Here is a 53,589-nt window from a genome sequence, read left to right as displayed (position 1 = left end):
TCCATCAGCCGCTCGCCATACTCGCCCCAGAGCTGCTTGATCTCGCGGTTGCCGAGCGGCGGCGTCTGGCGGTCGCCGTAGAAGACGGCGACGGCGCTGAGGTCATACTGGCCATCGGCCTGGGCGATGAAGCGGATCGCCTCGCCAAGTGGTCTCGAATGAAAGATCGGATCGGCCTGGCCTCTGCCAAGGCTGCGAACGCCCAAAATGCTTGCAGGCACATGCCGCATCCGAAAGACGGATGCCATGGCAGGTCTGTCCATGCTGCTCTCCGCGATTCCCCAGGGGAATGATCCCATAAGCTCCGGCTAATGACCAGCCCGGGACAACCGGCCACAGCAAAGGCGTGGGGACGACACAACCCTGAAAAGAAAAAAGCCCGGCATCCAACAAAGAAGGCCGGGCGCGCCGGCCCGGCCTTCTTTGCGCGCGGCCGCCGCAAGGCGGCCTTCGCCTACTACCGTTGATCGGCCCGGGAGCCCGGGCCGGAAATGCCTATCTGTGCCAGCGATGCAGCCAGTCCGGCTCGGGATCCGGGTTCCGGCTGATCGCCATGCCCGCCAGCAGCCCGACAAGGCCGCCGATCAGCATGGCCGTCGAGAAGGTGCCCGGATTCTGCTGCACGGTTTCCGAAACGCTTTGCGCCTGCGTGCGCAACTGGCTTGCCGCGCGCGACGCGCGGCCGGAGGCGCCGCTATAGAGGTTCGACGCGCGGTCGGCCGCGCCCTGGTACCAGCCCTGCGCGGTTTCGGCGGCCTCCTCGGCCTGTTCGGAAAGCGCGCGGTTCAGCCGGTTCACCTCGCGCTTCAACTCCGCGATCTGCTTCTTCATCGCGCCTTCGGACGCCCTGGTGGAAGCCGCGTTGCCGCGCGATGCTGCGCCACTGCGCGACGCGCCCCTGCTGCGCGAGGCGGCGTTACGGGAACGCGCTGCGCTGGCCTGGCTGGTGCTCGAGGTGCCGGTGCCGTTCGCGGCGCCACCGCTGCTGCTTTCGTTGTCTGCCATCGGGTTTCTCCTTTTGCCCCTTGCAACGGCCGGAAAGCCGCATGGTTCCGACCGACTTTGCCGAGTCGGTGAAGCCGGCTCCAAGGCAAAAGCCGTGGAGTTGCTCCACGGCCCTTTGCGTGGGAGCGAGTTGCAGGCCTACTTGCCGCAGTTCTTATCGTTGACGTTCGGCTGCACCGTGCTGGCCGTGGTGTTATTGGCATCGCCCTGCGCGCCCTGCGGGCTGTTCGGGCAGTTCCTGTCGGCATTGGAATTCATGTCGCCGCCGGTGATGCTGCCGGTCGTGCCGGTGTCGGGCACCATCTGGTCCGGCGGTGGGGTGGCCGGCGTCCTCGGATCCACGGTGATGGTCTGGCCGCTGCCGGCCGTGCTGTCGGTCGAATTCGCGGTCTGGGCCATCGCTGCTGTGGCGAGGCCGATTGTCAGGGCCGAAGCCGCGAGAATCTTCATAAGCATGATTCTTCTCCTCTGTTGCGAGACGGTTCGTCTCTTCTTCGTCTCTTGCAGGGTCTGTCGCGTTGCGACTGAGGCTGGAACCCGTCGGACCACGGTTGGTTCCGACAAAATTCGTGCGGCTTTTTGGCCGGCGGTTCAATCCTTGGCTGTGGCGGGATGGGGTTCTTCGCCAGCATGTCTCGGAAAAAACAGGGTTTCAATATGATAGGAAAATATGCCTGCAACCTGTTGCCTGGTGAGGGCAGCTATGCTACTATTTTGTCCATGGTGCTGATTTGCGCCAACGACCCGCCGCCAGGCGGGTTTTTCGTCGGTGAACAGAATTCCTGAAGGTTGGCGGGACAGCGCCCCCTCTGTCCTGCCGGACATCTCCCCCAGGGGGAGATCAGATATCGCCTTGGCTTTCGCCAATCGCCAACGTTGCAATGAAGAGCAAGGCGTTGGAACTGCCAATCTCCCCCCTCGTGGGGGAGATGCCCGGCAGGGCAGAGAGGGGCGCGAAGGAACGCAACCTTTCCAACATTCTGCCCGAGGCTCCATGCCACGCTATGCCACCCTCATCACCGCCGATGACGGCGCCGAGATCGTCAGCGCCATCGGCGCGTTCGAGGGCGCGGACCCGCCGCGCCGGACCGGGCGCGTCGAGCAGGTCGCGCCGGGCGTGCGCATCGGCATGGTGCGCGGCGGACCGGTCGACGCGGTCGCCGGTTTCGGCTTCCCGCGCCAGGGCCTCGATGCGTCGGCCGTCCGTGCCGCGACTGTGAAGCTGAAGGGGATGTCCGCGCCGGCAGTCGATGGCGAGGCTCCGAGGCGCGCCAGGCCGCGCAAAAAGCCGGCGCGCAAGCCGCGCAAGGCGAGAACAGCCAAAGCGACACCGTCCAATGACCAGGGCTGATGCCGGCAAGGCCGCGAGCCGTAAGCCTGCCGGCGCGAAACCGGCGAGGTCCGCACCGGTTCAAGCCGCCGCCGCCGCTCGCCCGAAGCGCTCGCGAAAGACGCTCGTCGACGACTTCGCCGCCGCCCTTCGCGCCGACTTCCGCGCCCATGGCGCCGGCGTCATCGCCGCGGTCAGGGCCGAGAAGTCCGACCAGTATCTCAAGGTCATGCTGACGCTGCTGCCCAAGGATTTTTCGGCCAGCTCGGAAAGTGTCGATGCCGATAAAACCAGTCTCGAGCAACTGAGCGATGAGGAGATCCGCCACCGCATCCGCGGCCTTGAAGCTAGCCTCCGGCCGCTCCTCGACGGCCATGCAGACCTATCTGGCGCTGCTCGAGGAGCTGGACCGAAGACGGCGCCGTAATCTTCTCGCCGCCTACGCGCCATACGAACGGCAGGCCGCCTTTCACGCCGCCGGCGCGACCCACCGCGAGCGCCTGTTCATGGCCGGCAACCAACTCGGCAAGACCAGGGCAGGGGGCGCCGAGTGGGCCATGCACCTCACCGGCCGCTATCCGGACTGGTGGGCGGGCAAGGTATTCGACGCGCCTGTCCGGCTCTGGGCCGCCGGCGTCACCGGCGAGGGCACGCGCGACAATCCGCAGCGCGTGCTGGTCGGCCCGCCGCAGCAGCAGCGCGAATGGGGCACCGGCATGATCCCGGCCGACGCCATCGCCGGCACCGTGATGGGCCGCGGCGCGCCCGGAGCGCTGGACAGCGTCGTCGTGCGCTGGGGTGGTGGCGGCGACATCCAGGCCGGCGAAAGCGTGCTCTCCTTCAAGAGCTACGAAAAGGGCCGCGAGAAATGGCAGGGCGAGACGCTGCACGGCGTCTGGTTCGACGAGGAGCCGCCGCTGGATATTTATTCGGAGGGGCTGACCCGCACTAATGCCACCGACGGCATAACCATCGTCACCTTCACGCCGCTGCTTGGCATGAGCGATGTGGTGCTCAGGTTTTTGACGGCGGAGCAGCCGAGAGATTGGGGAAGGGTTGAGTGAAGGCCAACCTCCCCACTTGTGGGGGAGATTGGCAGCTTCGGCGCCAGAGCCTACCGTGGCCGAGCCTCGCTTTTGCGCTTCTATTTGATAAGGGATGAGCCGGGCGGTTGCGGTAACGATGACTGCCAGACCGCATGGTGCGATATCAGCTTGTGCTCGGTCGCCAGCTTGCTGATTTCCGGATCGTCGGATGCCCGCGCCAATTCGACATAGGCGTCGACGACCACCAACCTCGCCCGGCCGGCGAGCCCGAGAGCGTAACGCCGCACCACCGGCTCGGCATGGTCCAGCATCGCTCGGATCATGCCTGACGCATCGTCCCGCAATTGCCCGGTAATATCCGCTATCGCCGAAAACGGCGTTTGTGGCCTGAGCGACGCGGCGCGCTGGCGGGCGAACTTCAACTGCCAGTCCTTTGCAAAGCGTACGAACTGGATGGCGCCCATACGCACACCCTCATGCTCATCTGCAAGAGCAAACAGGGCTTGCGCCAGATAGTCCCCATGTGCACGCGTGCTGCATCGCAGGATAGACTCCACGGCATCGAAGCGCGTGCGCGGGTTGTCGTCCGCCAGCAGCGCCGCCAGCTCGCCCACCATCGAGCTGATGTTCCGGTTCTGGAACGTGGCCAGAAACGCGCCCGTCGCTCGCGTCCGGGGATTGGCCGATGTGAGCAGGAGACGCAGGCTTTCGAGCGGAACTGTCTTGCCGAGCTCCCCGAGAAAATCGTTGGCAAGCGTGCCGTCGTCGTCATCGGAAGGCGACAGCAGCCGCTGCAGCATCTCCTGGCCTGTCATGTCGTTTCTGGATTTGCCGAGCGGCAGCAGCATCTTGCCGCCTTCGCTGAAGAAAAGATGAGCGGTCTCGCTGTCCTCGGCGGACAGGCGCATCGCCTCGAATAGATCTGTCATGGCAAAGGGTGGCTTTCCCACCCGCGTAGAGGAAAGGCCGTACACAATGCACCGGCCCACGACGCATCGGTCTGGCCGATGCAGGCCAAGACCTATCGCATAAGGGCGTGGATGAAAAGACGGTCGAAAGGGGCCTCGGCTCGTCCATGTCGCAGGCCGGTTTCGACTGGGCCTGGACGAACGACCGCGTCAACGAAGGGTACAACGGCTAAGCTTTGTTCCTCGCCCCGCGCGAAGCGGGGGGAGAGGTGGCCGCGCAGCGGCCGGAGAGGGGCTTCGTAGAGCGATACGTTCGACGAATAGCCTCCCCGCTCTTCTATCAAACGTCGGCGCCATCCCCTCTCCGTCGCGGCTTCGCCGCGCCACCTCTCCCCGCTCTCGCGGGGCGAGGAACTGGAGCTTGCCATGTCCCAACACGTTACCTTCATGACCATCGACGATGCCGGGCATTATTCGCCTGAGCAGCGTGCCGCGATCATCGCAGCCTTTCGGACATCGTCTTCGAGGTGGTGGTGCGAAGGTTCAAGCCGACTTCGGATACCTGATCGTGCAAGTTCGAAATCGCGGCGGGCAATGTTTTCCGAGCCGCTGGAAGAACCCGGCCACAACGCCTATCTATGGAGCAATCCAAAGGAGGTTTGACATTTCCACCGAGCGCGCAGTCCTTGCCGGCGGCTGCTTCTGGGGCATGCAGGATCTGATCCGACGCTTGCCCGGCGTGGTTTCAACCCGGGTCGGCTACAGCGGCGGCGATGTCGCCAACGCGACCTATCGCAATCACGGCACTCACGCCGAGGCAATCGAAATCATCTTCGATCCGGCCAGGACAAGTTTCCGCACGCTGCTCGAATTCTTCTTCCAGATCCACGATCCGACGACGAAGAACCGCCAGGGCAACGACATCGGCATGAGCTATCGTTCGGCGATCTACTACACCAGCGACGAGCAGAAGCGGATCGCCGAGGACACGATCGCCGATGTCGATGCGTCCGGCCTGTGGCCCGGCAAGGTCGTCACCGAGCTTGGTCCGGTAGGTCCGTTCTGGGAAGCCGAGCCCGAGCATCAGGACTATCTGGAACGCTATCCCAACGGCTACACCTGCCATTTCGCGCGGCCGGGGTGGAAGCTTCCGGTGCGCCAAAAGGCTGCCGCATCATAGATTGACAGGGAGGCTATAGCATAGCCTTGCTCATCCGAGCAAAAGCCCGCCATGCCGAAGAGGCATGGCGGGCTTTTTTGCGTTCAGCTTGCTTCGCCAGGCCGGGGCCATTCAGGCCTCCGACGGAAACGCTGAACCGCTCCAGCTATCGATCCAGGCAGATTCCGCGCGGAAAACCGCGGCGCGCATCCTCCGAGCTGCGTTGGGCGGCTCAGCCCTTGGCGCGGCGGCTTTCATGTTCGTGGCTGCCGATCCAGTGGGCACGGATGCGGTCGCTGGCCTCGAGATAAGCCATGTCGATGAGATAGGTCAGGAGTTTTTCGCCGTCGGCTTCGGCCTTCTGGCGAAGTTCTCGCAATATCCCCTGCGCAAACTGCAGGTTTTCCATTTTGCTAGGCTGGTCCATGGGTACCCCCTAAATGTCTGCGCGATAAGTCTGGATCACTCCATGCTTGCATGAAAGTCGTAACATCGTGCGCGGTGTGGCTGCACTCGATTGCGCTAACGCCCGGCCAACGAACCTGTTGGACATTGGGCGAAAATGTCGATATTTTACGCGCCCAATCGGATAGCGACTATGAACGAAGACGAGGGCAGCACTCCTGACAAGTTGCAAGCCATGCTCGACGTGATTGCCAGGAGCGAGCCCTCGGTCGAGAACGGGCAAGTCGATTTTGGCCGGTGGAAAGCCGATGCGGCCCGGGCAGCCGGGGTGCTGATCGAATTTTACGGCGATGCGGCGCTTGAGCGCGCCAGGCTCATCGAACACCGATCGCCCCAATCGCATTTCGCGCGCATGGTCACGGCTGAGGTCGGCAAACGCGGCAAGCGAAGCTGACCCGCAAACGATCGGCGAAAGCTGCCTCAGGACGATCTTCGCCTCCTCAGCGTTCCGTCAAGCCGTTGCTCAACCTCTTCCTCGACGTTGTCCAGAAGATAGGACAATATGTCGTGTCCGATCGATCGCGCGATGTCCTTGGCCTGTTCGACGTGATTGTGGATCTCGCGCAGCGACTGTTCCTCGCAGGTGGCATCCTTCGTCAGATCGACGAACCAGCCAGGATAGAGTGCTGCCTCGCCCACGCCGTCTAAGTAACATTGGCCGACGGCCAGGATCTTGCGCAGCCCCATCTTTTCCGACCGGACCCTGTAGACTTCCCTGAAGCCCGATTTGCGCTCTATTGCCCTGCGGATCGCCAATCGGACCCTGGGCCGGTCATCCACATCGATGCTTTGCATGCACCGTTCCAGTGATGCGCCATGCGAGAATTCGTCGAGTGTCAGGCCGAAATAGTCTGAAAGGTTGGCGTCGCCATAGACGCGGTCACGCTTGACGTCCCAGGTCCAGAACCCGTCAATCGGTGGATACCGCATATGCATGTTTCGGCCGTGTTCAGGCGCCGACGTCATGAAAACCGCCCCGTCCGGTTTCAAGATTCGGCAGTACTATGTAGCAAAAAATGAAAGAAACAAAGGTGGCCTTTTGTACAAGGTCTGAAATCATAAGGCCTACTGCCTGTGGCAATTCCGGGCGTCATATTTCGACACAACCAGAAGGCAATGGTCTAAAAAATTTCTTAAGCCTAAAGAATTCTCACCTCGATATTGCAACTGCAGCTTGGTATTTCACATGCTTAACACAAGCGACCGGGAGGAGAAGCAAACCAAAAGGTTGTATTGGGAAAGAGGGCGTGGCTAAAAATTCTAGCGTTCCACAAAGCGGATAAAGCTCCATGGGCGTTGCTGCCTGAAAATCTGCAGATCACGACTCGTCGCGGATGCTATCGGCGGCTGATTGACCAGCAAACCTACCGGTGGTTGAAAGAGATGGAGCTTGGAGAAAAAGCTTGGCATCTCAATCAGGCAGCCGGGCCTTTCGAGGCGGGGTCGGCGGGGTCTTTGGACTGCAGGTCATTGCCGTTCAGACTTAAGTCTGCCGTCGACCCGACCTCGGCCGACTCTTGCTGCGGCCCCGGGTCGATTTCATCGCCGGCAACCGAATCAACGGCGACCCGATCATGATCGAACTGATGCGCCGCGGGGAGGGGCTGCAGCCAGGATTCGCGCCGTCCGATCCAGAGCTCGTAGTCCGGCACCAGCCCTTCAGTCGGCGCGACGTCGAGGCTGCCGATCGGGACCTCGACTTCCTCTTCGCCGACGAACGGAACGCGGCTTCCGCAGGTAGGGCAAAAACTTCGAGCGCCATAGGTGCTGGTGATCCCGCTGATTTCGAACGCCTGAAGCGGCCATACGGCAAAGGCATGGAAGGCCGATCCGCTTGTCTTGCGACAATCCTTGCAGTGGCAGAGGCCGACCCGGCGTGGCTCGCCGGCCACGCTGAACTGCACGCCGCCGCACAGGCAACTGCCGGTGCGCGCGATTTCAGGCATCGCCGTTCCTCCCGCTGTTACACGCAGAACCAGGTCGCGGCCGGCCAGTCCTGCTGTTGGCTCCTAAAACCCGCATGAGGTTGCTATGGTTCCGCACGGGATCGCAAGAGGCGGCTATCGGTCGAGAAGGTCGACCGGCTCCTCGCACCGATAGACGCGGCACTGGCCGTCCTTGGCGGGAACGATCGTCGATATTGGCCCTTCCGGCCAGTCGCACTCATTGCCGAATTGCCGCACGAAGCGGTCATAAGTTTCCGGACCGGTGGTCAAAACCACCGCATGGTCGCGTTTGATCCACGCCTGCGTCTCCGCGCAAGTCATGGCGCGCGTATCCGGCCGGGCGTCGGCGGTGCTCGCCGCGCACAGCAGCGTGGCGGCGCTCGACAAGTTGCCGGCGAGGCGTGCGATCGACAGGGTTCTCATGGACACCAGGCTTCGACACCAGGCTTCGGGGTTTTCGTACCGAATATGGACCGCGGCTAAAAGACCGCAAGATATTTGAGCAACGAAATGATTCCGATGATGATGACGATGATCTGCGCGATCTGCCGCGCGCGGGCATCGAGCGGCAAGCGCTGCACGAGATAGAGCACCAGAATCACCACTAGGAAGGTGATCAGGATGCCGATGAGTACCGATGCGCCCATAAGCGAGCCTCCGTTGTCCCCGGGATTCCCTTAACCGGGCTGCCCCAAACGTCGCGCATCTGAAAAAGGTTCCGCGAGGGCGAAGTGGAACGGGAGGTATGGCGCAGCGTTGTTCAGCACATTTGAATATTCAAGGATGCGAACATGAAGGAAATCTTCAGCACCGCGGCCACATTGCGTCGATCGCGATTGCGATCGCGCTGATGTTTTTGGTCCCGACCAGACTTGAAGCCAATCCCGGGCCGCCGATCGTGTCATCCCACTCGGTCAGGGCCGAATAGCATCGGCCCGGAGCCGAGTGGAACATGCGCGCCCCTTGCGAGTTGATTTCGTGATGAAAAGCGCCGGGTTGCGCTTCAGAGAGAGGAAGAGAACATGGGTCTCGGCACAATTCTTATCATTATTCTCATTCTGGCTTTGCTTGGCGGTTTCAGCGGCCTGGGCGGCGGGCCGTTCTACGGCACGGGCTATTATGGCGGCGGCGGTCTCGGGTTGGTTCTTGTCATCGTCATTATTCTGGTCGTGCTCGGACGGATCTAAAGCATGTCTCCCGAAAGTGGGAGCCAGTTTCGGGATAAAGACATGCGAGACTTAAAGCGCGTGGAGCGAATCCGAAGGATCGCGACGCGCTTTAAGAACAGCCAGAGCAGTCAGGCCGGACAAATCAAGCCAGCGCGTCCCTGAGCTTCGCCGCCAATTGCTCCAGCGTGAACGGCTTGGCGATGAAGTGCACATCGTTGTCGAGCACGCCATTATGCACGACGGCGTTGCGCGTGAAGCCGGTCATGAACACCACTTTCAGGGAGAAGGATTGCCTGCGTGCCTGTTCGGCGAGTTGCCGGCCATTCATGCCAGGCATCACGATATCCGTCAGCATCAGCGCGATGGCGGCGTTCTGCCCGAGTTTTTGTAAGGCTTCGTCACCGCCCGCGGCTTCGATGACGGTATAGCCGAGCTCCAGCAAGGCAGCGGCCGTCGAAGCGCGCACGCGGGCATCGTCCTCGACGAGCAGCACGGTTTCGGTTGCGGGAACATCGCTCCTGTTGCCGGCCTTCACCGGCTGCGCCGCTTCCTCCGGCCCGGTGAAGCGCGGAAGATAGATCCTGATTGTCGTGCCTTCGCCGGGCTCCGAATAGATTTTGACGTGTCCGCCGGATTGCTTGACGAAGCCGAACACCTGGCTGAGTCCGAGCCCTGTTCCCTTGGCCGCGGGCTTGGTGGTGAAGAATGGCTCGAAAGCCTTGGTCATGATGTCCACCGGCATGCCCGCGCCGGTATCCGTCACCGCGATCATGACATACTGACCGGCCTTCACTTCGGGATGCGCCGCCGCATAGGCCTCGTCGAGATGGCAGTTGGCGGTCTCGATGGTAAGCTTGCCCTCTTCATCCATGGCGTCGCGCGCGTTGACCGCCAGGTTGATGATCGCGTTCTCGAGCTGGCTCGGGTCGGCATGCGTCTTCCAAAGCCCGCCCGCCAGCACCGTTTCGATCTCGATCGCATGGCCGAGCGTGCGCCGCAAAAGGTCCGACATGCCGGTGACAAGGCGATTGGCATCGATGATCTGCGGCGCCAGCGGCTGCTGCCTGGAAAAGGCAAGCAGCCTGGCGGTGAGGTTGGCGGCGCGTCCCGCGGCATCGGCCGCCGCCTCGACGAAGCTCTGCACGTCATGCTCGCCGCGAGCGAGCTTGCGCTGCGCGAGGTTCATGGCGCTGGTGATGACGGCCAGCAGATTGTTGAAATCATGCGCGATGCCGCCCGTGAGTTGGCCCACCGCTTCCATCTTCTGCATCTGGCGAAGTTGCGACTCCGCCTTCTCACGCGTGTCGATCTCGTTGAGCAGCGCCGCGTTCTTGGCGCTCAATGCGTCCTGCGCGGCGGCCACATCCTGGAAGCGGCGGCTGGACTGGCGGATCGTGTAGATGCCGAGCAGCATGATGCCCAGCAGCGCCGCGAACGAGCCGACGCGCAGCCAGCCTTCGATCTGCTCCATCCGCTCGGCACGGGCAGCGAGGCTCGCGCCGTCGATGCGCCGGATCGCATCGATGTTGGCGCGGATCTGGTCCATGTCCAGCTTACCCCTGCCGCCGCGCACGATGTCCAGCGCTTTCGCCGTGTTGCCCGTGTCGTAGAGCCTGATCGTCTCAGCGAGCTCCGCTTGCTCGCGGGCAAGCGCGTCCTTGATGCCGACCACCTGTTGCGCCCGATCGCTGCCGACTGGAAACATCTCATCGACGCGCTTGAGCAGCGCCGGCAGCGCCTCGACAGCATGCTGGTACGGCAGGAGATAGTTTTTCTCGCCGGTCAGCAGATAGCCGCGCTGGCCGGTCTCGGCATCCTGGGCGAGCGAAAGCAGGCTTGAGAGCGTTTGCTGGGCTTCGATCGCTTCGCGGCTGGCGTTGCGGTCGGCGATCTGCGCTTCGGCGAGAATGGCGCGAGCGGCTATGATCAGCGCGACAACGGCAAAGCCGGCAAGAAGCGGAAGCGCTTGCCATCGCAGGGCGCGTCGCAGTCGGACGATCATTGCTTTGCAGAGGCCTGCGAAAAATCGTGAAATTCGCCAAGTGGTAGGCGGCAGTGAAGCGCAAGGCAATAGCCAAGTCCAAGGGCATTGATCGCAACAGCCCCGGCGGACCTGGCTATGTCAAACTTTAATGACGGCCGCCTTGAGCCAATGCCAGAGTACAGGATTCCGCTCTGGCGACGCTGTGATCTTTCGGCGGCTGTCGGGTGCCGCTAGCTACCGCGCCCGCTGCATTCGAGGCAGGCGATGCTGTGTCCTGGGCAGTTAAGCCGGTGCGTGCCCTCCGGGCAGCAATGGCCGTTCGAGCTCAGCCAGCGCGCGCAAACGAAAATTTTCTTTGCCCCGTGACAGCGGGGGCATTCCCGCGGACGCATCAATTCCTCCCGCGATGGGACGCGATGTTCCGCTTCAACGACCGTGTTCATCCGTTTCGTCCCCAACGCCTGGATTATCGGTCAGATATGTTAATTCACTGTTCTTTACATTAGGGTTTATGAATGTGAAAGCCATGAAAGCGTCATCACGCTTTGGTGCGCTCGCACGCTTTCCCTTTCCGCCGCCCTTGCTAAATGCGAGACCGCCCTGTCCTCCGGCCGATTCTGGCGGACGGGACAGGCAACGGGAACCCTCTTGCAATGACATGGACCGGCGCGGGCGCGCTTTTAATCCTCGTGCTTACCTATGCCGGCGTGGCGGTCGGCCGCATTCCCGGGCTGCGCCTCGACCGGGCCGGGATCGCGCTGCTCGGCGGCGCCGCCATGATCGCCATCGGCGCCATCGGCATCGAGGATGCCTACAAGGCCATCAATTTCGACACCATCACGCTGCTCCTCGGCATGATGATCGTGGTCGCGCATCTGAAGGTTTCGGGCGCGTTCCGCGCGCTGGGCGGCTTTGCCATCGAACACGCCCACGCGCCCTTCATGCTTCTGGTCATGGTGACGCTGTTGACCGGCGTGCTTTCGGCCTTCCTGGTCAATGACGCGATCTGCCTGGTGATGGCGCCGATCGTCGTCCATGTCACCCGCGTCATCAACCGCAATCCGGTGCCTTACCTCATCGCCACCTGCACGGCCTCGAACTGCGGCAGCGTCGCCACCATCACCGGCAACCCGCAGAATATGGTGATCGGCGCGCTGTCCGGCATTTCCTATCCGGCTTTCACGCTGGCGCTCGCGCCGGTGGCCCTGTTCGGCCTGGTCTGCGTCATCGTCATCATACGCATCGTCTACCGCGCCGAATTCTCCCGCCCCGCCGAACTCAGCCCGGAAGTGTATCGAGGCCGCATGCTGCCCGGACAGGTACTGAAGGCCACCATCGTCTGCGTGCTGCTGGCGCTCGCCTTCTTCGCCGGCGTTCCGGTCGCCAAGGCGGCGCTGATTGCCGGCGCTTTCCTGCTGGTCACCCGGGCAATCAAGCCTCGGCGCATCTATCGCGAGATCGACGGGCCGCTGCTCTTCATGTTCGCCGGCCTGTTCGTGGTGGTGGCGGGCGCCGAGCGCACGCTGCTCACGCCCGACATGATCGCCTGGGCGAAGAACGTCGGCCTCGACGATGTCTGGCGGCTATCCGGCTTCACCGCGGTGCTGTCCAACATCATGAGCAATGTGCCGGCGGTGCTGGCGCTGCGCCCCTTCATTCCCGGGCTGGAAAACCCGCAGCGCGCCTGGCTGGTCGTGGCGATGAGCTCGACGCTGGCCGGCAATTTCACGCTGCTCGGCTCGGTCGCCAACCTGATCGTCGCCGAGCAGGCCAAGGCTGCCGGCAAGGAGCTTTCCTTCTCCGCCTTCTTCAAGGTTGGCCTGCCGCTGACGCCGGTGACGCTTCTCGCCGGCACCGCCTGGCTGGCGTTCACCTTCTAGCCGCCGAGCCTCCTCAAGCTCGAAGATATTCTGCGCAAAGTCATCGAAACGATTGCGCAAACGTTTCGATCTCTCTATGGTTCGTTCAGATCCGCCGGAGAGCGGACGGGAAACGCGAGATTAGGGAGGGAGCGCTTGCGAGCACTCCGCACGAGCCGTCATGCCGACAATGGCTGAGGTGGCGCGCCGCGCCGGCGTCTCGGTTTCGACCGTCTCGCACGTTGTCAACCGCACGCGTTTCGTCTCGCCCGAGAAGGCGCAGCTCATCAACGATGCCATTGCCGCGATGGGCTATCAGCCCAATGAGCTGGCGCGCTCGCTGAAAGTCGCCTCGACCAACAGCGTCGGGCTCGCCATTTCGGCCATCTCCAATCCCTACTTCACCGATATCATCTGCGCGGTCGAGGCAGAATGCGCGCGCCTTGGCCTGATGGTGTTCCTGTCGGATACGCAGGAAGACCCGGACCGCGAGCTTCAGGTCGTGCGCGCGTTCCATCAGCGTCGCGTCGACGGTGTGATCCTGGCGCCGTCCGGCTCGCCTCAGCGCGCGATCGACTATCTCACTGAAAAGAAGCTGCCTTGCGTGCTGATCGACCGGTTCGCCGACGACCGCTTCGATCAGATCGGTGTCGAGAACGAGGCGTCGATGCGCTCGTTGATAGATCATGTCGCTTCCTTCGGTCACAGGCGCGTCGGCTACATCGCCGGCCAGCCGGGCCTCGCCACCACGCGTGAGCGTATCGAGGCCTTTCGCGCATCACTTGCGGCCAATGGACTTGAATGCCCGCCGCACTATGTCTCGATGGAGAATGTCGACACGGCAAGCGCCACGGCATCGACTCACGCGATCCTGTCGCTGCCTGCGCGACCCACCGCTTTGGTTACCGGCAACAACATGACGACGATCGGGGCAGTCCGCGCTATCCGCGAGAAGGGTCTTTCGATCCCGCGCGACCTCTCGCTTGTCGGCTTCGACGATTTCGAATGGGCCGACTGCTTCGAGCCTAGGCTGACGCTGGTCGAACAGCCTTGCACCGAGATCGGCCGCCAGGCGGCAACGCTGCTCAGCGAGCGCATCGCATCGAGCCATGCCCCGCCACGCGCTGTGCGGCTTCAACCGACGCTGCAGACCCGCGAATCCTGCGCGAGGCCGGCCAACACGAGGTCGATATGAGCGCGCCGCTGCTTTCCGTCACCGGCGCCGTAAAGCGTTTCGGCGGCGTGCAGGCGTTGCGCGGCGTCGACTTCGATCTGAAGGCTGGCGAGATCCACGCGTTGCTCGGCGAGAACGGTGCCGGCAAGTCGACGCTGATGAACCTCTTGTCCGGCGTCTACACGCCGGACGAGGGCGAAATCCGCATCGACGGCAAGCCGGTCACCTTCAACAACCCACGCGAGGCGCAAGCCGCCGGCATCGCCACCATCTTCCAGGAACTCGATCTCGTGCCCTCGCTCGATGTCGCGGCGAACCTCTTCCTCGGTCGCGAGCTGATACGGCCGGGCGGGGTGCTCGACGTGCCTGCGATGCGCCGCGAGGCCAAGCGGCGGCTTGAGGCGATCGAGCTCGCCATCGACCCGGCGCGCCTTGTCGCTGACCTATCGATCGGTCAGCGCCAGGTGGTGGCCATCGTCAAGGCGCTGTCCTATGCGTCCCGCGTGTTGATCATGGACGAACCGACGGCCGCGCTTACCGTCGGCGAGGTCGAACGTCTGTTCGAGATCATGAGGAAGCTCGCCGCCTCGGGCGTCGGCATCATCTATATATCGCACCGGCTGGAGGAAGTACCTGAGATCGCCGATCGCGTGACGGTGATGCGCGACGGCCGTGTCGCGGGCATCACCGAGCCGCACGCGCCCCAGGCCGAGCTGGTGCGCCTGCTTGTCGGCCGTTCGCTCGACGAGCTTTATCCCGCGCGCGCCAAATCGGCCGGCAAGACGCTGCTCAGCCTCAAGGATGCGAGCTTCAGGCTCGCCCGTGAAAGCGCCGGCTGGCAGCCGCCGAGCGGCATTTCGCTCGAGGTCAGGCAAGGCGAGATCGTTGGGCTCGCCGGCATCATGGGGGCAGGGCGCACCGAATTGCTGTCCGCGCTTTACGGCACGGGCCTTGCCGGCCGCTGGCAGGGCGAGGTGGCGGTCGACGGCAAGCCGGTGAGGCTCGATTCCATAAACGCCGCGCGCAAGGCCGGCATCGCCTTCGTCACCGACGACCGGCGCGGCAGCGGCCTGATGTTACGCATGGCGGTCGGTCTTAATCTGGTGATGTCAGTGATCCGTCGCATATCGCCGGCCGGACTGATGTCGCCGCGCCGCCAGGCCGAGGCGGTGACGCGATCCTTCGGCCAGTTCGATATCCGCCCGAAAAACCCGGACATCGCCGTCGGCGCGCTGTCGGGCGGCAACCAGCAGAAGGTCGTGCTGGCCAAGGAAATCCTCGGCAACCCGCGCCTGCTCCTGCTCGACGAGCCGACCCGCGGCGTCGATGTCGGCGCCAAGGGCGAGATCTACGCGAGGCTCAGAGCACTTGCTGCGCAAGGGCTGGGTATTCTGGTCGCATCGAGCGAGATGCCGGAGCTGATCGGGCTCTGCGACCGCATCGTGGTGCTGCGCCAGGGGCGCAATGTGGCGGAATTCAACGGCGGCGTCGACGAGCACACCGTGCTTGCCGCGGCTAACGGCAGGGAGGCCTGATGTCGGATCAGAGGATTGAGGGGACGGCCAACTCTGTACCGTCAGGCACGGCAGCGCCCAGACGTCGCGTCGACCCACTGGCCATCGTCGTGCGTTTTCAGAGCCTGATAGGCCTGGTGCTGGTGGCGATCGGCGGCGTCATCTTCTCGCCCCGGCGCCACGGCGAGATATTGTTTCTCAACCCCGACAACATCGCCAACATCGTGCGCGCCGTGTCCGAGACCGGCATCATTGCCATCGGCATGACCTTCGTCATCATCACCGCCGGCATCGATCTCTCAGTCGGCGCGGTGCTAGGCCTCTCCGCCGTCGTCACCGCGACCATGATGATCTCCGGCGGCTTCGGGCTGATCCCGACCATCCTTGCCGTGCTCGTCATGGGCATCGTCTTCGGCGTCGTACAGGGCACGATCTCCACCCGCTTCCGTCTGGAGCCGTTCATCGTCACGCTGGCCGGCCTGCAGGCGGCACGCGGCCTGGCGCTGATCGTGTCCGGCAACCAGTATATCAACATTTCCTATGGCGACGGCCCGGGCCTGGCGCCGCCTGTCTTCGCGGTGCTGGGCGAGCGGCTGTTCGACAACACCGTGCCGGTGGCGACCATCGTCTTCATCATCTTCGCCGCGATTGCCACGCTGGTGCTCAACACCACGCGCTTCGGCCGCTACGTTTATGCCGTCGGCGGCAACGAGCGCGCCGCCCGCATTTCCGGCGTGCCTGTGTCCATGGTGAAGATATCGGTCTACGCCATCACCGGCTTTGCCTCGGCACTTGCGGGCATCGTCCATGCCGGCCAGTTCAATTTCGGCAGTGCCAACGATGGCATGGGCTATGAACTGACGGCCATCGCGGCCGTCGTCATCGGCGGCACAAGTCTGTTCGGCGGCGCCGGCTCCATGGTCGGCACCGTCGCCGGCACCATCATGCTCGGCGCTTTGGCCAATATCCTTCAGCTCAACAACATCACCCCCGCCACGCAGCTGCTCGCGACCGCCGCGATCATCGTGCTGGCGGCAGTGCTTCAATCCCTCGTTCGCCGCCGCGAGGGATTGGGTCGATAGGAGAGTCGGCGGCAGCGTCCCGAAAAGCAACCAAGGTCCGGCACCCGAGCCGGACGAGGAGGAGATTGAGCATGAGAACCACACTGATAGGATCGCGCGTCCTTCGGGCCGCGCTGCTGGCCGGTGCCGGCCTTTGCATCGCAGGCAGTGCCCAGGCGGCCGAGCCGCTGGTGAAGGCCTGCGCCAAGGACGGCCAGTTCGTCATCGGCTTTTCACAGGCCAACAATGCCGAGCCCTATCGCCAGCACGTCAACGACGAGCTGATGGCGGCGGCCAAGGAAGTGCCGGGCTTCACGCTGCAGATCGCCGACGGTGCCGGCAACGTCAACACGCAGACCTCCCAGGTCGACAATTTCATCACCCAGAAGGTCGATGTCCTGCTGATCTCGCCCTTCGAGGCCGCTCCGCTGACGCCAGCCGTCAAGCGCGCCATGGATGCCGGCATTCCGGTGATCGAGCTCGACCGCAAGACGGTGGGCGATCCCGGCAAGGACTACACGGCCTTCATCGGCGGCGACAATTTCAAGATCGCCGAGGAAGCCGGCAAGTTCACGGCGACGAAGCTGTTGCCCGACGGCGGCGAGGCGGCGGTGCTGGAAGGGCTGCCGAGCTCGACGCCGGCGGTGGAGCGTCTCAACGGCTTCAAGGAAGGCGTGAAGGCGAACTCAAAGATCCAGATCGTCGCCGAGCAGGCCGCCGACTGGGTTCCGGATAAAGCCCAGACCGCCTTTGCCGCGATGCTGCAGGCGCATCCCGACATCAAGGTCCTCTATGCCTCGAACGACATGATGGCGGCGGGCGCGCTGCTGGCCGCCAAGGGCGCCGGCAAGGACGTCAAGATCATCGGCACCGACGGCCTGCCTGGCCCGGCCGGCGGCATCGAGGCGGTGGCCAAGGGCGATTGGGCGGCGACGTTCACTTACCCGACCGGCGCCAAGGAAGCGATCGAGATGTCGAAGAAAATCCTGCTCGACTGCGCGACATCGGTGGATGCGACGGTGACCGTCGATACCACCGCCATCACTTCGGAGAATGCCAAGCAGTTGGCGGGAAAGTAACCGCGGACCCCTGCATCGACCTGTTGCGACAAGGCCCTCCGGGGCCTTGTTCGTTACCCGGCGGTCAAGTCGCCTTGCAGCTAAGGTCGGCCTGCTGACGCCGGCGCCTGGCTGGCCTTGTCCTGAAGAGGCTGCCCTTCGGACGCCTCAATCGACGCGCCGGGAGCGTCCACGATCTAAGCTGCGTGTTTGCCTGCCATCCTAGCCCGTATCAGCGTCGCGGCGGCATGGCCGGCGGCATTGACGTAGTCGGGATTGTGGTGGATCAGCATGCTGGAAAAGGCGCCGTCCATCAAAAGCACGATCTCGCGCGCCAGCATTTTCGCCTGGGCGACATCGTGGCTTGAAAGCGCGCCGGCCAGCCATTTCTCGAAATTGGTTTTGTGACGCGCCCCAGCCTTCACCGCCGGATGTCCCGGCATCGCTGCAAGCTCGGCCGCCGTGCGCAGGAAGCCGCAGCCCTTCCATCTGGGATGGCGGGCAACCCGCGCCAGGTTGGTGAAGATCGCCTCGACCTTTTTGTCCGCGCCGCCCTCCGCCGCGTCAAACCAGCCCGCCATCTGCTCGAGATTGGGTTGGTCGCGCCCATCGAGATAGGCCGCGATCAGGTCGTCCTTGCTCTTGAAATGGTAGTAGAGCGTGCGCTTGGTGAGCCCGGCTTTCTCGGCCACGGCATCGACGCTGACGCGGCCTATGCCTTCGGCATAAAAGAGCTTGGTCGCCGCATCGACCAGGCGTTTTCGCGTGGGATTGGTCTTTTCGTTCATCGCGAAAGTATACCGACTAGTGAATATACAAGCAACCGAAAGCCTGCTCCTTATCCCGCCGAGCCACCGGAAAAAAAGCTATGACCGACCTTGTGCTGAGCGAGACGCGTGACCGCGTCGCGATCCTCACCCTCAACCGCCCCGACAAGCTGAACGCGCTGAATTACGCTGATCGACCGGCTGCTTTCGCGCCTCGACCTGATCGAGACGGATGATGACGTGCGCGCCGTTATCCTCACAGGGGCAGGGCAGCGCGCCTTTTCTGCCGGCGGCGATATCCACGAATTCTCATTGAGCGTGGCCGAGGGCACCGATGTTGCGCTGCGCGATTTCGTCACGCGCGGCCAGCGTCTGACGGCGCGGCTGGAAGCGTTCCGCAAGCCGGTGATTGCCGCTGTCAATGGCCTCGCCTTTGGCGGTGGCTGCGAGATCACCGAAGCGGTACCGCTGGCGATCGCCAGTGATCGCGCCTTGTTTGCAAAACCCGAGATAAGGCTCGCCATGCCGCCAACCTTTGGCGGCACGCAGCGCCTGCCGAGGCTGGCCGGCCGCAAGCGCGCGCTGGAGCTGCTGTTGACCGGCGAGACATTTTCGGCCGGACGCGCCGCCGAGCTTGGCCTGATCAACCAGGTCGTGTCCCACGAAGAACTGATGCGGGCGGCCTTTGATCTTGCCCGCCGCATCGTCAGTCATTCGCAGACGGCGGTCGCCAGCATCCTCACAGCGGTGGCGCGTGGCATCAACTCGAGCATAGCGGAAGGCCTGCTGGTGGAGGCCGAGCAATTCGCCCGCGTGGCCCCGACAGCAGACCTGCGCGAAGGCTTGAGCGCCTGGATCGAGCGGAGGCAGGCGGTCTATGAAGGTTCATGGGCGCATGTCGCGCGGCCGGACAAGGCCACACCCGCCACGCGCCGTCTCGACCGGGCGGCCGGCTTGCCTGGCTGACGCCTTGCCTGAACCGGCTCGGCGTTTCGCGAAAGCGCTGAACCGCTTCAGCTTCTATCCAGGTCCGGGCGGAAAACCATTGCCGCGTTCCTGGAATTGCTCTTGGAGCGGTTACCGTTTCACGGAAACGGCGAACCGCTCTATCTGCTTGTTTTTTGCGCAATTCCAGACGGAAGACCGTGTCAAACTTTCCTGGAATTAGGCCACCGCTTTCAACGGCGCCTCGCCTCCCAGCTGCACGCGAGCGGCCGCCGCCAGCAGGTCGGTCTGCGTGATCAGCCCGAGTATATGCCGGCCGCCATCGACGATCACCGCCGCATGACTGCGCCCATCGGTCAGCGTCGGCAGCAGGCTCATCGCCGGCATGTCGGGCAAAGCGGTGCTTGCTTTCGACATCACTTCTCCCACCGTGCCGGTCGCTTTCGTCAGCTCGCGCAGGCCGATTGCGCCGGTGAGCCGCCCTTCCGCATCGACGACCGGCAAGGTGCGGATGTTGTGGTCGATCAAAAGGGTGCGCGCCTCGTCGGCCAAAACCGTCTCCGGCACCGAGATCACGTCGCGGGACATGATGTCCCGGCAAAGCAGCGTGCGTTGCGAGCGCACCATCGCTTGCAACTCGACCTGGCGCAGCAGGCGCTCCAGGTCGTCACGGTTGATGTCGAAGGTTTCGTCGAGCGCCGAGAGCGCTGCATCGACATCCTCGGGCCGGAAGCCGACGCGCTCGGCCGGCGGCCGGTCGGCCGTGCCGTGACCATTGGCGACCGGCACGTGCACATGGGGATAGTTGCGCCGCGACAGCTTGTGGAAGAGGAGGCCGAGCGCCACCAGCACGATGGAGTTCAGCGCCACCGGCACGAAGGGGAACAGAAAGCCGGCGGCCGCAACGGCCGGCCCGCCGATCACGCCGGTCAGCGCCGCAGCCCCTCCCGGGGGATGCAGGCAGCGGGTGAACGACATGGCGGCGATGGCCAAGGCTACGGCCAAGCCGGAGGCGATCACCGTGTCATGCACAAAATGCGCCACCGTCACCCCGACCAGCGCCGAAATCGTGTTGCCGCCGACGATCGACCAGGGCTGCGCAAGCGGGCTCGATGGAACGGCAAAAAGCAGCACCGCGGAAGCGCCCATCGGCGCCACCAGCATCGCCACAAGCGGGCCGCTGCCCATTGCGAGCCCGCTGATCATGCCGGTGAGTGCGATGCCGATAGTCGCGCCGATGCAGGCAAGCAGCCGCTCGCGAAGCGTCGCTCCGGCAAGGATTGGAACAAAGAGGCGGAACGCCATGGCAAGCCTTGGTCGAATGGGTGGAATTGCGCTCCACGCAATGCCGCTGAAGTCACGGATTTGGAAGCCAAGCCAATCCGTATATTCGCGGCCGGAGAGAATATTATTTCGCGGCGCGCTGCGGAGGACATGCCGCTAGCGGCCCAGGCTTTGTCAATCGCGTCAAGGCGTTACGATGGTTTGCGGAATCTGCTGGGCAACTCGCCGGAATGTCCCCGCTTCGGCCAAGGGTGCGTTGGCGCAGTATAGCGGCGGGCCGCGGCCGGGCAGGGTGGGTTGCGCGCCGGCATTCGGAAGATTGCCGCCAAGCAAGCGAGGCGCCGTGCGCGCCTCGCTCTCCCAGCGGCGGGCCAGGGGGCGGCGGGTTAAGGGGCCACCTCCACATGGCCCTTCATGTTGGGATGGAAGCGGCAGAAATAGTCGACCGCTCCCGCCGTCTTCAGCGTGACTTTACCCTTCGACTTTGCCGGGATCATCACATCCCAGCCGCCTTTGACCGTGGCGGTGTGGGCGAGAATATCCTTGTTTGTCCACTCAATCGTGTCGCCAACTTTGGCCTGAACGCTGGCCGGCGAGAACACCAGCTTGTCGATCGTCACCTCGATGGTCGCCGCGAAGGCCGGCGATGCGCCGAGCGCCAACGCCAGTGCGGGGCCGAGAAGCCGCGGCCTCATTTCAGCATGCCGGCGACATGTTCGGCATGCTGCTCATGCCCCTGGAAGATCTTGAGCCCGGTCACCAGCAGCCTCTTCAGCTCGGCATTGCTGGCCGAGGGGATGAGCAGCGTTTCGAGCGCGCCGTTGACCTGCTTGTGATAGGCCACTTCGTTCTCGATATAAGCCTTGTCGAACTCGGCGCCCTTGAGCGTCGCCAGCTTGGCGCGCTCCTCCTTGGCGGCCTTGGCCAGCGCCTTGCTGGTATCATTGTCCTCGGGCGTGACCTTCAGCTTCTTCACCAGGTCGAGCGCCTGCTTGTTCACCGCTTCATGGTCGCGCTCCATGTCCTTGGCGAAGTCGACGATCTCCTTGTTTTTCGATTTCTCGATCGCCAGCTTGGCGGCCTCGATGTCGATTGCGCCGGCCGTATAGGCGATGTGGGCAATCTGCGGGTCGGTGGGCTTTTCGGCGGCCAGCGCCAGCGGCGCGGTGCTCATCAGCAAAAGGGCGGCGAGGGCGGCGGTCGGTCGCATAAACATGGCATCTCCTTCGCCCGGCGCATCGGCTTCGGGCTTCATCTGAGGGTTGACGGCCATTGGATGCTGGGAAGCGAGAAACGTTCCCGCGAAAATCAGTCTTCGAAACCCAGGCGCTTCATCACCGCCTGGGTCAGCCGCTCGCAGCGGCGGCCGGCGAAGGGGAAGGCGTCGAGCAGTACCGGACCGATCTCGTCGTCCAGCGCCTTGCGCACCAGGGCGCGCGCCCGGTGCAGCCGTGTCTTAACTGTCTCAGGCCGCACGCCCAGAAGGTCGGCCGTTTCCTCGATGCTCAGGCCCTCGATCACGCGGGCGACGAAAACGCTGCGGTAGACATCGGGAAGGCTGTCGGTCGCCCGTTCGACGAGACCGAGGATCTGCCGCTGCGCCATCGTCCGCTCCGGATCGTCATTTGGGTTTAAAGGAAACCGGATGATCTGCGCTTCCGGGCTCTCAGGTATCGCGACGACGCGCTTGCGCCTGCGCAGCCGGCCGAGGGCCTCGTTGATGACGATGCGCGACAGCCAGGTGGAAAGCGACGCCTCGCCGCGAAAGGCGTCGAGACTGGCGAAGGCGCGCATATAGGCCTCCTGCACGATGTCCTCTGCCTCGGCATCGTTGCGCACCACGCCGCGCGCGATGCGGTAGAGCCGCTGGTTGTGTGTCTTGATGATGGCACGGCACGCATCCGGATCGCGCGCCAGCGCCCGGCGCACCAGCGCCATGTCGCCGGCCCCGCCCGCGCCGAACCTGGCGGCTTCAACAGCAGGCCTTCTCATCTCGCTCCGATCTCCCGGCAGTTTTTGCATCCGCAATTGGATGCGCCTGCCGGCAAAAGGTTCCCGAGTGGATTGCGGTACTATGCTATCGCTTCGCCCGAGGCGTGTCTGCGGCTGCAAACGTAGCGGCCGGCGCCTACTGATCAGCTTTTCACTAGGCGGCAGCCGCCGCGGTCAGCCCACGCGCGATGTCGGCCTTGAGGTCCTCGACATCCTCCAGCCCGATCTGCAGGCGGATCAGCGAACCGGCATACGAACCCTTGGCAACCGTGCGGTCGCCGAGGAAGACCGGAACGGCGAGGCTCTCATAGCCGCCCCAGGAATAGCCGAGGCCGAAGATCTTGAGCGCGTCGAGGAAGGCGTGCTGGGCCTTCTGGCCGCCACCGTCGAGCACGATCGAGAAGACGCCGCTGGAGCCGCAGAAATCGCGCTTCCAGAGCGCATGGTCGGGATGGCTTTCGAGTGCCGGGTGCAGCACCTGCGCGACCCCCGCCTGCTCCTCCAGCCAGCGCGCGATATCGAGCGCGGACTTGCGGTGATGTTCGAGCCGCACCCCCATGGTGCGCAGGCCGCGCAGCACCTGGTAGATGTCGTCGGGTCCCGAACAGCAGCCGAGCGTGCAGAAGCCATCATAAAGCTGCTTCCAATATGTCTCGTTGGCCGAAACCAGGCCGAGCAGCACGTCGGAATGGCCGGCCGGATATTTCGTCGCCGCCTGGATCGAGATGTCGACGCCATGGTCGAGCGGCTTGAAATAGAGCGGCGTCGCCCACGTATTGTCCATCATCACGATGGCGTTCGCCGAATGCGCGGCCTTGGCGATCGCCGGTATGTCCTGGACCTCGTAGGTGTTCGATCCCGGCGATTCGGTGAACACCACCCTGGTGTTGGGCCTGATCAGCGAAGAAATGCCGGCGCCGATGCGCGGCTCGTAATATTCGACCTCAATGCCAAGCCGCTTCAGCATCGTATCGGCGAAGTGGCGCGTCGGGTGGTAGACGCTGTCGACGATCAAGAGATGGTCGCCGGCGGCGAGGAAGGCGAGCAGCGGCACCGTCACCGCCGCCAGTCCCGAAGGCACCGCGACGGTGCCGGCCGAGCCTTCCAGCGCATCGACGGCGAGCGTCAGCGCATCCATCGTCGGCGTGCCGCGCGTGCCGTAAGTGTATTTCTGGCTGCGTCCGGCCATCGAGGCGGCATCGGGGTAAAGCACCGTGGAGGCGTGCACGACCGGCGGGTTGACGAAGCCGAAATAGTCGCGCGGGTCGTTGCCGGAATGGGCAAGCAGCGTGTTGGTGCCCATTTCGATGCCGTCTTTAGCCATGGTTCGTCGCCAGCCAATTGATCTAAGGAGTCTAATGATGTCAGTGACCAGCCATAAAGCGGCGACCAGGCCCGCGCAACCGCGCCGGGCTCGCCAAAACCGGTCTTCGGCTGGGCCAATCCAACCCCGTCCGCGCCCGATAAAGCACCGCTATTGCCGAAGCGGATTCGGCCGCCGGCTCATGGATTCGCCCCGCCGCAACTTGACTGATTTGTTCGCATGGCCTGCCGATTTCATGGGCTCTTGTCCGCAATTCAGGCATTTGCGGCAATTGCTTTTCAAACCTTTGGGGTTTCGGTCATTTCCCTTGACCTCACAGGAATAATCGCCTTCGATGCGTTTCGTGAATGGGAGGCAGCGCATCGGCATCCGATGCGGGTCCGGGAGTGGGCCTTGAAGTGGGAGCTGCATTCACAAACGAAAAAAGATCAAGCGTCGCCTGACAGCAGGGGCGCCTGTAACAGAAAAGGGTATGTGGGTCATGAAACACATTGCAATCGGCATTCTTGGCGCCGCCGCGCTCGGGTTCATGGCGTCCGCCGCTTCGGCAGGCACGCTCGATACCGTGAAGCAGAAGGGCTTTCTTCAGTGCGGCGTCTCGACCGGCCTCGCCGGCTTTTCGGCGCCGGACGACAAGGGTGACTGGAAAGGCATCGACGCGGACTTCTGCCGCGCCGTTGCGGCCGCCGTTTTCGGTGACGCCTCCAAGGTCAAGTTCACGCCGCTCAGCGCCAAGGAGCGTTTCACCGCGCTGCAGTCGGGCGAGATCGACCTCCTGTCGCGCAACACCACCTGGACCAGCAACCGCGATAGCGCGCTCGGCCTCGATTTCGTCGGCGTCACCTACTATGACGGCCAGGGCTTCATGATCAACGCCAAGAAGCTGCCGGGCGTGAACTCCGCGCTGCAGCTTTCGGGCGCCGCCGTCTGCGTGCAGAGCGGCACCACGACCGAGCTGAACCTCGCCGACTACTTCAAGAAGAACAAGATGGAATACAATCCCGTCGTGTTCGAGAAGCTGGAAGAGGTCAACGCCGCCTATGATGCCGGCCGCTGCGACGCTTACACCACCGACCAGTCCGGCCTCTATGGCATCCGCCTGACGCTGTCCTCGCCGGCCGACCATGTCGTGCTGCCCGAGATCATCTCCAAGGAGCCGCTTGGCCCGGCCGTGCGCCAGGGCGACGACCAGTGGGCGCATATCGCGCGCTGGACCTATTTCGCGCTTTTGAACGCCGAGGAAGCCGGCGTCACGCAGGCGAATGTCGAGGAGATGAAGACGTCGACCGACCCGAACATCCAGCGCCTGCTCGGCACCGAGCCGGACGGCAAGTATGGCGCCGATCTCGGCCTCTCGAACGACTTTGTCGTCAACATCGTCAAGGCTGTCGGCAACTACGGTGAAATGTTCGAGCGCAATGTCGGCTCGGGCAGCCCGCTCAAGATCGCGCGAGGGATCAACGCGCTGTGGACCAAGGGCGGCCTGCAATACGGCCCGCCGATCCGCTGATCGAAACGTGATCCGGGAGGCAGGTCGTCTGCCTCCCGGTTTCTCTTTCCAGGGGACGGTCCATGGCTTCGCAGGAAATCCTTCGCGAGGAGCCGAGCCGCGGCTCCTTCATCAATGACCCCAGAATACGCAGCCTGTTCTTTCAGACGCTGGTCGTGATCCTGCTGTTCAGCTCGATCTGGTGGATCATCCACAACGTCATCGAAAACCTCCAGCGCCTGCACATTGCCTCAGGCTTCGGCTTCCTCAGGAGCAGGGCCGGCTTCGATATCTCCGACACGCCGATCGCCTACACGTCCGACTCGACCTATTTCCGCGCGCTGGTCGTTGGTCTGCTGAACACGATCATCGTTGCCGTCGCCGGCATCGTGCTTGCCACCATCGTGGGCTTCGCCATCGGCATCGGCCGGTTGTCGCAGAACTGGCTGATCCGCAAGATCTGCACCGTCTATGTCGAGATCTTCCGCAACATCCCGCCGCTGCTGGTCATCTTCTTCTGGTATTCGGGCGTGCTCGCCGTGCTGCCGCCGCCGCGCGAGAGCATCCATCTGCCGTTCGGCTCCTTCCTCAACCAGCGCGGCTTCTATTTGCCGCGCGCCGTCTGGGGGGACGGTTCCTGGCTGATTGGCGTGGCACTGCTGCTCGCCATCGCAATGGCCTGGTTCGTCGCCCACAGGGCGCGACAGCGGCAGAGGGCGACCGGCCAGCAATTCCCGGTGTTCTGGACCTCCGTGGCGCTTATCGTCGGCCTGCCGGTGCTGGCCTACCTGGCCAGCGGCATGCCGCTCACCTTCGACTTCCCGAAGCAGTCGACCTTCAACCTGACCGGCGGCTTCTGGGTCAAGCCGGAGTTCTTGTCGCTTCTGCTGGCGCTTTCCTTCTACACGGCGGCCTTCATCGCCGAGATCGTGCGCGCCGGTATCAGGGGTGTCAGCAAAGGGCAGAGCGAGGCGGCGGGGGCGCTCGGCCTGCGTTCCGGCCCGATCCTGCGGCTGGTGGTGATCCCGCAGGCGATGCGCATCGTCATCCCGCCGCTGACCAGCCAGTATCTCAACCTGACCAAGAACTCTTCGCTGGCGATCGCCATCGGCTACCCCGATCTCACCGCCACCGCCGGCACGGTGCTGAACCAGACCGGACAGGCGGTTGAGGGCGTGTTCATCATGATGATCGCCTATCTGGTGCTGAGCCTGGTGACATCCTTCGTCATGAACATCGTCAACGCCAGAATGGCGCTGGTGGAGAGGTAGGGCCATGCAGGAACACGATATGTCCTGGGTGCGCACGGAGATGGCGCTGGCGCAGCCGGCGCCGCCGACCGAACGCGGCGCCTATGCCTGGGTGCGCAAGAACCTGATCGGCTCGGTCGGCGACACGATTCTCACGGTGCTGGGCATCGCCATCGTGCTCTGGGTCCTGCCGCAGGTCATCAACTGGGCCTTCATCAATGCCGTTTGGACCGGACCGGACCGCACGGTCTGCACCACCGCCTCGCAAGGCGGCATCCAGCCCGATGGCTGGACCGGCGCTTGCTGGGCCTTCGTCAACGCCAAGTTCGGCCAGTTCATGTTCGGCACCTATCCGGTCGAGGAGCGCTGGCGGCCGATCCTGGTCGCCATCCTGTTCGTGGCGCTGCTGGTGCCGATGCTGATCCCGCGCGTGCCGCGCAAGGGACTGAACGCGCTTTTGCTCTTCGTGGCGCTGCCGATCGTCGCCTTCTTCCTGCTGGTCGGCGGCGTGTTCGGCCTGCCGCATGTCGAGACCCCGCGCTGGGGCGGGCTGCTGGTCACGCTCAGCCTGTCCTTCGTCGGCATCGCCGTGTCGCTGCCGATGGGCATCGTGCTGGCGCTCGGTCGGCGTTCGAAGATGCCGATCATCAAATGGCTGTGCGTCGTCTTCATCGAGACGGTGCGCGGCATTCCCCTGATCACCGTGCTGTTCTTCGCCAGCGTCATGCTGCCGCTGTTCCTGCCGGAAGGCGTCAGTTTCGACAAATACCTGCGGGCGCTGATCGGCGTGTCGCTGTTTGCCGCCGCCTATATGGCGGAAGTTATCCGCGGCGGCCTGCAGGCGATCCCGAAGGGCCAGTATGAAGGCGCCGACTCGCTCGGCCTGGGCTACTGGCAAAAGATGGGCCTGATCGTGCTGCCGCAGGCGCTGAAGCTGGTCATTCCCGGCATCGTCAACACCTTCATCGGCATGCTCAAGGACACCAGCTTGGTCCTGATCATCTCGATGTTCGACCTGCTCGGCGTGGTGAAGCAAAACTTCGCCGACCCCAACTGGGCGACGCCGCAGACACCGAAGTCCGGCCTGATCTTTGCCGCCTTCGTTTTCTGGCTGTTGTGCTTCGGCATGTCGCGCTATTCAATGTACACCGAACGCCGCCTCGATACCGGCTACAAACGCTGATGCATATCGCCCAAAACTGTGGCGCGGTTTTGGGACATGCATCAAGAACAACGATAAGGGGAATTGGCCATGACCACCGAAAACGCCGTCAGCGCGGAAGACCTGAAGGTCGATGCCAAGAAGATGCACATCTCGACTACCGATGTCGCCATCGACATTGTCGGCATGCATAAATGGTATGGCGAGTTCCATGTGCTGAAGGACATCAACCTCAAGGTGATGCGTGGCGAGCGCATCGTCATTTGCGGTCCCTCCGGCTCCGGCAAATCGACCATGATCCGCTGCATCAATCGGCTGGAGGAGCATCAGAAGGGCAAGATCATCGTCGACGGCAAGGAACTCACCAACGATCTGAAGAAGATCGACGAGGTGCGCCGCGAGGTCGGCATGGTGTTCCAGCATTTCAACCTGTTCCCGCATCTGACCATCCTGGAGAACTGCACGCTGGCGCCGATCTGGGTGCGCAAGATGCCGAAGAAGCAGGCCGAGGAAATCGCCATGCATTTCCTCAAGCGCGTCAAGATCCCGGAACAGGCCAACAAATATCCGGGCCAGCTTTCCGGCGGCCAGCAGCAGCGCGTAGCGATCGCCCGTTCGCTCTGCATGAACCCGCGCATCATGCTGTTCGACGAGCCGACTTCGGCGCTCGATCCCGAAATGATCAAGGAAGTGTTGGAGACGATGGTGGGCCTGGCGGAAGAGGGCATGACGATGCTGTGCGTCACCCACGAGATGGGCTTTGCTCGCAAAGTCGCCAACCGGGTGATCTTCATGGATCAGGGCCAGATCGTCGAGCAGAACACGCCGGCCGAGTTCTTCGACCATCCGCGCCATGAGCGGACAAAGCTGTTCCTGTCGCAGATCCTGCACTGAGCGGCCACTCGATCGTCATCCTGGGGCGAAGCAAGGAGCGAAGCGACGCGCGCAGACCCTAGGATCCATGCGGTTACGCTAAGGCGTTGCAACGGCTCAGAATTCTACTCCGCCGCGCTTGATGACGGACGTCATGGCATCGATCCTCGGGTCAAGCCGAGGATGACGAAATCACGAGGCGACTGACTTGTCGCGCCCGATGAGAAGAGCGTTGCGATACCTTGCGATGCTGGTCGCAGCGGTGCTTCTCGCCGCCGCGCTCGGCACATTGGTGCCGCGCCCGCTCTGGCCCGCTGCGATGGCCGAAGGCCAGGGAACGCAGCACATTCTTGTGCTGAAGAACCCGATCCATACGGACATCGCTATCCCTCTCGATGACGGCGTTCGCCGGCGCTTCGCCTTCCTGGTCGATGCCGATCTGCCGATGGATGCCCCGGAAGCACGCTACATCGTCTTCGGCTGGGGCGGCCGCGCCTTTTATTTGGAGACGCCGACATGGTCGCAATTGAAGGCCGCGCCGGTGTTGAAGGCGCTGACGCTTGACGCCTCGGTGATGCATGTCGATGTCGCCGGCGCGATCAAGGACCCGCATCCGGATGTCGCAGGCTTCGACATCGACGAAGCGCATTTCGCGGCTCTCCTCGACTACATCGCCGCGAGCTTCCAGCAGGGCACGGGCGGACCCGTGGCTATCGAGAAAGCCGGCTACTCGGCCTACGACCGTTTCTATGAAGCCAATGGCCATTTCAACGCGCTGGTCGGCTGCAACACCTGGACGGCGGCGGGACTAAGGGTTGCCGGCCTGCGAACCGGTTGGTGGAACCCGCTGCCGGTATCGCTGTGGTGGTCGATGGGGCTGTATGACTAAGCGCTCGTCCTTGTAAAGAACGTCTCGTTCCTTCGCGCCCCCCTCTGTCCTGCCGGACATCTCCCCCACAAGGGGGGAGATCGGATGTCGCGACGGCATTCGCCAATGACCAACGTTGCAAGAGAAGCGCCGGCGGCGAAACTGCCAATCTCCCCCCAAGTGGGGGAGATGTCCGGCAGGACAGAGGGGGGCGCTGTCCCGCCAGCCTATCCGGCCGTCAGGCACCCTACCGCCGCACCACCTTCCGCTCCTCCCACCCATAAAGCCAGTCCAGATCGGCCGCGAGCTTCTCCGGCGGCCGCGTCGCCAGCACCAGATCGCGGGCGACCGCCACCGGTCCCCAGGCGTGCCAGGCGAGCTGGTTGAGCGCGCCGCGCTTGAGCACCCTTTCGACGCGTGGCCGCCTGAGGTTTTCCCAGACGGCGAGGCTGTGGGCCGGATCTCCGGGAAAGTCGGCGACCAGATTGGCGAGCATCGAGGCGTCCTCAATCCCCATGGCCGCGCCCTGCGCCGCGAACGGCGTCATGGCATGCGCGGCGTCGCCGATCAGCGCTATGCCTTGCGGGACCGCCCAGCGCCGTTGCCGGACAGTGTGCATTGGAAACGCCGTCCACGGCCCCGCCAGCGCCACGAGCCTTTCGAGAACGGCCGCGGTGCCACGCATGGCATTGGACAGAATGGCCGGGTCGGCATGGCCAGACCAGCCTTCCGCGATACGTTCGCCTCTGGTGAAGGCGGCGAGGTTGACGGTGCGGCCCTTGCTCACCGGGTAGGCGACCAAATGGAAGCCGGGATGCAGGAATGTTGTGACCCAGCCCGCCGCTCCGATCTCGGCAAAAGCCTGCCCGGCAGGGCTGTCGACCGCCACCGTGGCGCGCCAGGCCAGTCGGCCCGAAAAGCGGCTTTTCGCGAAAGCGAAGTCCCGGGCCGCAAGCTGCGCGCGAACCGTCGACCACACGCCGTCGGCTCCGACCAGCAGACCGGCTGCAACCGATATGGTTTTGCCTTCGGTCTCGACCGTCGCGGTCACGCTTCGCGCGTCGGCGGCGATGCCTGTCACCCGTGCGCCGGTAACGAGCTCGATATCGCGCCGATCCGCCACTTCCTCCGTCAGGGCCGTCTGCAGGTCGGCGCGGTGCGCCACCAGATAGGGCGCCCCCCAGCGCTGCTCGGCCGCGTGTCCAAGCGGCACGTGCGCCAGCTCGCGCAGGCTTCTCGCATCCTTCAGCACCACCGCTTCGGGCCGGACCGCGTTAGGCAACAGGCGGTCCAGTGCGCCAAGTCGGCGCAGGATGCGGGTCGCGTTCGGAGACAGCTGGAGGCCGGAGCCGGCCGCTTCGAGCTGCTTGGCCTGCTCGAACAGTTTCACCGGCAAGCCGCGGGCTGAAAAGGCGAGCGCTGCCGTCAGCCCGGCTATGCCTGCCCCGGCTATGACGACTTGCCGGGACCGTGTTTCAGTCATCGTCGGGGAAAAGGCTCAGGCAGCCTGATCGACATAGAGGCAGCCGGCCGGCTGCGTTTCCGTCGCCTTCAGCGACGGCGAATAGCGGTAGAGCGTCGAGCAGTAGGGGCAGACTTTTTCATTGTCGTCGCCCATGTCGAGGAAAACATGCGGATGATCGAAGGGCGGGTTGGCGCCGGTGCACATGAATTCCTTGACGCCGATCTCGATGACCGGATGGCCCGCGTCGTTCTGGAAATGGGGAATGCTACCGCCTGCCATCGTCGTCTCCAATAGGGTTCGGCCAGTGGGTGTGACCCCGCCTGCATCTGGAGCATAACATGCCAGTTTGCAAGATCGATGAAATCAAACTGTCGCAAAAGGCTGGCAGAGGATAAGTTGAGCCGGTTAAGCGCGTGAGGCCGGGCACGGAGCGATTCCGTGACGATCATGTGTCACAAAGAGATGTTAGGGCGTCGCCGGACGGCAAAATGCGGCGCTCCCAGGGACGGTTGCGGACAGAGCGGGAAACCATGAACGAACTGAAGCCGGTGCAGAGCGAGTTCATTACCGTCGAGGCGGCGAGCCCCGACGGCGGCAATCCCGACCGTTTCGTCAACCGCGAGTTTTCCTGGCTGCAATTCAACCGGCGCGTGCTGGAAGAGTCGCTCAACGAGCATCATCCGCTGCTCGAACGCGTCCGCTTCCTGTCGATCTCGGCTGCCAATCTCGACGAGTTCTTCATGGTCCGCGTTGCCGGCCTTGCCGGTCAGGTGCGTGAGGGGATCGCGCTGAAAAGCCCGGACGGCCGAACCCCCGAGCAGCAGCTCGAGCAGCTGCTGCGCGAGGTCGAGCGCCTGCAGGAGGACCAGCAGAAGAGCCTCTCGGTGCTGATGACCCTGCTCAACAAGGAAGGCATCGAAAGCATCACCCGCGACGCGCTGACCAAGGATGAGAAGACCTGGCTGGAGGAGCATTTCCAGGAACAGGTCTTCCCGGTGCTGACGCCGCTGTCGATCGATCCGGCGCACCCGTTCCCGTTCATCCCCAATCTCGGCTTTTCCATCGCCTTGCAATTGCGCCATCGCAAGAATGGCGAGGAGATGAGCGCGCTCTTGCGCCTGCCGGTGGCGCTCAGGCGCTTCATTCGCCTGCCGGACCGCAAGCGCCATGTGCGCTTCATCCCGCTGGAGGAGGCGGTCGGCATCTATATCGGCAAGCTGTTCCCCGGCTATGAGGTCAAGGGCTCGGGCACGTTCCGCATCATCCGCGACAGCGATATCGAGGTCGAGGAAGAATCGGAAGACCTCGTGCGCCTGTTCGAGACGGCGCTGAAGCGGCGCCGCCGCGGTTCCGTGATCCGCATCGAGTTCGACACGCTGATGCCGGCCGAATTGCGCGATTTCGTCGCCGGCGAGCTCGGCGTCTCGTCGAGCCGCATCAGCGTGCTCACCGGTCCATTGGCGCTCAACCAGATTTCCGAAATCGTCGCCATTCCGCGCGACGACCTGAAGTTCACCCCCTACAATCCGCGCTTTCCCGAGCGCATCCGCGAGCATGGCGGCGACTGCCTGGCCGCCATCCGCGAGAAAGACATCATCGTCCACCACCCCTACGAATCCTTCGACGTGGTGGTGCAGTTCCTGCGCCAGGCTGCCGCCGACCCGGAAGTGGTGGCGATCAAGCAGACGCTCTACCGCACCTCGAACGACAGCCCGATCGTGCGCGCGCTGATCGACGCCGCCGAGGCCGGCAAGTCGGTGACAGCGCTGGTCGAGCTGAAGGCGCGCTTCGATGAGGAGGCCAATATCCGCTGGGCGCGCGACCTCGAACGCGCCGGCGTCCAGGTCGTGTTCGGCTTCCTGGAGCTGAAGACCCACGCCAAGATGTCGCTCGTCGTGCGCCGCGAGGACGGCCGGCTGCGCAATTACGTCCATCTCGGCACCGGCAACTACCACCCGGTCACCGCCCGCATCTACACCGACCTGTCCTTCTTCACCACCGATCCGACGATCGCGCGCGATGTCGCGCAGATCTTCAACTTCATCACTGGCTATGCCGAACCGGCGGAGGAGATGCGCCTTGCCGTGTCGCCCTTCACGCTGCGCGACCGCATCCTGAAGCACATCGCCGAGGAAGTCGTCCATGCGCATGAAGGCCGCCCGGCACGCATCTGGATGAAGATGAACGCGCTGGTCGACCCGATCATTATCGACGCCCTCTATGACGCCAGCCGCGCCGGCGTCGAGATCGACCTCGTCGTGCGCGGCATCTGCTGCCTGAGGCCGCAGGTGCCGGGCCTGTCCGAGAATGTAAGGGTGAAGTCCATCGTCGGCCGTTTCCTCGAGCACAGCCGCATCTTCTGCTTCGGCAACGGCCACGGCCTGCCGTCGGACGAGGCGATCGTCTACATCTCGTCCGCCGACATGATGCCGCGCAATCTCGACCGCCGCGTCGAGACCCTGGTGCCGATCACCAATCCAACTGTGCATGAACAGGTGCTTGGCCAGATCATGCTGGGCAACATCATGGACAACCAGCAAAGTTTCGACGTATTGGCTGACGGCACCTCCCGGCGCGTTGTGCTGGAGGAGGGCGAGGAGCCGTTCAACGCGCAGGAATATTTCATGACCAATCCGAGCCTCTCCGGACGGGGCGACGCGCTGAAGTCGCATGCGCCCAAGCGCATCGCCCAGTTCAAACGCCGCAAGAAGAACAGCGCCGCGTGATTGCAGTTTCCCAGGGCCGGCTTCAGGACCGGCGGCCGCTGTCGATCATCGACATAGGGTCGAACTCGATCCGCCTTGTGGTCTATGAAGGGCTGGCCCGCTCGCCCTCGCTGCTGTTCAACGAAAAGATGCTGGCTGGCCTCGGTCGAGGCATCGTTTCGACGGGCAAGCTCGACCCCGAAGCCGTGACGCGCTCGATGGAGGAGTTCCGCCGCTTTCGCGCGCTGTCGGATCAGGCGGGCGCCGAGCACATGTATGTGCTGGCCACCGCCGCCGCGCGCGAGGCGGGCAACGGTCCCGATTTCATCCACCGCGCCGAGGAAGTGCTGAAGACCGAGATTCGCGTGCTCACCGGGCGCCAGGAAGCCTATTATTCGGCGCTCGGCGTCATTTCCGGCTTCCATCCGGCCAATGGCATCGCCGGTGACCTTGGTGGCGGCAGCCTTGAGCTGATCGATATCAACCGAGAGGCGATCGGCGAGGGCATCACGCTGCCGCTCGGCGGCCTGCGCCTGCAGGACATGGCGAAGAACTCGCTCGTCCAGGCGCAGAAGATCGCGCGCCAGGAACTGGCGCGGGCCAAGCTGCTCAAGGGCGGGCAGGGCAGGGCCTTCTATGCCGTCGGCGGCACCTGGCGAAACCTTGCCAGGCTGCACATGGAGATGAACAACTACCCGCTCGGCATCATGCATCACTACGAGATTTCGGCCGACAGCGCGCAGACCTTCCTCAGGCAGGTGGCCAAGGGCGAGGTCGAGAAGGTGAGGGGCATCGAGGGCGTTTCCAAGAACCGCCGCTCGCTGCTGCCCTACGGCGCTGTCGTGCTGCAGGAGATCATGGCGGCGATGCAACCCTCGAAGATCGTCGTCTCGGCGCAGGGCGTACGCGAGGGCTTTCTCTATTCGCTGCTCGACGCCGAGGAGCAGAAGGCCGACCCGCTGATCTCGGCGGCCGAGGAATTGGCGCTGTTGCGCTCGCGCTCGGTGCACCACGCGCATGACCTGGTCGAATGGACCGGCAAGGCATTCAAGGCCTTCGGTATCGACGAGACGGAAGACGAAACGCGCTACCGCCATGCCGCTTGCCTGCTCGCCGATATCGGCTGGCGCGCGCATCCGGAATATCGTGGCAGGCAATCACTGAACATCATCGCGCATGCCTCCTTCATCGGCGTCGACCATCCTGGACGCGCCTATCTGGCCCTGGCCAACGCCTATCGCCATGACGGCATCTTCAACGACGGCATCGCGCCCGAGATCAAGGCGCTGGCGCCGCCGCGCCTGCTCGAGCGCGCCCGCGTGCTGGCGGCGATGATGCGCGTGGTCTATTTGCTGACGGCGGCGATGCCGGGCGTGATGCCGAGGCTGAAATGGGAAAGCCGCGGCAACGGCGCGCTGGCGCTGGTGCTGCCGGCCTCGCTTTCCGATCTCTACGGCGAGCGCCCTGCCGGACGGCTGGCGCAACTGGCGCGCATCACCAACCGCCGCCTGGTGCTGGCGGTGGAGGGAGGACCGAGCGTTTCGGTCAAATAGGGCTGGCTCAGGTCACCTCGGCGCTGATCCCAAAGCCACGCCCGTCGGCCGACCATGCGCCGGCGCCGGCCATGGCGAGCGCCAGAAAGCCGCCGGCAATGGCGATGTCCTTCATCAGCATCTGCTGGTGCAGGAAGGCGAGGGTCGCATCGTCGCCGCCCTGGCCGTAATGGCCGATGAAGCCTGCGACGATACAGAAGGCGGCAAGCAGCAGCGCCACGATCCGCGTCTGGAAACCGACAAGGATCAAAAACCCGGCAATCAGTTCGAACAAGCCTGTGCCCCAGGCTGCCAAAGTCGGCAGCGGCAGGCCGAGGCCGGCGAAATAACTGATCGTGCCGCCGATGTTGGTCAGTGCCTGGAAGCCCGACGGTACGAACAGCGCTGCGAGAAGCAGCCGCGAGACCAGAAGCAACGCATTGCGAAACATTGGCCACCTCCCTTGCCGGCCGGCTCGGCTGACGCCGGCTGCGGCGCAGTCTACGCCTGCAACGAAAAAGCGGCGCGGAAAATTCCGCGCCGCTTTTGAGTTTGGGCTTGGGAGGAAAGAAGGATCAGCCGCGCTTGGCGTCGATCGAATAGGCGCCGGCGCCAGACGAGGCGAGCAGGACGAAGCCGCCGGTGATGGCGAGGTTCTTGAGGAACTGGATCATCTGCATCTGGTCGGCCCAGCCGGTATGCGCGACAAGGCCGGTGGCGATCGTGAAGATGGCGAGCACCCAGGCGACGATCCTGGTCTGGAAGCCAATGAGGACGGCAAGGCCGCCGAGCAGTTCGATCAGGCCGACGAGGACGGCGGTCACGGTCGGGACCGGCAGGCCAAGCGCGCCGAAATAGGCGGCGGTGCCGGAAATGGCGGTGAGCTTGCCGAAGCCGGAAAGCAGGAAGATCACGGCCAGCAGAATGCGGCCGAGCAGGATCGTGGTGGAGCTGTTGGACTGGGCGCCGTTGGCGGCGACGGAAGAGTTGATGGACATGGCGGTTCTCCGAATGGGTTGGATGCCCAATCAGATAGACGATGGAGACTGTTCACCAAAAGACGCCTATACGGCGACACATTGTTCACAGAATATATGTTTTCGGGATCGGCGGTCGCGCGCGAAAATCGTGTCTTGGGATTGGGCTATCCCGGTAAATTCTGCTGCCGCAAAACGGAACGCTCGGTCCGAAGTTTGCGAGCGCTGGCTTCGGAGATTTGCCGAGGCGCTCGTGGGTCGTCATCCACGGGCGGAGCAAGGAGCGAAGCGACGCGCGCAGACCCGAGGATCCATTCCGTGACCTTAAAGCAGCCGCAAGCGGCGGGGAATCCGCGCCGCTGTGTCCTTCGACTGAAGTAATGGCATCGCGAGGCCGCGGCAGCCTGTAACAGCCTCGCTTCGCGTCACGAAAACTACCCCGGATGCGTCATGTCCTCCGGCCGCACCAGCCGATCATAGTCAGCCTCGCTGACCAGCCCGGTGGCCAAGGCCTCCTCGCGCAAGGTCGTGCCGTTCTTGTGCGCGGTCTTGGCGATCTTGGCGGCGTTGTCGTAGCCGATGGTCGGCGCCAGCGCCGTCACCAGCATCAACGAGCGCTCGAGCGCAGCCTTGATGTTGTCCTCGCGCGCCTCGATGCCGACCACGCAATTGTCGGTGAAGGACACGGAGGCGTCGGCGAGCAGCTGCACCGACTGCAGGAAGTTGTAGGCCATCAGCGGATTGTAGACGTTGAGCTCGAAATGGCCCTGGCTGCCGGCGAAGGTAAGTGCGGCATTGTTGCCGAACACCTGCACGCAGACCTGCGTCAGCGCCTCGCACTGGGTCGGGTTGACCTTGCCCGGCATGATCGAGGAGCCCGGCTCGTTCTCCGGCAGCGACAGTTCGCCAAGGCCTGAGCGCGGGCCGGAGCCGAGCAGGCGGATGTCGTTGGCGATCTTGAACAGTGCCCCGGCCGCCGCGTTGATCGCGCCATGCGAGAAGACCATGGAATCATGCGCCGCGAGCGCCTCGAACTTATTCGGCGCGGTCACGAAGGCAATGCCGGTTATCGAAGCGATACGGTCCGCCACCTTTTCCGCGAAGCCGACCGGCGCGTTGAGGCCGGTGCCGACGGCGGTGCCGCCCTGCGCCAGCTCCTGCAGGCCGGGCAGCGTCTGCTCGATGCGCTTGATCGAGGAGGCGACCTGCGCGGCATAGCCGGAAAATTCCTGGCCAAGCGTCAGCGGCGTGGCGTCCTGCGTGTGCGTGCGGCCGATCTTGATGATGTGGTTGAAGGCGCGGGCCTTGGCGTCGAGCGCCTTGTGCAGATGATGCAGGGCGGGGATGAGATGATGCGCGACCCGCTCGGCGCAGGCGATGTGCATGGCCGTCGGATAGGTGTCGTTGGACGACTGGCTCATATTGACGTGGTCGTTCGGATGCACCGGCTTCTTCGAGCCCATCACCCCGCCGAGCATCTCGATAGCCCGGTTGGAGATCACCTCGTTGGCGTTCATGTTGGACTGTGTGCCCGAGCCGGTCTGCCACACCACCAGCGGGAAATGCTCGTCGAGCTTGCCGTCGATGACTTCCTGCGCGGCCTCGACGATCGCCTTGCCGATGGCCGGGTCGAGCCGCTTCATCTCCATGTTGACCTCGGCCGCGGCGCGCTTGACGATGCCGAGCGCGCGTACGATCGAAGCCGGCTGCTTTTCCCAGCCAATCTTGAAATTGCCCAGAGAGCGCTGCGCCTGCGCGCCCCAATAACGGTCGGCCGCCACCTCGATGGGACCGAACGTATCGGTTTCGGTTCTGGTCTTTTCAGCGCTCACGGCAAGTCTCCGGTCTGTCGATTTGGGCAACGGCGTATCGCGTTGCATAAACGGCATCAAGCGGAGATTGCGGGCAAGGAAGATGCAAATCGGTTGAAGGGAGAGGCTATTCTCACCCGGCGGTATAGCCGCCATCCACCGCGAATATGCTGCCGCTGGTCCAGGCGGCCTCGTGGCTGGCGAGATGCACCGCCATGCCGGCGACATCCGCGGGACGGCCGATGCGGCCGAGCGGATAGCTTCGCTCCACATAGTCCTTGAGTTCGTCTTGTGCCTGCTGCGGAAGGTTGACGATCGATTTGCGCCGCATGGCGGTGTCGATGGTGCCGGGCGCGATCGCGTTGACGCGGATGCCGCGCGGTCCAAGCTCGAAGGCAAGCGATTTGGTCAGCGAATTCAGCGCGCCCTTGGACAGCGAATAGAGGCTCGACGGCCGTTTCGGGATCATCTTGCTGGCGAAGTAGGACGAGATGTTGATGACCGAGGCGCCGGCGCTCAAATGCGGTAGCAGCTGTTGGGTAAGGAAGAACGCCGCCGTCACATTGAGCGCGAAGGAATGCTGGAACTGCTCAGCGCTCACCGTCTCGAACGGCACCAGATAGGCGACGCCGGCATTGTTGACGAGGATGTCCAGCGGCCGGCTGGATTGGCCGACATAGCCGACGACCGCATCGACGCCGGCGCTGGTGGCGAGATCGGCCGACAGCGTTTCGATCGCGGCATTTTCAGCAGCCTTGGCGATTGTCTCGCGCGCAGTGTCCAGCTTTCCCGCATCGCGCCCGACGATCAAAAGGTCGGCACCTTCTCGGGCAAAGGCTTCCGCAATCGCCAGGCCGATGCCGTCCGAGCCCCCCGTGACCAGCGCCCGCTTGCCTTGAAGTCGCATCGCCATGCTCCTGCAATTGGAGCGGCAATGCAACGCCGAGCAAGGCGGGCGGTCAAGCGAATGAGCTATCGACGGGTATGAACTTTATCCCGCCGAGGCCAGTCCGACGGGCGTGGGCTGGCGAAGCGCAAGCCGCCCCGCGACGAAATCCTTGACCTGGCGCACGGCCTGCTCGCGCGAGACGCTGCCCGGCTGCAGGCCGAGCCTGAGCCACAGCCCGTCGATCAAGGCGGTGACGCCAAGCACGATCTCCTCGGCCAGTTCCGGCGAAGCGAGGCCGCGCAGGCCGGACAACAGGTTTGAGCGCATGCGCGCGTGGATCACCTTCTGGATACGCGCCAGCTTCTCGTCGCGCGGCACCTCGGCGCAGAGCGACAGCCAGGCGTGGCAGAGCGGCGGCAGGAACAGGTGCTCCTCGAAATTGCCCTCGATCACGGCGTCGAGCCGTTCCATCGGCGTCCGCGCCCGCTGCAGCCGGGCGACCACGGCATGACAGAGCACGGCATTCGCCTCGCGCATGGCGTGCTCGAACAACTCCTGCTTGTTGCGGAAATAATGCAGCACGATGCCCTTCGAGGCCCCGGCCTGGGCCGCGACCTTTTCCAGCGTCGCGCCGGCGATGCCTTCGAGTTCCAGAACGGCGAACGCCGCCTGCCGCAACTCCTTGCGGCGTATGTCGCTGAGACGCGTCAGTTTCACTGGATCGATCCATGCATGGCGAATCCATGTTGACATCTTCGCCCGCTCAGATCAATGATTGACCGATGGGACAATAAAATGACCAATAGGTCAAAACGATCGAAAGAGGAGAACCAGAATGTTGCGCATGCTTGCGAATGGCGTCTGTGTCGCGGCCCTGATGATGGCTTCCCAGGCGGCCCGGGCCGCTGAGGCCGAGAGCTGCAAAACGGTCCGCATGGCCGAGCCCGGCTGGAACGATCTCGCCTTCACCACCGGGGTGGCCAAGGTGCTGCTCCAGGCGCTCGGCTACGAGCCGCAGAGCGAGGTGCTCGGCATCAACGTCATCTACGAGGGCATGAAGAACAAGGACCTCGACCTGTTCCTCGGCTACTGGGATCCGGCGATGGTCACCTATTACGAGCCCTACAAGAAGGACGGCTCGATCGAGAATGTGCGGGTCAATCTGGTCGGCGCCAAATACACTTTCGCCGTGCCGACTTATGTCTGGGAGGCCGGCGTCAAGGACCTGTCAGACCTGCACAAATTCGCCGACAAGTTCGGCAAGAAGATGTACGGCATCGAGCCGGGCTCCAACCAGCTGATGATGGACGCCATCGCCGATCCGCAATTCGATCTCGCTGGTTGGCAGGTGGTGGAGTCGAGTGAGGCCGGTATGCTCTCGGAGGTCGGCTACGAGATCAAGGAGAAGCAGTTCATCGTCTTCCAGGGCTGGGCGCCGCATCCGATGAATACGATGTACGACTTCAAGTATCTGACCGGCGGCGACAAGTTCTTCGGTCCGAATTTCGGCGCCGCCACGGTGACGACGCAGGTGCGCAAGGGTTTTCTGCAGGAGTGCCCGAACGTGGCGCAACTCCTGAAGAACCTCGCCTTCGACATCGACATGGAAAATGTCGGCATGGGCTATCTCATCAATGACGGCATGAAGCCGGAGGAGGGCGCGCTGAAGTCGATCGCCTTGCATAAGGATCGCCTCGATGCCTGGCTCGCCGGCGTCACCACTTTCGACGGCAAGCCCGGCCTTGCCGCGGTCAAGGAAAAGCTCGGACTGTGAGGCAGGCAGCTCCGGAGCTAACGGATCAGGACATCGAGCAGTCCACCTGGCCCTCCCGCAAGCGGATGGTCGATGTCGGCGGCCTCGAGCTTGCCTATGTCGAGATCGCTGGTTCGGAGCCGCCTTTGCTCTTGGTGCATGGCTTCACCGACACCAGCCGCAGTTTTTCGCTGCTGGCTCCGCATCTTTCCGGGCGCCGGCTGATCATGCCGGACTTGCGTGGTCATGGCGGCTCTGCTGCAGGCGAGGGCTGCGGCGCCGCCGATTTCGCCGACGACATGGCCGGGTTGATCCGGCACTTGCGGCTGAACCGGCCGGTTGTCATCGGCCACTCGCTGGGCGGCATGGTGTCGATCGCGCTGGCCGCGCGCCATCCGGAATTGATCGGTGGGCTGGTCATCCTGGCCAGCACGCTGAAGCCCGATTTCGGATCGCATCACCAACTGATCGACGGTGTGGCGGCCTTGCGCGACCCGATCTCGCCGTCGGATCCGTTCTATGACTGGTGGCATGCTTGCCGGCCAGGTGTGCCGCGTGCCTTTCTCGCCGGCCTCGCGCAGGACGCCTCCGCGATTCCGGCGGCGCGCTGGCGCGCCATTCTCGAAGAAATCCGCCACACCGATCTGACCGCCGCTGCGAGGGCCGTGCAGGCCCCGGCGCTGATCATCGCCGGGGGGCACGATCCGCTTTTCGGAGCGGCGCACCAGCAGGCCATGGCCGAGGCGCTCGCCGGATCGCGTAGGGTGTGGGCGCGGGAATGCGGCCACAACCCGCATTGGGAAGACCCAGCCTTTGTCGCCGAGGCAATAGCCGGCATGTTGCCGGCCGCGTGATTATCGCAAAAGCGATCGGCTCGTCGGCGTCAGCCGCAACGTCTCAACCGGCTTAGTGGAAAAAGTCTGCATGGTTTCGCGGGCCGCCAGCCATGCCGGCAAACCGGCGAGGGCGGCCCGATGGCCGGCATGGGTATCGCCATCGTCGAAACCGGTGACGATGACGAAGACATTTTCGGCAGCGCGCACGGGCAAACGCGGAAACGTGTTTTCGGAATGCTCGGTGACGAAGGCGCCAAGCAGCCGGGCGCCGCTTGCCACAAGCGGCGGGACCGCCTCCGCCTCGAAGCGCTCGGCAAAACCGGCTTCGGTGCCTGGCCGCAAATGATGAATCGAAATCTCAACAAAACCGGGCAAACGGTTTTCACCGCTCATAATTTCAGCCTTATCGGCCGTCGTCCGCTGCAAGTTTGAGAGGTCGAATTCCGCACCCCGCCAGGCCGGTTTGAGCAGCAGCACGTCGTCGGAATCGATCATCGTCGCATTGGCGGCATCCCGATGCTCGGCCCAGACCGGCCCGCCATAGAAGGCGGCCAGCGCATTTCTCCGCGCCACCATGTCGCCGAAACCGCGCAGCCAGACGAACATGTCCGGTCGGTCGACATCGCGGAACTGGCCGATGACGGTCATACCGGTCGCTTCCTGTGTCTCGACGAACTCGCGGTCGAAGAGGGCAATCAGCGTTTCGCGCTGTCCGGGCTTCAGCGTGTATTGCCGCAGTTCCACGACAGGCGAGGCAAGGCGAGAGGGTCGGTTCATGATTGAAATCTCAAAACAGGGTGATCGTCCTGTTTTATAAACAGACCGGTTGTCCTGTTTTGTCAATCTGCTATCGTGATCCGATGTCAGGAGAGATTGCTGTACGGCCTCGCAAGAAGCGCACCAACGATCCCGAAGGCATGCGCCGGCGTGTGCTCGACGTGGCGGAAGGTTCCTTCCAGGCGCGCGGCTATCATGCCTCCAGCCTCGGCGATCTGATGGCGGCTGCCGGCGTCACCGGCGGCGCGCTGCACCACCATTTCCCGACCAAGAAGGCGTTGGCGCTCGCGGTGATCGAGGAGCGGGTCGCGGCCGCGGTCCAGGAAACCTGGATCGACCCGGTGCTGGCGGCGCCCTCGGCCCGCGAAGGCGTGCGGGCCGTGTTCGAAGCGGTGGCGGCGGAGCTGGAGCAGCAAGGTTATGTGCGCGGCTGCCCGCTCAACAACCTCGCGCATGAATTGTCGCTGGCCGATGATGAATTCCGCTCGGCGCTGGCCGGAATCTTCGCCGGATGGCGGCAGGCTATCGCCGATAAGATCCGGGCCGACCAGCTGGACGGCGCGGAGGGCGGCACCGATCCCGACCGCTTCGCCGCGCTCGCGGTGGCGGCCTATTCCGGCGCCATGTCGATGGCCAAGACGTCGCAGGACGCCAGAGTATTGCGAGAGTGCTTGAAGGGATTGGAAAGCGTGTATCCGTCTTCCAGCGGACTGGCAGCGAGGCGACGCCGCAGGATCTTGTTACGATAGACGCTGGCGGGACAGGGGGTGTGTGAGGGATCGCTTTCGCTTGAAAATTTAAGAGCGGCTGCCAATTACTTCTTAAGCGGCTTGATCCTCTCGAACCCCACCTCGCTCTGCGCGCTCGTCCCTTCGTCATATCGCCGCGCCAGCACCGCTTGCAGGTCCGGCGAATAGAGCGCGGTGAAGGTATCGATGACGTTGCCATTCTCGCCGGTGATCGTTTCGCCGACCACGAGCACATTGTATTTGCAGTCGCCGAGCCTGTAGGTGTCCTTGCCCTTGACGGCGAGCGCCAGCGTCTCGGTGCCCTGCGGGGCCTTTTTCGAAGACAGCCGCACGAATACGGCCTTGCTCTTCGCGCCCGCCTTCAGCGGGAACAGCTTCTTCAAGTCGCCGAGCGGGATCATCGACAGCCGCCCGGTGTCGCTGTCGCGGAACACCTCGATCAGCCCGGCATAAAGATACTGTATCTGCGGCGAATCCGATTGATACTTGTTGGCGACCGCGACCATGCCGCCGGGCGCCGGTCGGAACTCGCTGCTTATGCCGGCCTTTTCGAGCACGAAACCGGCCTTGGCGGACTTTGCGTCGACGCAGTCCGAGGCCTGCGCGGCGCCAGCGAAGGTGAGCATGGCGAACACGACGCCGGTTGTAAGGGTTTTCATGCGTTCTTCCCCTGGATGCATGTACCAAAGCAATGACAGACCGCCGCCGCGCTGTCGACCCAGGAGCTTTTCATGCCTTGCATGAATAGTCTCCAGGCGCGGGCCGGGCATTGAACTGGACGAGGCGGTTCGAGGGTGTTTAATCGGGCGACGATGAATCACTCTTCGCCAGCAATCGTTTCGCGCCGCACCTTCATCGCCCGCATGGGTGGGCTCGCTGCCGCCGGCGTCGTTCCGCGGGTGGCCTTCGGCCAGACTGGAAAGCGCATCCAGCCGATCGACGCCACCTTCCTCTTCATCGCCGACATTCATGCCTGCCGCATGGCAAGCGGCCTCAGTCCCAACTGCCTGCAGGAGGGCAAGACCGATGCCGCCCTTCTGCGCAATGTCGCGGCCCTGAACGCCATCGCCGACAAAAGGTGGCCGGCCGAGATCAACGGCGTTGCCACCGGCCTGCATTCGGCCGGCACCCGCATCGGCACGCCGCTCGGCCTCGTCACCGGCGGCGACATCACCGACGATGGCGGCGGTCAGGTCACCGAGCCCAGCGAAGGCACGCAGCTTCTGCAGTTCTCCCAGCGCTACCAGGAAGGTATGGGGCCGGACCGCGTCCACATCCCGGTCTATGTCGGGCTGGGCAACCACGATCTCGACCAGAACGGCTCGCCGCCGCATGTCGATTGGTATCGCCGCGAATTGCGCGACTATGTCGAGGTCAATCATCGCCCCGGCGTGTTCTTCAAGCCGCCGGTGCCGGCGACCGAATATGACGTCGATACCGATTGCTATTCCTGGGACTGGGGCGGCCTGCATCTCATCCAGACGCACCGCTTCGCCGGCGACACCGGCCATGCCGCGCCGAGCAGCCTGCCCTGGCTGAAGCAGGACCTTGCCACATATGCCGGCGATGGCCGACCTGTGGTCATCTTCCAGCATTATGGTTGGGACACCTTCTCGACCGAGCGCTGGGATCCGGTGAAGCGCACTTTTGATGACGATGGCGCCGGCCGCCCGCATTGGTGGGGCGAAGCCGATCGCCAGGCGCTGCTGGCCGCGATCAAGGGCTACAATGTGATTGCGGTCTTTCACGGCCACCAGCACGAAGTGCCGATGATCTATCAGCGCGACGGGCTCGACCTCATCAAGCCGAAGGCGGCCTATATGGGCGGCTTCGCGCTGGCCAGGGTCACGGCCGACAACATGGATGTGGTGCTTGGCGAGGCGGCCGGCGACCATGGCGAGATCGTCTTCACCAACGCTTTCGCCAAGCAATTCCAGGCATGAAAGGGCCGCCTGGCGGCGGCCTTGGTGGTCCTGTCATCAAGGTGCTTGGGAGGTGCGATTGCATCGGGCAACGCAATCCGGCTAGGGTTCGTCGCGGCTGCGGGAGAGGGCAGCCCTTGGGGGAACTGGATTTGCGTCTTCGTGTGGCCTTTGTCGCAGTGCTGATGGCCGTGGCCGGCTGCGTTGCCGACGATGTCGGACCGATCAACACGCTGACCAAACAAGCAGGTCACCCGTCGCCCACCTACATCCCCGATCCCGCCGATGACGGTTCGACTGTCGTGGGTCTGGCGTTCTCCGGCGGAGGCACGCGGGCGGCCGCCTTTTCCTACGGCGTGTTGCGGGCGCTTGACGACGTCGTCATCGACCAACGCCCGAAACGGCGCACGCTGGTCGACGACATAAGGATGATCTCCGGCGCCTCCGGCGGCGCCATCACCGCCGCCTATTTCGGCTACAAGGGCAGGGATGGCTACCAGGATTTCCGCGAGCGCTTTCTCATCCAGAACGCGGAAGCCGACCTCAGGGAGGCGATCTCGCCGGTCAACCTGGTGCGTGCCTATTATGGCGGCGTCAACGACCGAAGCGGCTTCGCCAAATGGCTGAACGACCATCTCTTCGACGGCGCGACGTTCAAGGCGTTGCACAAGCCGAACGGGCCGATCGTCTGGATCAACGCGTCCGACATCTACAACGGCACGCCCTTCCTGTTCACCTACGACACCTTTGCAGCTCTCTGCAGCGATCTCGACAAGGTGCGGCTTGCCGACGGCGTCGCGGCATCCGCTGCCGTGCCCGTCGTCTTTGCGCCGATCGTCGTCGCGGCGACCAGTCCCGATTGCGGCTACCACCGGCCCGGCTGGCTGAGTGAGGCGTTGGCCGACCGCAACGCCTCGCTGCGGCTCAAGGCCTATGCCAAGGCGCTCGACGCCTACCAGAACGCCGGCCCGCGCGACTATGTGAAGCTGCTGGACGGCGGCCTTACCGACAATATCGGCGTCACCGGCTTCACGCTCGAGCGCTCGGCCGCCGGCACGCCCTACGGGCCGCTGTCGCCCTCGGAAGCCGTACGCCTGAACACGCTGATCTTCATCGTCGTCGACGCCGGAAGCGGCAGCAACAAAGCCTGGACGAAGTCGGTGCATGGACCGAAGGCCAGCGAGCTTTTCAATGTGACGACCAGCACCACGCTTGCCGCCTCGGTGCGCGACGAATTCGATGCGCTGACGCTCGCCGTCTCGCAATGGAAAGGCGAGCTGGTGCGCTTCCGCTGCGGCCTGCCGGGCTCGGCCGTTTCCGCCTATCGCGGCTTGGCCGGCGGCTGGAACTGCCGTGACGTGCACCTCGTGGTCCAGCATTTGTCCTTCGCCGATCTCGACCCGCCAACCGAGGCGAAGCTGAACGAGATCCCGACCAGGCTCAGGCTGCCTGTCGATCAGGTCGACCTCCTGATCGGCGCCGGCCGCAAGGCGTTCGAAGTCAATCCCGACATACAGGCGGCGGTGGCTGCGATCCAGGCCCGTGCCGGTGTCAGGTCGGCGACGATCACGACGGCCGAAGCGAATTGACATCATCAGGAGACAGTCTTGGCAGAGTTCACCCTCTATATCGGCAACAAGTGCTTTTCCTCATGGTCGCTGCGGCCCTGGGTGGCGATGAAGCACTTGGAGATTCCCTTCGAGGAGGGCTTCGTGCGCCTGCGCACGCCGCAGACCTTCGCCAACCTTGCCAAGGTGTCGCCGACCGGCCTGGTACCGGTGTTGAATCATAATGGCAGGATCGTCTGGGAAACGCTTGCTATCCTTGAATATCTGGCCGATCTCTATCCCGAGAAGAAGCTTTGGCCCGAGGATATCGGCGCCCGCGCGCTGGCGCGCTCGGTGGCGACCGAGATGCATTCAGGCTTCCGCGAGGTTCGCTACGGCTGGCCGATGAATCTGCGCCGGCCGAAATCGCACAAGCCGCTCGATGCCGAGGGCGAGGCGCAGCGGGCAAGGATCGAGGCGATCTGGCGACAGTGCCGCGAGCAATATGGCCAGGGCGGCCCGTTCCTGTTCGGTCATTTCACCGCGGCCGATGCCATGTATGCGCCCGTGGTCACACGCTTTGATACTTATGGCGGCGAGCTGGCGCCCGTCACCCGCGCCTATGTCGACGCGGTGTTGGCGACGCCCGCGATGCGACACTGGTATGCGGAAGCCGCGAAGGAGCCGTGGCCGGAGCCAGGGCCGCACGAACAGGATTAACAGGCGGACGGGTTTTCAGGCCGCGGTTTCCGGCATGGATTGAAAGGTCTCTTGCGCCTGTGGAACTGGCCGGCGCAATATTGACCCGGGAGGAAGACCGCATGGCCAGCAGCGAAGCACCGCGTAAAGCCACCGCGCCCAAAATCTTCCATTGCCGGCTGATCCCGCCGCGGCCGGATTTCGCCTTCACCATGACGGAGGAGGAAAGGGCGCTGATGGGCCGCCATGCCGACTATCTGCGCGAGAAGCTCCGCGAAGGCAGCATGATCATGGCAGGCCCGGTCGCCGATCCGGCCGGCCCTTGGGGGCTGCTGATCCTGCGTGCCGGCAGCGAAGCCGAGGCTAGGGCGGTGACCGACGGCGACCCGGTGGCGAGATCGGGCCGCGGCTTCCGCTATGAAATCCTGCCGATGTTGAGCGTGATCATGTAGGCGCCGCACAAAAAGAACGCCTCTCGCGCGTTTTATGGCGCGGGAGGCGTCCTTGTGCCGTTAGCCTTCTTTCGACTGCTGACGGCATTGCAATAACGCCCGGCTCCGGCGGCGGTTCCCTAGCTCGGCAAAATAGTTGACGTCTGTTCGCAGACGTCACGACCGATCGGCAACCGCAGGTCTTTTCCGTTCCGCTTGCCCGATTGTGTGCTAGGACCGGTCGATCGCGAGGTGAGTCACCGACGCTTTTCAGGGATCGACATGGCCATCAAATTTTCCGCCAAGGAGCAGCCGCCGGCTCCGGCCGCTGCCACGAAACTGGCCAAGCCGGCCGCCGCGCCGAAAGCCGACAAACCGCTCGACCTCGATCTTCTCGGGCAGCCGCCCCAGAAGCCGCCGCGCAAGACGAGGAAGAAGTAGAAGATTGCCGCACGAAGCCGACCACAGTCGCTTGCCTTGGCCGTCCGCTACGGCAGTCGATTCCGGCTGGCCGGGGGGCGATGGCGCGGCCGTGTTCGACTGCCAGAGCTGCGGTGCCTGCTGCTCCTATTCGGCCGACTGGCCGCGCTTCTCGACCGAGGAGGATGAGCAACTGGACCGCATCCCGCTCGAACTGGTGGCGGCCGACCAGTCCGGCATGCGCTGTGATGGCGTGCGCTGCTCGGCGCTCACCGGCGAGGTTGGCAAGCACACCGCCTGCGGCGTCTATGATCTCCGCCCAGATGTCTGCCGCGCCTGCATGCCTGGCGGCGACGATTGCCTGATGGCGAGGGCGGCGCATGGGCTGGTGATTAGCTAATCTCCCCCCTTGTGGGGGAGATGTCCGGCAGGACAGAGGGGGGCGCTGTCCCGCCGGCGTCTCAGGCGAGCTTCGATCGGACATCCGAGCAGATTTCAAAAAGCGGAAACTGAGAGGCCGCATTCCTTCGCGCCCCCCTCTGGCCTGCCGGCCATCTCCCCCACAAGGGGGGAGATCACGCTCTCGCCCTGCTTGCCTCACGCCACACCTCCCGGTACCTTCCGGCCGGGCAGGGCCGCGGAGGAAATTCATGAGCATCGAATTCTTGCTGACGTCGCTGATTATCGTGGCCTCGCCCGGCACCGGCGTCCTCTACACGCTGAGCGCCGGCCTCTCGCGCGGCGCGCGTGCCTCGGTCGTCGCCGCCTTCGCCTGCACGCTGGGCATCATTCCGCATATGGCGGCCGCCATCACTGGCCTCGCCGCGGTGCTGCACACCAGCGCCGTCGCCTTCGAGACGCTGAAATATCTCGGAGTCGCCTACCTGCTCTACATGGCCTGGAACACGTTGAAGGAAAAAGGCGGCCTCAGCATCGATGAGGACGCCGCGCCGCGCTCGACCGCCAGGACCATCACCACTGGCATCCTGGTCAACGTGCTGAACCCGAAACTGTCGATCTTCTTCTTCGCCTTCCTGCCGCAATTCGTCAGCACCACCGAGCCGCATGCTTTCGCCAGGATGCTGGAGCTCTCAGGCGTCTTCATGCTGATGACCTTCGCTGTCTTCGCCGTCTATGGAGTGTTCGCGGCTTCGGTGCGCAGCCACATCGTGTCGCGGCCGAAGGTGCTGACCTGGATGCGCCGCAGCTTCGCCGCCGCCTTCGTCATGCTCGGCGCCAAGCTGGCTGTGGCGGATCGCTAGCTCCTTGATCCGTTGCCGGTCTCGGAAGCCTCGTCGCTTCCGGAGTCGGCCGCAGCTCTAACGCCGAGGCGCCAGGCCGAGGGCGGGACGCCGATCATCTTCTTGAAGGCACGGCTGAAGGCGGCTTCCGATTCATAGCCTATATCCGCCGCGATGCTGGCGACGTTGCTGTTTCCGGCACTCAGCAGTTCCGAGGCGATTTGCATGCGCCATTTGGCAAGGTAGTGCATCGGCGGCATCCCGACGATTTTGGTGAAGCGCTCGGCGAGCACGGTCCGCGACAAGGCGGACTCCTTGGCCAGCGCCTCCACCGTCCAATTGTGTGCCGGCCGGTCGTGAATCAGCGCCAGCGCCTTCGCCAGATGCGGATCGCGCAGGCCCGCCAGCCAACCGGTTTGCTGCGGCGGCAGCGATTCCACATAGCGGCGCAGCACGTCGACGAACATCAGTTCGCTGAGCTTGGTAAGCACCGTTTCGCTGCCGGCCCGCTTCTCGGCCACTTCCGAGACCGCCAATCTGATGAACTGGCCGAGCCAGCCGCCATCGCCTTTGACGTCGCCCGCCTTGATGACGGGCGGCAGCGCTTCGAGCAGCGGATTGAAGGACAGGGCATGGCAGGCGAGATAACCGCAGACCAGCCGCGCCGACAGCGATCCGTCCTTGACGTAGTTGATCGGGAAGGGCGTCTGGCTTGCGGCAGCAATCTGCAAGACATCCGCCGTGGGCGGGTCGGCCCTGAGGTCTGGCGTGCTCGACATGATATACGGATCGCTGTGGGTGAAGACCACGACCTCGCCGGCTTCCACCGGGATAGCCTCCTGGCCGACGATGCGGGCAAAGCAGCGGCCCTCCGTCAGCACGTGATAGGAAATCAGGTGGTCGGCGCCCGGCAGTATCCTCGGTAGTATCGAGGCGGGCGCAGGCGAGCACACCGCCCACGGATCCTGGGCCTCGATGTCGAAGAACGTCGCGCCGGTGAGGCGCACCGTTTTCAAAAGGTCAGACAGAGCATCCCCGGCCATTCCACCCATGTCCCGCTAAGCCAGCTGCGCGATATCCCATTCGAGTTCCGGACGCGCTGTCAACTAACGCGGACGGCCCGTCATTCCGTCCCAGGCCGAAAGCTTTAAACCCCAACCGGCGCCAAGAGCTGTCCTCAATTGAGCGCTTCGCGCAATCGAACGCAACGAAAGAAAAGGACGAAAGTCATGACGGTACATAAGGGCGGGTGTTTTTGCGGCGCCGTGGAAATCGAAGTCCACGGAAACGCGGAGGCAATGGGCTACTGCCATTGCAGTTCCTGTCGTTCGTGGTCGGCGTCTCCAGTGAACGCTTTCACGCTGTGGAAGCCTCAGAACGTCAAGGTCATCAAGGGCGCGGAGTTTCTGTCCGGCTTCGAGAAGTCAGCGATGAGCGATCGCCAGTTCTGCACCAAATGCGGCGGCCATCTGATGACGGACCATCCGCCTCTCGGGCTGGTCGACGTCTATGCGGCCACCATACCGACGGTGGAATTCGCGCCGGGGGTCCATGTCAACTACGCCGAGACGGTCCTGCCGATGAAGGACGGGCTGCCGAAGCTGAAGGACTTTCCCGCCGAGCTCGGCGGCTCCGGCATCGCGGTCCCGGAATAGGTCCGGACGATGGCTGACGACTTTCAAGCAACCGCAATTCACGACAGGAGAACAGCAATGGATATCGCGACGTTTCGCGCCACGCAGGAGCCGATCAAGGATCTTTATCGCAAGGACGCGCGGGCCGCGCTTCTTACCTTGAAGGCGGAGGGCAGCGCCGACGACTCAAAGGTGACCTGCAAGGTCGAGACGGGGCGCGGGCTGGCGCTCGCCGGCATCCATCCGAAGGCCGGCGGCAGCGGCCAGGAGCTTTGTTCCGGCGACATGCTGCTGGAGGCTTTGATCGCCTGCGCCGGCGTTTCGATGCGGGCGGCCGCGGCCGTGCTCGAGATCCCGATCAAGTCGGCGGAAATCTCCGCCGAGGGCGACGTCGACCTTCGCGGCACGCTGGGGGTCACGGAAGGCGTGCCGGTCGGCTTCAAGGAAATCCGCCTGCGCTTCGACATCGAGTCGGATGTCGAGCAAAGCCGGCTGACCCAACTCATGGAACTCACCGATCGCTACTGTGTGATCTTCCAGACCATCCAGCGCAGCCCGAAGACCTTCGTGAAGCTCAACAGGGTGGTCTCGTGACACTTTGCCCGGAACCGAGATCCTGGCGGGCAGGTTCCGGGTTGGGCCTGAGCGCGGCTTTTCGCGCCAGGCCTATCCTTTCACATAGCCCATCGCCTCGACGATTTTGCCAGAGCGGCGCGCGCAGGCGCTGGCGCTGCTGGTCGAATCCTCGCCGGAAGGCCTCATGGTGATCGCCCGCGCCACCCGCGACCGCACTCCGGTCCAGACCGTTGCCGACGAGGTCGCCGCGCTGGTCGAGCAGGCGGTGCTTGCCGGTCAGGCCACTGCGGGGCCGCATTGACCATTTTGAGCGGCCAACTCGATCGCGCGGGCCGATCAAGGTTTGCCGACAGAGCGTTTCGCGCTTCCTTTCAACGGTGGAACGCGCTAGCGGACCGACTGCCGGATCAGATCGCGGCCTATCGGCTTGGGTGTCTCGCTGCGCAGCACCAGCGCCGTCGTGACGGAACCATGACGCGCCACGGCGTCGACGATGCTTTCAAGCTGCGCCGGCGAGGGGACGACCACTTTGATGATGAAGCAGTCCTCGCCGGTAAGCCGGTGCACTTCGGTGATCTGTGGCATCTCGGCGAACTGCCTGAGGCAGGGGCGGATATGCTCATGCGTGGTGCGCACCCGGATGATGGCCATCATGCCCAGGCCGAGCGCGGCCGGGTTGATCACGGCGGTGTAACCGGCAATGACGCCTCGCTCCTCCAGGCGTTTCACCCGCTCAGAGGTCGCCGGCTGCGAGAGGCCGACACGGCGGCCAAGTTCGGACATGCCGATACGCCCGTTCTCCTGCAAGGCTTCGACAATGGCAATGTCGGTGGGGTCGAACATAACTTGCTCATCGGGTTTTTCAGCTTCACCTTGAATCCATCGGATTCGAAGTCATTTCTCCGATGATTTCCTATTCCCGCTCCCGTGGCAAGACGCCACCATGCCCCTGTTGATCGATAGGAGCAAGGCGACATGACGCATTTCATTATCCTGCCGGGCAGCGGCGGCTCGGGGCCTACGCATTGGCAATCGCGCTGGGAAGATACCGATCCGGCGATGCGGCGTTTCCGGCCATCGAGCTGGGACCTGCCTGATTTCACCGACTGGCTGGCGGCTCTGGAGGCAGCTGTGATCGAAGCGCCAGAGCCGCCCGTTCTGGTGGCGCACAGCCTGTCTTGCCTGCTGGTCGCGCATTGGCAGAAGATTTCGCAACGTCCGGTCCGCGCCGCCATGCTGGTCGCGGTCCCCGATCCGATGGCGGCTGTGTTCCCGGTCTACGGCATGGCCTTCGCCAGGATCCCCCAGGACAGATTGCGTTTTACCTCGCTGGTGGTCGCCAGCACGGACGATCCCTACGGATCGTGCGACTATGCCGAGGCGAGGGCGGCGCGGTGGGGCAGCGGCATCGCCGTCATCGGCTCGGCCGGCCATATCAACGCGCAAAGCGGAATGGGCGACTGGCCGCAGGGCCGCGCTTTGCTCGATGGCCTTGTCGCGGAAGCAGCCTGATGCCCAGCGTTGGCGTGCGAATAACGAAAAAGGGCGGCATTGCTGCCGCCCTTCCGTATGCACTCGCTGGATAGCTTGGATTAGAAATCCATGCCGCCACTCAAGCCCGCTTGCGGGCTTGAGCAATGTTAGTTGATGGGCGTGCTTTATGGACTTCTTAGAAGTCCATACCGCCCATGCCACCCATGCCGCCGCCGGGCATGCCGCCCGGCATACCGCCGGCAGCTTCCTTCTTCGGAGCTTCGGCGATCATGGCTTCGGTGGTGACGAGCAGGCCAGCGACCGAGGCCGCGTCCTGGAGAGCGGTGCGCACGACCTTGACCGGGTCGACGATGCCCATGGCGATCATGTCGCCATACTCGCCGGTCTGGGCGTTGAAGCCGAAGGTCGCCCCCTTGTTCTCGAGGATCTTGCCAGCAACGATCGAGGCTTCAGCACCGGCGTTGGCCGCGATCTGGCGGGCCGGGGACTGCAGCGCGCG

General features: G+C 63.9%; 61 protein-coding genes and 2 pseudogenes (1 of these 63 only partly in view). 35 read left to right on the top strand and 28 right to left on the bottom strand.

Annotated elements, in window-relative coordinates:
• The 3 genes from CK230_RS27725 to CK230_RS27715 all read right to left on the bottom strand — a co-directional run.
• A protein-coding gene (locus CK230_RS27725; RefSeq protein WP_095819998.1) for a hypothetical protein crosses the window boundary here: on the bottom strand, positions 1–263 show its 5' portion. It extends 7 nt beyond the left edge of the window; only the first 263 of its 270 coding nucleotides appear in the window; it begins with the start codon at positions 261–263; its stop codon lies off the left edge, out of view.
• A 232-nt stretch (positions 264–495) separates the two neighbouring features.
• The gene (locus CK230_RS27720; protein ID WP_095819997.1) at positions 496–1,005 is read right to left on the bottom strand and encodes a hypothetical protein; all 510 of its coding nucleotides are present in this window, start codon (positions 1,003–1,005) and stop codon (positions 496–498) included.
• Between the two features lie 138 nt (positions 1,006–1,143).
• Positions 1,144–1,461 carry a hypothetical protein gene (locus CK230_RS27715; protein WP_095819996.1) on the bottom strand — a complete coding sequence of 106 codons (318 nt, stop codon included), beginning with the start codon at positions 1,459–1,461 and terminating at the stop codon, positions 1,144–1,146.
• A gap of 156 nt (positions 1,462–1,617) precedes the next feature.
• Between CK230_RS27715 and CK230_RS33290 the strand changes: the two genes are divergently transcribed.
• From CK230_RS33290 to CK230_RS27695, 4 genes are all read left to right on the top strand, one after another.
• On the top strand, positions 1,618–1,791 hold the full coding sequence (locus CK230_RS33290; RefSeq protein ID WP_176480242.1) for a hypothetical protein: 174 nt from the start codon (positions 1,618–1,620) through the stop codon (positions 1,789–1,791).
• Between the two features lie 208 nt (positions 1,792–1,999).
• Positions 2,000–2,356, top strand: coding sequence for a hypothetical protein (locus CK230_RS27705; protein WP_095819995.1), 357 nt, complete (start codon positions 2,000–2,002; stop codon positions 2,354–2,356).
• Positions 2,343–2,762: a hypothetical protein gene (locus CK230_RS27700; RefSeq protein WP_141246118.1), complete on the top strand. Its 420-nt coding sequence runs from the start codon at positions 2,343–2,345 to the stop codon at positions 2,760–2,762. Before CK230_RS27705 ends, CK230_RS27700 begins: the two co-directional genes overlap by 14 nt.
• A complete protein-coding gene (locus CK230_RS27695) occupies positions 2,677–3,399 on the top strand; it encodes a terminase family protein (protein WP_245430076.1) in 723 nt (240 codons plus the stop codon). The genes CK230_RS27700 and CK230_RS27695 overlap by 86 nt, the downstream gene beginning before the upstream one ends.
• Before the next feature lie 80 nt (positions 3,400–3,479).
• Here the strand turns inward: CK230_RS27695 and CK230_RS27690 are convergent, their stop codons facing one another.
• Positions 3,480–4,310: a hypothetical protein gene (locus CK230_RS27690; RefSeq protein ID WP_095819993.1), complete on the bottom strand. Its 831-nt coding sequence runs from the start codon at positions 4,308–4,310 to the stop codon at positions 3,480–3,482.
• 426 nt (positions 4,311–4,736) lie between these two features.
• Here CK230_RS27690 and CK230_RS33820 point away from each other — a divergent pair, with 426 nt between their 5' ends.
• Positions 4,737–4,952 carry a hypothetical protein gene (locus tag CK230_RS33820; protein ID WP_245430081.1) on the top strand — a complete coding sequence of 72 codons (216 nt, stop codon included), beginning with the start codon at positions 4,737–4,739 and terminating at the stop codon, positions 4,950–4,952.
• Between the two features lies 1 nt (position 4,953).
• Positions 4,954–5,469 carry a peptide-methionine (S)-S-oxide reductase MsrA gene (msrA, locus tag CK230_RS27685; RefSeq protein WP_095820068.1) on the top strand — a complete coding sequence of 172 codons (516 nt, stop codon included), beginning with the start codon at positions 4,954–4,956 and terminating at the stop codon, positions 5,467–5,469.
• Positions 5,470–5,680: 211 nt separating this feature from the next.
• On the opposite strand, the gene CK230_RS32785 is transcribed toward msrA, so the two are convergent.
• Entirely contained in the window at positions 5,681–5,875 is a 195-nt protein-coding gene (locus CK230_RS32785; RefSeq protein WP_127865372.1) for a hypothetical protein, read from the bottom strand.
• Between the two features lie 171 nt (positions 5,876–6,046).
• On the opposite strand from CK230_RS32785, the gene CK230_RS27680 reads away from it, so the two are divergent.
• A complete protein-coding gene (locus tag CK230_RS27680; protein WP_095819992.1) occupies positions 6,047–6,307 on the top strand; it encodes a hypothetical protein in 261 nt (86 codons plus the stop codon).
• Between the two features lie 26 nt (positions 6,308–6,333).
• On the opposite strand, the gene CK230_RS27675 is transcribed toward CK230_RS27680, so the two are convergent.
• The 4 genes and pseudogenes from CK230_RS27675 to CK230_RS27660 form a co-directional block, all read right to left on the bottom strand.
• Entirely contained in the window at positions 6,334–6,843 is a 510-nt protein-coding gene (locus CK230_RS27675; protein WP_141246117.1) for a PAS domain-containing protein, read from the bottom strand.
• A 638-nt stretch (positions 6,844–7,481) separates the two neighbouring features.
• Positions 7,482–7,859, bottom strand: a pseudogene (locus CK230_RS27670) (GFA family protein); the annotation flags it as partial.
• A gap of 114 nt (positions 7,860–7,973) precedes the next feature.
• On the bottom strand, positions 7,974–8,282 hold the full coding sequence (locus CK230_RS27665) for a hypothetical protein (protein ID WP_095820067.1): 309 nt from the start codon (positions 8,280–8,282) through the stop codon (positions 7,974–7,976).
• Between the two features lie 56 nt (positions 8,283–8,338).
• Complete coding sequence (locus tag CK230_RS27660; protein ID WP_095819989.1) at positions 8,339–8,506, bottom strand: Thivi_2564 family membrane protein; 168 nt, start codon at positions 8,504–8,506, stop codon at positions 8,339–8,341.
• 375 nt (positions 8,507–8,881) lie between these two features.
• Between CK230_RS27660 and CK230_RS27655 the strand changes: the two genes are divergently transcribed.
• Entirely contained in the window at positions 8,882–9,046 is a 165-nt protein-coding gene (locus CK230_RS27655) for a DUF3309 family protein (protein ID WP_082048942.1), read from the top strand.
• A gap of 124 nt (positions 9,047–9,170) precedes the next feature.
• Here the strand turns inward: CK230_RS27655 and CK230_RS27650 are convergent, their stop codons facing one another.
• A complete protein-coding gene (locus CK230_RS27650) occupies positions 9,171–11,030 on the bottom strand; it encodes a CHASE3 domain-containing protein (protein WP_245430075.1) in 1,860 nt (619 codons plus the stop codon).
• Positions 11,031–11,665: 635 nt separating this feature from the next.
• On the opposite strand from CK230_RS27650, the gene CK230_RS27645 reads away from it, so the two are divergent.
• The 5 genes from CK230_RS27645 (at position 11,666) to CK230_RS27625 (ending at position 17,699) form a co-directional block, all read left to right on the top strand.
• A complete protein-coding gene (locus CK230_RS27645) occupies positions 11,666–12,892 on the top strand; it encodes an anion transporter (RefSeq protein WP_095819988.1) in 1,227 nt (408 codons plus the stop codon).
• A 160-nt stretch (positions 12,893–13,052) separates the two neighbouring features.
• Entirely contained in the window at positions 13,053–14,066 is a 1,014-nt protein-coding gene (locus CK230_RS27640; protein WP_095819987.1) for a LacI family DNA-binding transcriptional regulator, read from the top strand.
• A complete protein-coding gene (locus CK230_RS27635) occupies positions 14,063–15,580 on the top strand; it encodes a sugar ABC transporter ATP-binding protein (protein WP_095819986.1) in 1,518 nt (505 codons plus the stop codon). Before CK230_RS27640 ends, CK230_RS27635 begins: the two co-directional genes overlap by 4 nt.
• Entirely contained in the window at positions 15,580–16,641 is a 1,062-nt protein-coding gene (locus tag CK230_RS27630; protein WP_095819985.1) for an ABC transporter permease, read from the top strand. Before CK230_RS27635 ends, CK230_RS27630 begins: the two co-directional genes overlap by 1 nt.
• 71 nt (positions 16,642–16,712) lie before the next feature.
• Positions 16,713–17,699, top strand: coding sequence for a substrate-binding domain-containing protein (locus CK230_RS27625; RefSeq protein WP_095819984.1), 987 nt, complete (start codon positions 16,713–16,715; stop codon positions 17,697–17,699).
• Between the two features lie 176 nt (positions 17,700–17,875).
• Here CK230_RS27625 and CK230_RS27620 read toward each other — a convergent pair whose 3' ends face one another.
• Entirely contained in the window at positions 17,876–18,466 is a 591-nt protein-coding gene (locus CK230_RS27620) for a TetR/AcrR family transcriptional regulator (protein WP_095819983.1), read from the bottom strand.
• 80 nt (positions 18,467–18,546) lie between these two features.
• Between CK230_RS27620 and CK230_RS27615 the strand changes: the two are divergent.
• Positions 18,547–19,411 (top strand): annotated as a pseudogene (locus CK230_RS27615) (crotonase/enoyl-CoA hydratase family protein).
• Positions 19,412–19,609: 198 nt separating this feature from the next.
• Here CK230_RS27615 and CK230_RS27610 read toward each other — a convergent pair.
• The 5 genes from CK230_RS27610 to CK230_RS27590 form a co-directional block, all read right to left on the bottom strand.
• Complete coding sequence (locus CK230_RS27610; protein WP_095819982.1) at positions 19,610–20,695, bottom strand: HPP family protein; 1,086 nt, start codon at positions 20,693–20,695, stop codon at positions 19,610–19,612.
• A gap of 365 nt (positions 20,696–21,060) precedes the next feature.
• Positions 21,061–21,369 (bottom strand): cupredoxin family copper-binding protein, encoded by a 309-nt coding sequence (locus tag CK230_RS27605; protein ID WP_095819981.1) that lies wholly within the window; start codon positions 21,367–21,369, stop codon positions 21,061–21,063.
• Complete coding sequence (locus tag CK230_RS27600; RefSeq protein ID WP_095820065.1) at positions 21,366–21,890, bottom strand: DUF4142 domain-containing protein; 525 nt, start codon at positions 21,888–21,890, stop codon at positions 21,366–21,368. The genes CK230_RS27605 and CK230_RS27600 overlap by 4 nt, the downstream gene beginning before the upstream one ends.
• A 92-nt stretch (positions 21,891–21,982) precedes the next feature.
• Positions 21,983–22,666: an RNA polymerase sigma factor gene (locus CK230_RS27595; protein WP_095819980.1), complete on the bottom strand. Its 684-nt coding sequence runs from the start codon at positions 22,664–22,666 to the stop codon at positions 21,983–21,985.
• Between the two features lie 154 nt (positions 22,667–22,820).
• On the bottom strand, positions 22,821–23,990 hold the full coding sequence (locus CK230_RS27590; protein ID WP_095819979.1) for a cystathionine beta-lyase: 1,170 nt from the start codon (positions 23,988–23,990) through the stop codon (positions 22,821–22,823).
• Positions 23,991–24,471: 481 nt separating this feature from the next.
• On the opposite strand from CK230_RS27590, the gene CK230_RS27585 reads away from it, so the two are divergent.
• The 5 genes from CK230_RS27585 (at position 24,472) to CK230_RS27565 (ending at position 29,653) form a co-directional block, all read left to right on the top strand.
• Positions 24,472–25,500: an amino acid ABC transporter substrate-binding protein gene (locus tag CK230_RS27585; protein ID WP_095820064.1), complete on the top strand. Its 1,029-nt coding sequence runs from the start codon at positions 24,472–24,474 to the stop codon at positions 25,498–25,500.
• Between the two features lie 62 nt (positions 25,501–25,562).
• A complete protein-coding gene (locus CK230_RS27580; protein WP_095819978.1) occupies positions 25,563–26,750 on the top strand; it encodes an amino acid ABC transporter permease in 1,188 nt (395 codons plus the stop codon).
• 4 nt (positions 26,751–26,754) lie between these two features.
• The gene (locus CK230_RS27575; protein WP_095819977.1) at positions 26,755–27,912 is read left to right on the top strand and encodes an amino acid ABC transporter permease; all 1,158 of its coding nucleotides are present in this window, start codon (positions 26,755–26,757) and stop codon (positions 27,910–27,912) included.
• 69 nt (positions 27,913–27,981) lie between these two features.
• Positions 27,982–28,785, top strand: a complete 804-nt coding sequence (locus tag CK230_RS27570; protein WP_095819976.1) for an amino acid ABC transporter ATP-binding protein — start codon at positions 27,982–27,984, stop codon at positions 28,783–28,785.
• A gap of 199 nt (positions 28,786–28,984) precedes the next feature.
• Complete coding sequence (locus CK230_RS27565) at positions 28,985–29,653, top strand: TIGR02117 family protein (RefSeq protein ID WP_095819975.1); 669 nt, start codon at positions 28,985–28,987, stop codon at positions 29,651–29,653.
• Positions 29,654–29,879: 226 nt separating this feature from the next.
• Here CK230_RS27565 and CK230_RS27555 read toward each other — a convergent pair whose 3' ends face one another.
• Together CK230_RS27555 and CK230_RS27550 are read right to left on the bottom strand one after the other, a co-directional pair.
• Positions 29,880–31,115, bottom strand: a complete 1,236-nt coding sequence (locus CK230_RS27555; protein WP_095819974.1) for an FAD-dependent monooxygenase — start codon at positions 31,113–31,115, stop codon at positions 29,880–29,882.
• A gap of 15 nt (positions 31,116–31,130) precedes the next feature.
• The gene (locus CK230_RS27550) at positions 31,131–31,376 is read right to left on the bottom strand and encodes a zinc-finger domain-containing protein (RefSeq protein ID WP_027169907.1); all 246 of its coding nucleotides are present in this window, start codon (positions 31,374–31,376) and stop codon (positions 31,131–31,133) included.
• A 251-nt stretch (positions 31,377–31,627) separates the two neighbouring features.
• On the opposite strand from CK230_RS27550, the gene CK230_RS27545 reads away from it, so the two are divergent.
• Both CK230_RS27545 and ppx read left to right on the top strand, forming a co-directional pair.
• Positions 31,628–33,823 carry an RNA degradosome polyphosphate kinase gene (locus CK230_RS27545; protein WP_095819973.1) on the top strand — a complete coding sequence of 732 codons (2,196 nt, stop codon included), beginning with the start codon at positions 31,628–31,630 and terminating at the stop codon, positions 33,821–33,823.
• Positions 33,820–35,355: an exopolyphosphatase gene (gene ppx / locus CK230_RS27540; protein ID WP_095819972.1), complete on the top strand. Its 1,536-nt coding sequence runs from the start codon at positions 33,820–33,822 to the stop codon at positions 35,353–35,355. Before CK230_RS27545 ends, ppx begins: the two co-directional genes overlap by 4 nt.
• Before the next feature lie 7 nt (positions 35,356–35,362).
• Here the strand turns inward: ppx and CK230_RS27535 are convergent, their stop codons facing one another.
• From CK230_RS27535 to betI, 5 genes are all read right to left on the bottom strand, one after another.
• Complete coding sequence (locus CK230_RS27535) at positions 35,363–35,785, bottom strand: DoxX family protein (protein ID WP_095819971.1); 423 nt, start codon at positions 35,783–35,785, stop codon at positions 35,363–35,365.
• Positions 35,786–35,909: 124 nt separating this feature from the next.
• A complete protein-coding gene (locus tag CK230_RS27530) occupies positions 35,910–36,332 on the bottom strand; it encodes a DoxX family protein (protein ID WP_095819970.1) in 423 nt (140 codons plus the stop codon).
• Positions 36,333–36,745: 413 nt separating this feature from the next.
• Complete coding sequence (gene fumC, locus CK230_RS27525; protein WP_095819969.1) at positions 36,746–38,143, bottom strand: class II fumarate hydratase; 1,398 nt, start codon at positions 38,141–38,143, stop codon at positions 36,746–36,748.
• A gap of 112 nt (positions 38,144–38,255) precedes the next feature.
• Entirely contained in the window at positions 38,256–39,029 is a 774-nt protein-coding gene (locus CK230_RS27520; protein WP_095820063.1) for an SDR family oxidoreductase, read from the bottom strand.
• A gap of 84 nt (positions 39,030–39,113) precedes the next feature.
• On the bottom strand, positions 39,114–39,764 hold the full coding sequence (gene betI / locus CK230_RS27515; protein WP_095819968.1) for a transcriptional regulator BetI: 651 nt from the start codon (positions 39,762–39,764) through the stop codon (positions 39,114–39,116).
• Positions 39,765–39,846: 82 nt separating this feature from the next.
• Between betI and choX the strand changes: the two genes are divergently transcribed.
• Both choX and CK230_RS27505 read left to right on the top strand, forming a co-directional pair.
• Positions 39,847–40,785, top strand: coding sequence for a choline ABC transporter substrate-binding protein (choX, locus tag CK230_RS27510; protein WP_095819967.1), 939 nt, complete (start codon positions 39,847–39,849; stop codon positions 40,783–40,785).
• A complete protein-coding gene (locus CK230_RS27505) occupies positions 40,782–41,618 on the top strand; it encodes an alpha/beta hydrolase (protein ID WP_245430074.1) in 837 nt (278 codons plus the stop codon). The genes choX and CK230_RS27505 overlap by 4 nt, the downstream gene beginning before the upstream one ends.
• Here the strand turns inward: CK230_RS27505 and CK230_RS27500 are convergent, their stop codons facing one another.
• Positions 41,619–42,377, bottom strand: a complete 759-nt coding sequence (locus tag CK230_RS27500) for an NIPSNAP family protein (protein WP_095819965.1) — start codon at positions 42,375–42,377, stop codon at positions 41,619–41,621. It abuts the gene before it with no gap.
• 83 nt (positions 42,378–42,460) lie between these two features.
• On the opposite strand from CK230_RS27500, the gene CK230_RS27495 reads away from it, so the two are divergent.
• Complete coding sequence (locus CK230_RS27495) at positions 42,461–43,126, top strand: TetR/AcrR family transcriptional regulator (RefSeq protein WP_095819964.1); 666 nt, start codon at positions 42,461–42,463, stop codon at positions 43,124–43,126.
• Between the two features lie 65 nt (positions 43,127–43,191).
• Here CK230_RS27495 and CK230_RS27490 read toward each other — a convergent pair whose 3' ends face one another.
• Positions 43,192–43,785: a hypothetical protein gene (locus tag CK230_RS27490; protein ID WP_095819963.1), complete on the bottom strand. Its 594-nt coding sequence runs from the start codon at positions 43,783–43,785 to the stop codon at positions 43,192–43,194.
• A gap of 153 nt (positions 43,786–43,938) precedes the next feature.
• Here CK230_RS27490 and CK230_RS27485 point away from each other — a divergent pair, with 153 nt between their 5' ends.
• From CK230_RS27485 to CK230_RS27455, 7 genes are all read left to right on the top strand, one after another.
• A complete protein-coding gene (locus CK230_RS27485; protein ID WP_095819962.1) occupies positions 43,939–45,069 on the top strand; it encodes a metallophosphoesterase in 1,131 nt (376 codons plus the stop codon).
• 164 nt (positions 45,070–45,233) lie between these two features.
• On the top strand, positions 45,234–46,637 hold the full coding sequence (locus CK230_RS27480) for a patatin-like phospholipase family protein (RefSeq protein ID WP_095820062.1): 1,404 nt from the start codon (positions 45,234–45,236) through the stop codon (positions 46,635–46,637).
• Between the two features lie 18 nt (positions 46,638–46,655).
• Positions 46,656–47,315 (top strand): glutathione S-transferase family protein, encoded by a 660-nt coding sequence (locus CK230_RS27475; protein ID WP_095819961.1) that lies wholly within the window; start codon positions 46,656–46,658, stop codon positions 47,313–47,315.
• Between the two features lie 101 nt (positions 47,316–47,416).
• Positions 47,417–47,746 carry a YciI family protein gene (locus tag CK230_RS27470; protein ID WP_095819960.1) on the top strand — a complete coding sequence of 110 codons (330 nt, stop codon included), beginning with the start codon at positions 47,417–47,419 and terminating at the stop codon, positions 47,744–47,746.
• 261 nt (positions 47,747–48,007) lie between these two features.
• Positions 48,008–48,166 carry a hypothetical protein gene (locus CK230_RS33285; protein ID WP_176480240.1) on the top strand — a complete coding sequence of 53 codons (159 nt, stop codon included), beginning with the start codon at positions 48,008–48,010 and terminating at the stop codon, positions 48,164–48,166.
• Between the two features lie 91 nt (positions 48,167–48,257).
• Entirely contained in the window at positions 48,258–48,545 is a 288-nt protein-coding gene (locus tag CK230_RS27460) for a YkgJ family cysteine cluster protein (RefSeq protein ID WP_176480253.1), read from the top strand.
• 250 nt (positions 48,546–48,795) lie between these two features.
• Positions 48,796–49,407, top strand: a complete 612-nt coding sequence (locus tag CK230_RS27455) for a LysE family translocator (protein WP_095819958.1) — start codon at positions 48,796–48,798, stop codon at positions 49,405–49,407.
• Here the strand turns inward: CK230_RS27455 and CK230_RS27450 are convergent.
• On the bottom strand, positions 49,404–50,429 hold the full coding sequence (locus CK230_RS27450; RefSeq protein WP_176480241.1) for an AraC family transcriptional regulator: 1,026 nt from the start codon (positions 50,427–50,429) through the stop codon (positions 49,404–49,406). The genes CK230_RS27455 and CK230_RS27450 overlap by 4 nt on opposite strands.
• A gap of 186 nt (positions 50,430–50,615) precedes the next feature.
• Between CK230_RS27450 and CK230_RS27445 the strand changes: the two genes are divergently transcribed.
• The 3 genes from CK230_RS27445 to CK230_RS27435 all read left to right on the top strand — a co-directional run bounded on the left by CK230_RS27445 (position 50,616) and on the right by CK230_RS27435 (position 51,897).
• On the top strand, positions 50,616–51,041 hold the full coding sequence (locus CK230_RS27445; protein WP_095819956.1) for a GFA family protein: 426 nt from the start codon (positions 50,616–50,618) through the stop codon (positions 51,039–51,041).
• Between the two features lie 57 nt (positions 51,042–51,098).
• Complete coding sequence (locus tag CK230_RS27440; RefSeq protein ID WP_095819955.1) at positions 51,099–51,614, top strand: OsmC family protein; 516 nt, start codon at positions 51,099–51,101, stop codon at positions 51,612–51,614.
• A gap of 106 nt (positions 51,615–51,720) precedes the next feature.
• Positions 51,721–51,897 carry a hypothetical protein gene (locus CK230_RS27435; protein ID WP_245430073.1) on the top strand — a complete coding sequence of 59 codons (177 nt, stop codon included), beginning with the start codon at positions 51,721–51,723 and terminating at the stop codon, positions 51,895–51,897.
• A gap of 86 nt (positions 51,898–51,983) precedes the next feature.
• Here CK230_RS27435 and CK230_RS27430 read toward each other — a convergent pair whose 3' ends face one another.
• On the bottom strand, positions 51,984–52,439 hold the full coding sequence (locus CK230_RS27430; protein ID WP_095819954.1) for an Lrp/AsnC family transcriptional regulator: 456 nt from the start codon (positions 52,437–52,439) through the stop codon (positions 51,984–51,986).
• Between the two features lie 132 nt (positions 52,440–52,571).
• On the opposite strand from CK230_RS27430, the gene CK230_RS27425 reads away from it, so the two are divergent.
• On the top strand, positions 52,572–53,108 hold the full coding sequence (locus tag CK230_RS27425) for an alpha/beta hydrolase (protein ID WP_095819953.1): 537 nt from the start codon (positions 52,572–52,574) through the stop codon (positions 53,106–53,108).
• Positions 53,109–53,265: 157 nt separating this feature from the next.
• On the opposite strand, the gene CK230_RS27420 is transcribed toward CK230_RS27425, so the two are convergent.
• A partial coding sequence (locus CK230_RS27420) for a TCP-1/cpn60 chaperonin family protein (RefSeq protein WP_280952573.1) occupies positions 53,266–53,589 on the bottom strand: 324 nt, incomplete at its 5' end.

Source organism: Mesorhizobium sp. WSM3859 (genome assembly GCF_002295065.1).
GTDB lineage: Bacteria > Pseudomonadota > Alphaproteobacteria > Rhizobiales > Rhizobiaceae > Mesorhizobium.
Note: the sequence above shows the minus strand (reverse complement) of the source record. Positions and strands in the feature narration are given on the sequence as shown.

Coding starts and splice junctions, on each gene's coding strand:
- CK230_RS27720 (WP_095819997.1), bottom strand. CDS start 1,005: ATGGCAGACAACGAAAGCAGCAGCGGTGGCGCCGCGAACGGCACCGGC.
- CK230_RS27715 (WP_095819996.1), bottom strand. CDS start 1,461: ATGCTTATGAAGATTCTCGCGGCTTCGGCCCTGACAATCGGCCTCGCC.
- CK230_RS33290 (WP_176480242.1), top strand. CDS start 1,618: ATGGGGTTCTTCGCCAGCATGTCTCGGAAAAAACAGGGTTTCAATATG.
- CK230_RS27705 (WP_095819995.1), top strand. CDS start 2,000: ATGCCACGCTATGCCACCCTCATCACCGCCGATGACGGCGCCGAGATC.
- CK230_RS27700 (WP_141246118.1), top strand. CDS start 2,343: ATGACCAGGGCTGATGCCGGCAAGGCCGCGAGCCGTAAGCCTGCCGGC.
- CK230_RS27690 (WP_095819993.1), bottom strand. CDS start 4,310: ATGACAGATCTATTCGAGGCGATGCGCCTGTCCGCCGAGGACAGCGAG.
- CK230_RS33820 (WP_245430081.1), top strand. CDS start 4,737: ATGACCATCGACGATGCCGGGCATTATTCGCCTGAGCAGCGTGCCGCG.
- CK230_RS32785 (WP_127865372.1), bottom strand. CDS start 5,875: ATGGACCAGCCTAGCAAAATGGAAAACCTGCAGTTTGCGCAGGGGATA.
- CK230_RS27680 (WP_095819992.1), top strand. CDS start 6,047: ATGAACGAAGACGAGGGCAGCACTCCTGACAAGTTGCAAGCCATGCTC.
- CK230_RS27675 (WP_141246117.1), bottom strand. CDS start 6,843: ATGCGGTATCCACCGATTGACGGGTTCTGGACCTGGGACGTCAAGCGT.
- CK230_RS27665 (WP_095820067.1), bottom strand. CDS start 8,282: ATGAGAACCCTGTCGATCGCACGCCTCGCCGGCAACTTGTCGAGCGCC.
- CK230_RS27660 (WP_095819989.1), bottom strand. CDS start 8,506: ATGGGCGCATCGGTACTCATCGGCATCCTGATCACCTTCCTAGTGGTG.
- CK230_RS27655 (WP_082048942.1), top strand. CDS start 8,882: ATGGGTCTCGGCACAATTCTTATCATTATTCTCATTCTGGCTTTGCTT.
- CK230_RS27650 (WP_245430075.1), bottom strand. CDS start 11,030: ATGATCGTCCGACTGCGACGCGCCCTGCGATGGCAAGCGCTTCCGCTT.
- CK230_RS27645 (WP_095819988.1), top strand. CDS start 11,666: ATGACATGGACCGGCGCGGGCGCGCTTTTAATCCTCGTGCTTACCTAT.
- CK230_RS27640 (WP_095819987.1), top strand. CDS start 13,053: ATGCCGACAATGGCTGAGGTGGCGCGCCGCGCCGGCGTCTCGGTTTCG.
- CK230_RS27635 (WP_095819986.1), top strand. CDS start 14,063: ATGAGCGCGCCGCTGCTTTCCGTCACCGGCGCCGTAAAGCGTTTCGGC.
- CK230_RS27630 (WP_095819985.1), top strand. CDS start 15,580: ATGTCGGATCAGAGGATTGAGGGGACGGCCAACTCTGTACCGTCAGGC.
- CK230_RS27625 (WP_095819984.1), top strand. CDS start 16,713: ATGAGAACCACACTGATAGGATCGCGCGTCCTTCGGGCCGCGCTGCTG.
- CK230_RS27620 (WP_095819983.1), bottom strand. CDS start 18,466: ATGAACGAAAAGACCAATCCCACGCGAAAACGCCTGGTCGATGCGGCG.
- CK230_RS27610 (WP_095819982.1), bottom strand. CDS start 20,695: ATGGCGTTCCGCCTCTTTGTTCCAATCCTTGCCGGAGCGACGCTTCGC.
- CK230_RS27605 (WP_095819981.1), bottom strand. CDS start 21,369: ATGAGGCCGCGGCTTCTCGGCCCCGCACTGGCGTTGGCGCTCGGCGCA.
- CK230_RS27600 (WP_095820065.1), bottom strand. CDS start 21,890: ATGTTTATGCGACCGACCGCCGCCCTCGCCGCCCTTTTGCTGATGAGC.
- CK230_RS27595 (WP_095819980.1), bottom strand. CDS start 22,666: ATGAGAAGGCCTGCTGTTGAAGCCGCCAGGTTCGGCGCGGGCGGGGCC.
- CK230_RS27590 (WP_095819979.1), bottom strand. CDS start 23,990: ATGGCTAAAGACGGCATCGAAATGGGCACCAACACGCTGCTTGCCCAT.
- CK230_RS27585 (WP_095820064.1), top strand. CDS start 24,472: ATGAAACACATTGCAATCGGCATTCTTGGCGCCGCCGCGCTCGGGTTC.
- CK230_RS27580 (WP_095819978.1), top strand. CDS start 25,563: ATGGCTTCGCAGGAAATCCTTCGCGAGGAGCCGAGCCGCGGCTCCTTC.
- CK230_RS27575 (WP_095819977.1), top strand. CDS start 26,755: ATGCAGGAACACGATATGTCCTGGGTGCGCACGGAGATGGCGCTGGCG.
- CK230_RS27570 (WP_095819976.1), top strand. CDS start 27,982: ATGACCACCGAAAACGCCGTCAGCGCGGAAGACCTGAAGGTCGATGCC.
- CK230_RS27565 (WP_095819975.1), top strand. CDS start 28,985: ATGAGAAGAGCGTTGCGATACCTTGCGATGCTGGTCGCAGCGGTGCTT.
- CK230_RS27555 (WP_095819974.1), bottom strand. CDS start 31,115: ATGACTGAAACACGGTCCCGGCAAGTCGTCATAGCCGGGGCAGGCATA.
- CK230_RS27550 (WP_027169907.1), bottom strand. CDS start 31,376: ATGGCAGGCGGTAGCATTCCCCATTTCCAGAACGACGCGGGCCATCCG.
- CK230_RS27545 (WP_095819973.1), top strand. CDS start 31,628: ATGAACGAACTGAAGCCGGTGCAGAGCGAGTTCATTACCGTCGAGGCG.
- CK230_RS27535 (WP_095819971.1), bottom strand. CDS start 35,785: ATGTTTCGCAATGCGTTGCTTCTGGTCTCGCGGCTGCTTCTCGCAGCG.
- CK230_RS27530 (WP_095819970.1), bottom strand. CDS start 36,332: ATGTCCATCAACTCTTCCGTCGCCGCCAACGGCGCCCAGTCCAACAGC.
- CK230_RS27520 (WP_095820063.1), bottom strand. CDS start 39,029: ATGCGACTTCAAGGCAAGCGGGCGCTGGTCACGGGGGGCTCGGACGGC.
- betI (WP_095819968.1), bottom strand. CDS start 39,764: ATGTCAACATGGATTCGCCATGCATGGATCGATCCAGTGAAACTGACG.
- choX (WP_095819967.1), top strand. CDS start 39,847: ATGTTGCGCATGCTTGCGAATGGCGTCTGTGTCGCGGCCCTGATGATG.
- CK230_RS27500 (WP_095819965.1), bottom strand. CDS start 42,377: ATGAACCGACCCTCTCGCCTTGCCTCGCCTGTCGTGGAACTGCGGCAA.
- CK230_RS27495 (WP_095819964.1), top strand. CDS start 42,461: ATGTCAGGAGAGATTGCTGTACGGCCTCGCAAGAAGCGCACCAACGAT.
- CK230_RS27490 (WP_095819963.1), bottom strand. CDS start 43,785: ATGAAAACCCTTACAACCGGCGTCGTGTTCGCCATGCTCACCTTCGCT.
- CK230_RS27485 (WP_095819962.1), top strand. CDS start 43,939: ATGAATCACTCTTCGCCAGCAATCGTTTCGCGCCGCACCTTCATCGCC.
- CK230_RS27480 (WP_095820062.1), top strand. CDS start 45,234: ATGGCCGTGGCCGGCTGCGTTGCCGACGATGTCGGACCGATCAACACG.
- CK230_RS27470 (WP_095819960.1), top strand. CDS start 47,417: ATGGCCAGCAGCGAAGCACCGCGTAAAGCCACCGCGCCCAAAATCTTC.
- CK230_RS33285 (WP_176480240.1), top strand. CDS start 48,008: ATGGCCATCAAATTTTCCGCCAAGGAGCAGCCGCCGGCTCCGGCCGCT.
- CK230_RS27455 (WP_095819958.1), top strand. CDS start 48,796: ATGAGCATCGAATTCTTGCTGACGTCGCTGATTATCGTGGCCTCGCCC.
- CK230_RS27450 (WP_176480241.1), bottom strand. CDS start 50,429: ATGGCCGGGGATGCTCTGTCTGACCTTTTGAAAACGGTGCGCCTCACC.
- CK230_RS27445 (WP_095819956.1), top strand. CDS start 50,616: ATGACGGTACATAAGGGCGGGTGTTTTTGCGGCGCCGTGGAAATCGAA.
- CK230_RS27440 (WP_095819955.1), top strand. CDS start 51,099: ATGGATATCGCGACGTTTCGCGCCACGCAGGAGCCGATCAAGGATCTT.
- CK230_RS27430 (WP_095819954.1), bottom strand. CDS start 52,439: ATGTTCGACCCCACCGACATTGCCATTGTCGAAGCCTTGCAGGAGAAC.
- CK230_RS27425 (WP_095819953.1), top strand. CDS start 52,572: ATGACGCATTTCATTATCCTGCCGGGCAGCGGCGGCTCGGGGCCTACG.